The sequence below is a fragment of the Flavobacterium sp. genome, assembly GCF_027531905.1.
Classification (GTDB): domain Bacteria; phylum Bacteroidota; class Bacteroidia; order Flavobacteriales; family Flavobacteriaceae; genus Flavobacterium.
The window spans coordinates 1-57,671 of sequence record NZ_JAPZSU010000040.1 but is presented as its reverse complement, the minus strand read 5'-3'; the positions used below and the strand labels follow the sequence as shown (position 1 = coordinate 57,671).

Genomic DNA, 57,671 nt, shown 5'->3' with positions numbered 1-57,671 from the left:
ATTTAATTATGCTACTTTTGTTTTTAAAGTATAAATTAAATGCATTAAAATGATACATTCAGAACAAATTCTCTCTTCAAAATCCGAAGTTTTGATTGCAAAAGAAGACCAATACGGTGCCCATAATTATCATCCGTTACCTGTAGTTTTAGAACGAGGGGAAGGGGTTTATGTTTGGGATGTTGATGGGAAAAAATACTTTGATTTTCTTTCGGCTTATTCAGCCGTGAATCAAGGACACTGTCATCCAAAAATTGTTGGTGCTATGGTGGAACAAGCCCAAAAGTTGACTTTAACTTCTCGTGCTTTTCATAATGATAAATTAGGCGTTTTCGAAGAATATATTACGGATTATTTCGGCTTCGATAAAGTATTACCAATGAATACTGGGGCAGAAGCGGTAGAAACTGCTTTGAAATTATGCCGTAAATGGGCGTATGAAGTGAAAGGTATTCCAGAAAATCAAGCACAAGTAATTGTTTGCGAAAACAATTTTCATGGAAGAACGACTACAATAATCTCCTTTTCTAATGATGAAGGAGCGCGTAAAAGTTTTGGTCCTTTCACCGAAGGTTTTATCCGAATTCCTTATGATGATATCGAAGCTTTAGAAAAAGCATTGCAATCATCTCCTAATATTGCTGGGTTTTTAGTAGAACCTATTCAAGGTGAAGCTGGAGTGTATGTGCTTTCCGAAGGGTATTTGGCCAAAGCTAAAGCACTTTGTGAAGCGCATAATGCTCTTTTTATAGCCGATGAAGTACAAACAGGAATCGCTCGTACAGGACGTTTATTAGCTACTTGTGGGAATTGTTCTTGTGAAAAAGGTTGTGAAAAAACACCTGAAGTAAAACCAGATATCCTTATTCTTGGAAAAGCCATTTCTGGTGGAGTATATCCAGTTTCGGCAGTTTTGGCCAATAATGAGATTATGAATGTGATTAAACCAGGGCAACACGGTTCTACTTTTGGTGGAAATCCTGTTGCAGCAGCTGTGGCTATTGCAGCTTTGGAAGTGGTGAAAGATGAAAATTTAGCCGCTAACGCAGATCGTTTAGGAAACATACTACGACAAGGATTAAATGATATTGCAGCGAAAAATCCTTTGATAACTTTGGTAAGAGGAAAAGGATTGCTGAATGCAATAGTGATTAATAGTGATGAAAATTCTGATTTGGCTTGGGATATTTGTTTGCGCTTTAGAGATTATGGTTTGTTGGCGAAACCCACTCACGGAAACAAAATTCGTTTTGCACCACCATTAATAATTACTGAAGGACAAATTCAAGAATGTTTAGCGATTATTGAAAAAGCGTTAAATGATTTTATCTAGAAAGTTGTATGAAGCCTATTAAATTAATTAAAAATAGATCCGATATCGGAGCTGGTACCCGTGGTTCAGATATGGGTATTGATGCTATAGAAATTGCCGCGATCAATCAAGGAAGTGATTATTTTAATCAATTCCCTTTTGAGGATATCAAAACGCATAATGAATCGATTTACGATAAAAATAGGAGCACCGTTGCCAAGCGAATTGAACATGTGGTAGAGCAATGTGTCCGTGTCAGTAATGCAGTTCAGAAAAATGTAAATGATTATTTTCCTATCGTACTTTCTGGAGATCATTCCTCGGCTTTAGGAACTATTAGCGGAATAAAAGCGGCATTTCCGGAACAGAATGTGGGAGTGATTTGGATTGATGCGCATGCAGATTTGCATTCACCTTATACCTCACCCTCAGGAAATATTCATGGCATGCCTTTGGCTGCCGCATTGGCTAATGATAATTTAGAAGCCAAAACAAATGCTGTGGATTTAGATACTCAAAAGTATTGGGAAGAAATGAAGCAAATTGGTTATAAAGGACCCAAAATAAAGCCAGAGAATTTAGTGTATTTCGGGGTTCGTGATACCGAAGAAGCTGAAGATCAGCAAATGGAACGTTTGTCTATTCGTAATTATAAAGTTGACGAAATTAGATATAGAGGATTAGAAAAGTGTGTTGCAGAGGCTTTAGTGCATTTGTCACATTGCGAAGTGCTATATATTTCTTTTGATGTAGATGCTATGGATTGTGATTTGATATCCTTTGGCACTGGAACTCCGGTCTCAAGAGGATTTGATCAGTATGAGATAATCGCTATAATAGATCAAATCATCAAAACCAAAAAAGTAGTATGTATTGAAGTCGTAGAAGTCAATCCATTATTGGATACGAAAGGCAATAAAATGGCAGAAACGGCTTTTGAAGTATTAGAGGCAATAACTTCTACTTTAGTTTTACCTATTGAATAGTTAATTTTTTTTTTCAATTTTTACTAAACAAGGCTTAAGAAATTTTGATTTTAAGCCTTTTTTTTGTTCTTGATTGGTTTATATAAAGTAATAAAAGGAATTGTAGAGTTTATTCAACAGGAGATAGAAAGAATGAAACTTTATTACTCTTGATGTCTAATTCGTAACCTCGGTATAAAAGTTTTTTGCAGGTCTTCTAGTTGGTAAGTATTACTTACTGTTGCAATTTTTTTTAATACGATAGGTCATTTGTTTTTTTTGAAGTGTTTTTGGATGATTTTGTAATTGATTTGTACCTATCTATAGAAATAAAAAAGCCACTCCAAATTTTTGGAGTGGCTATAACTAAATCAAGAAATGATTAATATCCAGGATTTTGAGTGATTAGTCCATTCACGTCTTTTTCTCTTTGAGGAATTGGAAAAACCAACAAGTCTGAGTCCCATGGCAAAGAAGAAGATATAGAACCTTTAGTTCTTTTAATATCATGAATTCTAAAACCTTCCATACCTAATTCTAATTCTCTTTCACGAAAGATGTTAGCCAAAGTAACAGTACTAAACAAAGTAGCTTTTGCTCTAGTTCTTAATCTATTAATGTCGTTTAGAGGAGTGTCTCCAACAGTTGTTCCGGCTTGTAAATTTGCTTCTGCACGAATTAAATACATTTCTGCTAAACGAATGATTGGAACGTCTCCAAATTGACTTGTATATTTTGAAGTTAACCTTCTACCATTTACAGAATTGATGTAATTGAAATTCCTTCTTTCATCATTTACATCGTCAAATTTGTTCAAGTAAGTTCCTCTAATTTCTACATCGCCGCCTCGACCTCCATTTAAACCAGACGCAAAGAAAGTAATCATGTCATTAGTTCCTGTTTGGTTGGTAATTTGGATTGCAAAAATGTCTTCAGCTTGATTAACCTCATGGTTGAATGCTTCTTTATAGGTTGCCATTAATCGAGCACCACTGTTCGCAATTACATCGTTAGCAGCATCTCTTGCTGCAGGATAATTTTGCATTTGCAAATATACTCTAGCCAAAAGGGCTTTTGCAGCATATTTATTTGCGTAAAAGCTGTTGCTTGCAGGAAGATCAGTATAGGCTTTGTTTAGACCCGCTATAACTAAGGCATATACTTCTTCTACAGAACTTCTCTCTTTTGAATAGTCTTTATTATAGTCATAAATGGCTTTGTCTCTAATTACAACTCCTAATTGACTATTTGTTTTCCCAGCTTCATAGGGCTTTGCAAAAAAGCGAACTAAATCAAAGTAGGCCAAAGATTTTAAGAAATTGGCTTCGGCTATCATTCTAGTTTGTTTAGCAGGGTCGGCAACTTTGTTGATATTTTCAATTACTATGTTTGAGGCATTGATAATTTCATAACTTCTTGCCCAAATGTTTTGAGCAAAGCCATTATCTACAAGCATAGTTTTAGTGTACATTTGTCTAAATGGGACAAATGTACCTCTCCATCTTAAGTCTGTAGTAGTTGTAGAACCGGTTTGTCCTAGTAAATCAGCCGAAACTTGCACTCTACCACCATAAAGATCACCAGTAGCAGCAATAGCATAGGTACCAGTAAGTATATTGGTGATTCCACTTTCAGTACTTAAAGTTATAGAGGCATCCTCTCTTTGTCTAGGATCTACATCTAATTCGCTCTCGCAACTGATAAACATAGCTGCAAGAAATGTATATATGATTAATTTATTGACTTTCATATTTTTTATTATTAGAAATTAATATTTACACCCAATGCAATTGTTCTAGCTGGTGGAGCAGAATAGAATTCTTCCCCTATTCCTGTATCATCTCTTCTGGCTTCTGGATCATAACCAGAATAGTTGGTAAAAGTAAGTAAGTTCACACCAGTACCATAAAAACGAACACTACTCATTCCTAAATCTTTTACCACACTGCTTGGTAATGTATAGCCAATAGTTAAGTTTCTTAAACGTACAAAATCAGCTTGGTCTAAGAATCTTGTAGAGTGTCCCGTTCCATTACCTCCATAAAGTCTAGCTTGAGGTACATTAGTAATGTCACCTGGATTTCTCCAACGGTTTAATTGATCTATTGTTTGGTTGTCTAAATAGTCTCCAGAAACTGATTGAAATATACCTGCTGAATTATAGATGCTTGCTCCCCATTCTCCTTGGAAAGTGAAAGTAAAATCTAATCCTTTGTAATTTATGGTATTAGTTAAGCCAGCCATTAAGGTAGGGAAAGGATTTCCAGCAATTACTCTTTGCGCTGCAGCGTAATCATTAGTTTTAGTTCTATCAATTGATCCATCAGGGTTTAAGGTGTTTAGATAGAACAAGGCATCACCATTTGCAGGGTCAACTCCAGCATATTCTTTTAAATAAAAAGAAGAAACATTTTCACCAACTCGGTTGATTGTAAAAGTACCTACTAAATCTTTATTGTCGTTTGGCAAAGAAAGCACTTTTGTGTTGTTTGTAGTTAAATTAAAACTAGTGCTCCATTTAAAGTTTTGATTATCAATATTTTTTGTATTTAATACAAACTCAATTCCTTTACTTTCAATTTCTCCAATATTTTTATTTATTGATGTTGCGCCTGAGCTTAAAGATAGCGGTACACTAAACAATAAGCCGTCTGTATTTTTTTTGTAATAATCAACTTCCAGGTTGATTTTGTTTAAGAAACCAACTTCGGTACCAAAGTCAATTTGAGATGATTTTTCCCAAGTTAAATTTGGGTTACCAGCTTGCGTAAAAGTTAATCCCGATTTAAGGTTGTATGAGTTAGGACCATAGAACTGTCTTGAGGCGAAGTTTCCTAATTCAGCATTTCCTAATTTACCCCAGCTTCCTTTAAACTTTAAGTAAGAAATAACAGAGTTGTCTTTTAAGAAATTTTCTTCGGACACAACCCAGCCTGCGGAAACAGCTGGAAAAGTTCCAAATTTGTTATTTGCACCAAATCTTGAAGAACCATCACGACGGATGCTTGCTTTAAATAAATATTTATTGGCATATGAATAACTAAGTCTTCCGAATTGAGATACAAATGTGTAATCTGTTTCGCTTCCAGATCCAGCATTTACTTCAGCACCACCATCTATAGTTGTAAAGCTATCATTAGGGAAATAGATGCTAGTTACATCTTGGTATCTTCTATTGAATTTGTTAAATTCCATACCGGCAACGATGTTTACATTGTGATTTTCGGCAAATGTTTTATCAAATGTCAAGTAATTACTAGTGATAAAAGTTTCATTGTTTACTGAACTTGCAAAAACTTCTCCATCAGTAGCCATATTTGGGAAGTTTTTTCCATACCATGCATCTTCCGTTTGCGACATTAAATCATATGAAAAATCGCTATTCGCTTTTAAATAGGGAAGAATTTTAAATTCACCATATACTTTTCCAATAACTCTTCTAACCAAAGTCTTGTAGAATGAATTGTCTGCAGCTTGTACGTAGTTAACGTATTCAGTATTTTGGTTAGGAGAACCATCCTTCAATCGAGCAGGCGCTAAAGGGGACTGAGCTACCATTTGTAGAGGTGTTGTAAATGAATTATCGTCTTGAACTCTGTTTATTTGAGATCTTGAGAAACTTAAGTTCATTCCAGCTGTAAAACGATCTGTAAGTTTATGAGAAATATTCGTTCTTGCTGTTATTCTTTCTAAGTCATTATTAACGATAATCCCTGAAGTGCTGTTGTAAGCTCCGGAGAAAAAGTATCTTGTTTTGGTATCACCTCCCGATAAAGAGAAGTCTGCATCAGTAGTATATCCATTTCTAAACGCAAGATCTTGCCAGTCAGTATCATTTTCTAGAGTTCTCCAATCGGTATCGGCAGCATAAGCATCAAAGTAAGATTCAGCCTCAGAAGCATCTCCTGTTCCATTGATAGAAGCCTCAGTAAATAATTCTACATATTGAGCAGCATTTAACCATTTTCTTTTGTGAGTGGCTTCACTAACTCCTTGAGATAGATTGATAGAAAAAGTTCCTTTACCTTCTTTTCCTTTTTTAGTTGTTATGATCACTACACCATTTGCTCCTCTTGCTCCATAAATTGCAGCAGATGAAGCGTCTTTTAACACATCAATGGATTCGATTTCGTTCGTACTTAATGTAAGTAATGGGTTTGTTGGTGCTCCATTATTAGATTCATTCGTTGTGATTAATGGAATTCCATCTAATACATAAAGAGGTTCCTTACCAGCACTAATACTAGCTGCACCTCTCACACGAACACTTACCCCACCTTCAACTTTTCCGTTAGTTTGTGTAATTTGTACCCCAGCTAACTTTCCAACTAATGCATTTTGAATGTTAGAAACAGGAATTTGCTGAATGTCTTTGGCGGTTACTCTTGCGATAGCATCTGTAGATTTCTTCTTGGATTGAGTACCGTAACCTACTACAACTACACTTTCCAATAGATTTGAAGCGTCTTTCAACTTTACTAAAACTTTAGAAGAAGCTTTTGCTTCAACTGTAGTCATGCCTACAAAACTAACTACTAACACATCACCTGCAGCTGCTTTGATTGCAAAAGCACCCGAAAAGTCTGTTTGTGTTGTTGATTTTGTACCTTTTACTAGAACATTAGCACCTGGAATAGGAATTCCAGCTTGATCTGTAACAACACCAGTTACTGTGATTTCTTGAGCGACAGTTATTTGCACGAATAAGGCAAAAAGCAAGCTCAAAAAATGCTTAAAATTGATTCTCATATTAAAAACATTTAAGATTAGTTAGTCAAATATCATAATATAATGTTAAAGAAAAAAAACAAATTTATTAAAATGTCTTTATTTTTGTGTTTTTTATGAATAATTGACGTGTAAACTTAAAAAAATGGGTAATTTGTGTTTTTTTTGAGGTTTTTTTAGTAAATTTTTAATTTCACTATTGGGATTTAACTTGTTAAAAATGTTGTTTTGACGATTTTTAACTTGTTAGTAGCTAAATTTTGTTAAAGAAGGTTGTTTTTGCGTTGATATTTAACAATATAATTCGATTTATATTAAAATTTTAATATTAAAAAAAACTAGTTAATTTGTTTAATTCATAAGTATGAATGAAAAGGTATTTTTTAAGACTTTTATAATGATTTCAGAAAGTTAAAGATCTAAAATTTTATACGATGGTATACCTTTTATTTTTAGTTTGTTATGGTATACATATAAGTTAATTAGTCTTTCGGATATAAATCCAAATAGCCTAGCTTGATACGGATCGTCTGGTATGGTGACTTTAGATTCAAGTTCGAAAAGGATAGAAAATAGCCATTCATGATAATCATCAAATAATTTCTTTGTGCAAATTAGCATATTGCCAATATGAAATTTGGTTCCTTCGTCTAAAAACAATTTGATACTTTCTGTATACTGCGGATATTTCTCTTTAATTATTACTTTTGTCAACTCCCAATCCTCGGGTCTATGCTCATCACAGTAATTTTGACTTAAGGAGCCTTTTTTGAACTCATAAGGCCTAACTAATATGATATCATGAGTACTGAGTATAGAAGTGATTTTTTTATTTAAAATACTGGATGAACTTTTAAATGCTTTACTCTGCTTAAATTTCGAAACACTTATTTTTTTTTGAGCAGAGGGTTTTAGGTTGTAAATTGGGTTAAAGAAGTTGAAGTATCTCCTATAATGGCAAATCCCTACAATTTCTGCTTCATTATAATTTTTCCAAATCCAATAGGCTGCGGTCAATTCGCAAAAATTATTGTTTTTGTTAGAGATTGTGTCTAAAGTGTCATCCCTTAGAATGTTAGTTTCTATATTAGTCCTGTTTCCAACCTGAATAGGTACGAGAATATCATTTGCTAATATTGGACTTTTTTCGTGTGTAACAATAAATATTTTAGTCATTCTGAAGTTCTATTTTGGATTTGTGTAATGCGGAAGCGATTACTTGATGCATGTCATAATAACGGTATTCTGCTAATCTTCCCCCGAATATAACATTTTTTTCTTGAAGAGAAAGTCTTTTATATTCCTCAAATAGGGATTGATTGTGATGGTCATTAATTGGGTAAAAAGGTTCGTTTTTACGATTCCATTCCTGTGGATATTCTTTTGTAATTACTGTTTGAGGCTGATTACCAAATTCAAAATGTTTGTGTTCTATAATACGAGTATAATCATGGCTCGCATCATTGTAATTTACAACGGCATTGCCTTGAAAATTTTTAAGATCTAAAGTCTCATTTTCAAAACGTAAGGATCGGTATTCCAAAACGCCTAATCTAAAATCAAAATACTCATCTATTTTTCCAGTATAAACAATTTTAGAGGCTAGGTTGTCGTAATATTCTTTTTCCTTAAAATAATCAACATCGGTTTTACATTCTATACCTTTCAATAGACCATCAATCAATTTGTTATACCCACCAATAGGAATTCCTTGATATTTGTCGTTAAAATAGTTGTTGTCAAAAGTAAATCGAACAGGCAGTCTTTTAATAATGAAAGCAGGTAGTTCTGACGCTTTTCGCCCCCATTGTTTTTCGGTATATTCCTTTATGAAGCTTTCATAAATGTCTTTTCCGACCAATGACAAAGCTTGTTCTTCGAGATTTTTAGGTTCTGGTACACCATAGGTTTTAATTTGGTCATCAATTTTTGCTTGGGCTTCAGCTGGAGTTTTGGTGCCCCACAATTGATAAAAAGTATTCATATTGAAGGGGAGGTTGTACAGTTTTCCTTTGGTAAAGGCTAGCGGTGCATTGATGTAATTGTTGAATTCTACAAATTGATTGACATAGTCCCATAAATTTTTATCATTAGTATGGAAGATATGAGCTCCATATTTATGAACATTAATGTCTGCAATCTTTTCACAGTAAACGTTACCTCCTAAATGATTTCTCTTGTCAATAATCAAGCATTTTTTTCCAGCTTTATGGGCTTCATGTGCAAACACACTGCCAAAGAGACCTGAGCCTACTATTAGATAATCATATTCTTTTTTCATGGCACAAAATTAGATAATTATTCCTAAATTGCGCCATTTTTAAATTGGTAAATATGGCGGGGAAAATACAGACGGGCTACTTAGTTTCGTATGATTATGAATTGTTAAAAACTTCACTTCCTACAGTATACATTGAGTCTGATCAAATTTTTATTGCTATTGATAAAAATAGAAATACCTGGAACGGCGGCACTTTTAGCATTGATGATTCCTTTTTTGAGTGGATTAAAGCCTTTGATGTTGATAATAAAGTAGTTATTTATGAAGATGATTTTTATGTTCCTGAATTAACTACAATGCAGTGTGAAATCAGAGAAAGAAAAATGCTTGCCGAAAAAATGGGTATCGGGAATTGGATTATTCAGGTAGATTGCGATGAATATTTTGTTGATTTTAAAAAATTTGTTGCTGACTTGAGACGTTATGATTCTTTTTTAATACATCCAGAAAAGAATCCAATACAAGTATGTGCTTTTTGGGTAATGCTATATAAATATACCGCTAATGGTATTTTGTATGTAGATAAACCTATGAACGCCATTTTCGCTACCAATTTTCCTAATTACAAAGGCGGACGAAGAATCAAAGGACGTAAAATTTATACAGATAGTATTGTTTTACACGAATCCTTGGCAAGAACAGAAGAAGAATTGCGTTTTAAACTCGATAATTGGGGACATAATCAAGAAATAGATAAAGGATTTCTGAGCAAATGGCTAGCTGTAGATGAAAATAATTATAACGATTTCAAGGATTTTTATTATCTGAATCCTAAAAAATCCAAGAAACTGAATTTTTTCCCTAATAAAAGTATTCCTCAAATAAAAGAGATTATTGAAAAAGAAAAAAGACTGAGTGTATCAAAATGGTATATTAATTATGAAAATTTCCTGCAATGGTTGAAATACTTATTGAAAAAGACGATAAAGTAATCATGCCATAAATTGAAGTTGGCGAGGAGTTAATGTTAATTTGAAGAGCTTAATTCGATGTGTGTTTTTGTTGCTTTAAAAAAAAAAATCTGATGAATTTTAAAATAAATCCAATTTTCGAAAATAGTACTGAGTCAATACTTGGCAATGTCAAAAACTTTAGTTCTACAGGTGAACTTTTTGGCAATGGAGATCGAAACAAGATTAAATTATTTGATTTAAATGGTAAAACGATTAACATAAAATCATTTAAAATTCCGAATGTATTTAATAAAGTGGCTTATAAGTATTTTAGAAAGTCGAAGGCTAAGCGATCTTATGAATATGCTAGAATTTTATTAGAAAAAGGAATAGGAACTCCACAACCAATCGCTTTTTTTGAAAAATTTTCTCTTTTTGGATTAAAAAATAGTTATTATGTGAGCGAACATCTTAATGTTGATTTAACTTTTAGAGAGATTGTTGAAATTTCAAATTATTTTGAACGCGAAAATATTTTAAGACAATTCGCAAAATTCACTTTTAATCTCCATGAAAAAGGAATAGAATTTTTGGATCATTCTCCAGGAAATACACTTATAAAAAAAATGTCGACTGACCAATTTAACTTTTATTTAGTTGATTTGAACCGGATGAAGTTTCATGAAAAAATGGATTTTGAAACCCGTATGAAAAACATGTGTAGAATCACGCCCCGACAAGATCAAATTGAAGTGATTAGTGAGGAGTATGCCAAGTGCTATGGGAAATCAAAAGAAGAAGTTTTTGAACGAATGTGGTACTATACTTCTAGATTTCAAGAGAAATATAAAAAACGACAAATGATAAAGCAAAAATTAAAAGTATAATGATCGCTATTTTTAAAAAATCTTTTTTTACGAATAAAAAATACATTGCTATTATTTGGATTGTTATTGCAATAATTTCAGCCATTAAGCAATTCAGTATTCATAGTTTGAATAATTATTTGATTTTTAAAAATGTTTTTTGGCATACGATTCATCAAACATCGCTATATACTGAATATCCAGCAGAATATTTTGATCATAATCATTATGGTCCTGTTTTTAGTTTGTTTATAGCTCCATTTGCTCTTATGCCTGATGGGTTGGGAGTGATTTTTTGGAATGCTTTTAATGCTATACTTTTAGTATGGGCCATATCAAAATTACCGCTGCAATCCAATAAAATAAATCTTATTCTTTGGATAACTGTCAATGAGTTTGTGACTGCAAATTTAGGGTTTCAATTCAATCCTATAATGACGGCTATTATCATTTTTTCTTATGTTTGTATCGTTACAGAGAAAGATTTTTGGGCGGCTTTTTGTATTGTTTTAGGGACGTTTATTAAGTTATATGGAGTAGTTGGTCTGGCTTTTTTCTTTTTTTCAAAAAACAAACCCAAATTCATAGGCGCTCTAGTTGTATGGTCAATTATCTTGTTTGTTTTGCCTATGTTTATTTCCTCACCGGAGTTTATTTTGAATAGTTACAAAGAATGGTTTGAGCGATTACTCGTAAAAAATGCTGAGAATGCCTCTCTAAATTCAATGCAAGATATTTCGGCAATGGGTATATTTAGAAGAGTGTTACAAATGCCTAACGTATCAAATCTCCCTTTTTTAGCCGTTGGGCTACTGTTATTCGGGTTGCCTTATTTACGAATTAAGTTATATAGTAACGAAAAATTTAAATTATTACTACTTGCTTCCGTTTTAATTTTTACAGTAATTTTTAGTTCTGGTTCAGAGTCACCTACCTATATTATTGCTTTTTTGGGAGTTGCGATTTGGTTTGTGATTCAAGAAAGCCCTATTTCTATAGTAAACTGGGTATTGTTTATATTTGCAATAATAGTAACCAGTTTGTCGCCAACAGATTTAATGCCTAGGTATTTACAAGATAATGTCATAGAACCTTATGCACTTAAAGCATTGCCTTGTGTGCTAATTTGGTTTAAAATTATTTACGAAATGATGACTTTGAAAGATGTAAATGCGAATTTAATTGAATTGAAATCATGAATAATTTAAAGAAAATAGCCGTTGTAATTCCTTCCTATAATGAAGAAGGAAATATTGAAGTAATGGTCACTGCTCTCCATGCTGTTTTTTCTACTTTGAATTATGAGTATGATCTGATTTTTGTAGATGATGGTAGTAATGATAGAACACTAGAGCGATTAAAACAATTGGCAGCAAAAGACACTAGATTGTTTTTTATTGAGTTGTCACGAAATTTTGGACACCAAAATGCTTTAAAAGCAGGTGTCGATACAGCAAAAGCGGATGCAGTTATTACTATGGATGGCGACATGCAGCATCCTCCAGAACTTATTCCTAAATTGCTAAAAAAGTGGGAAGAAGGTTATGATGTAGTGTACACAAGAAGAGAAGAGGATAAGAAACTAACTTTCTTTAAGAAAAAAACATCCAAAGCATTTTATAAGTTAATGAATTATCTTTCGGAAGTGCAATTTGAACCTGGTACCGCAGATTTTAGGTTGATGGATGAGAAAGTGGTAAGCGTTTTTTCTGATTTTTCTGAAAACGAATTGTTTATAAGGGGGGTGGTGAATTGGTTAGGTTTCAAACAATTTGGTATTGATTACCAACCTGCTGAGCGATTCTCAGGAGAAAGTAAATATACAATCAAAAAAATGATGCGTTTTGCCATTCAAGGCATCACATCGTTTAGTATACGCCCTTTGTATATTGCGATTTACCTTGGTCTAGGTATTTCTTTTTTAGCATTTATGGTTTATATAGGCTATGTGATTTATAGTTTGATTTATGGTCATGTTATTTCAGGTTGGGCTTCATTGATTAGCACAGTCGTTTTTTTTGGAGGACTAAATTTGATTGTAATGGGAATTATAGGGATCTATGTAGGAAAGCTTTTTATGCAATCTAAAAACCGTCCTAATTATTTAATTAAAGAAACAAATTATAAGTAATGGTTTTATTAAGTTTTGATATCGAAGAGTTTGATATGCCTTTTGAATACGATAGGGATATTTCTTTTGAAGAACAAATAGCAATATCTATAAAAGGGACCAATATAATACTTGATGTATTGGAAAAACATCAAGTAAAAGCTACCTTTTTTTCAACCGCTACCTTTGCTATAAATGCCCCAAAAGTAATCGAAAGAATTGTTGCTTCAGGTCACGAAATCGCCTCACATAATTATTTTCACACTGATTTTAAGATACAACATCTTAAAGAATCCAAAGACAAATTAGAAGAATTAACAGGTACTGAAGTTATTGGTTTTCGTATGCCTCGTATGTATCCTGTTGATGAAAAAGAAGTAGAAAAAGCTGGCTATGTATATAATTCTTCTATAAATCCAACCTATTTGCCAGGGCGTTATAATAATTTTAATAAACCTCGTACTTATTTTTACCAAGATAATGTCTTGCAAGTTCCTGCATCTGTAAGTCCTGTTTTTCGATTTCCTTTGTTTTGGTTGTCATTTCATAATTTACCAATGTGGATTTATAAAGTATTAGCGCACTGGACTTATAGAAAAGACAACTATTTGAATATATATTTACATCCTTGGGAATTTACTGATCTAAATCAACCAGAAAAATTTAATTTTCCTGGCTATGTCGTTAAAAATAGTGGGCAAAGTTTAGTAGATAGATTGGATGATTTTATTTTGTTTTTAAAATTGAAAAAATACCCTTTTGGAACTTTCAAGCAATTTATAGCGACCATTAAATAATGAAAATATCTGTTTTTATCATAGCATACAATGAAGCAAAAATAATTGGACAATGTCTAGAGAAATTGCATTGGGCAAACGAAATTGTAGTAGTAGATTCTGGAAGTTCTGATGATACTGTGATGATTTGTGAAAAATTTGGCGCAAAAGTAATTTATAATGAATTTGAAAATTTTGGCAAACAAAAACAATTCGCATTACATCAAACCCAAAATGATTGGGTTTTATCTCTCGATGCTGATGAAGTGTTGTCAGATGAATTAATAAATGAAATACAATCCTTAGATTTTTCCAAGGGATACTCTGGATATTTAATTCCAAGAACGCATGTTTTCTTGAGTAAAATTTTCAAATTTGGAAGTGAAAATAAGAAACCAATACTACGTTTATTTGATAAAGCAAGAGGAGGATTTACTGAGGATAAAGTGCACGAAGTCATAAAAATTAACGGCAATATAGAACACTTAAATCATGAAATGTTACATTATACTGTTTTTGATATTTCTACCGCTATTCAGAAACAAGTAAAATACGCATTACTAAGTGGTGAGTTGTTAGCTGAAAAAGGGAAAAAAGGCTCACTGTTTAAGGCCGTAATAAAATTTCCATTTGAATTTTTTAGAGTTTATTTTTTACAATTTAATTTTTTAAACGGCTATCAAGGCTTTGTTTGGAGTATGTTCGCAGCGTTTGGTAGTTTTTTAAAGTATGCTAAGTTGTATGATTTAGATCAAATTAAGGAAGTATAGCAATCCATTACTTGTTTTGCAATGACATCATCCTTAAACTTAGCGGCATATTCTAAGCCTTTTTGAGCCATATCATGACGAACAGCTTCATTTTGTAGTAAAAATTCAATTTTGGATTTTATTTCTTGTTCATTCATAGGGTCAATGTACATAGAATTTGGGCCTCCAGCTTCAGGGAAAACACCATAATTTGTAGTGATTACAGGTGTTTTTGAAAATAAAGCTTCAATGATAGGAATGCCAAAACCTTCAAAAATGGAGGGATAAACAAAAACGGTTGCTAGTTGGTAAGTTATCGCTAATTCTTCACTACTTAATCCTTTCAAAAAAATGACTTTTTCTTCAATACCATTTTCTTTTATGTATTGACGTATTTGTTGGGTGTAAGTAGTTTTTTTTCCCACCAAAACTAACTTAGTGTCAATTTCTTTTATAGCTTTTACTAATGTTAATGCATTTTTTCGTTCTTCAAGTGTCCCTACGTTGAGAATAAACTCATTAGGGAGGTTGAACTTTTGACGCACCTTTTGCTTTTCTGTCTCTGAATACTCTTTTTTAAAAACATTTTGGCACCCTTGGTAGATTACTTGTATTTTTTCAGAAGGAATTTTTAAAAAAGATGCAATATCTCTTTTTGTTTGTTCACTTATTGCAATGATAAGATCGGCATTTTTTGCCGCTTTTTTAAACTTGTAGAAATGAATTTTACGGTCAAAAAAAGAATACAATTCAGGATATCGAACAAAAATTAAGTCATGAATAGTGACCACACTTTTTATGCTGTTTTGCTTCAAGCCTGTTGGTAGTTCTCCAGAAAGTCCGTGAAATAATTCAATTCCATCTTTCTTTAAGTCTTTTACAATTCCTTTTTGTCGCCATAAATTATAAAACTTCTGATAGAAAGGAGTAACAGGACGTTTTTCAAACACATTTGCAAATGTATTTTTAAATAGGATTTCGTTATTGGGTTTAGGATTATACAATAAAAAATCATTGTCTGGAAAAAAATCAGCAAGGATTCGAATTAAATCCCTGCTATAATTTCCTAAACCAGTTTTGTTATGAAAAACACGTTTTGCTTCAAATCCTATTTTCATTTATTGAAATAATGAGCAATACTTAGGTATCGCAGTTTTATTATTTTTTTTATTATACCGCTACATCATATTCACGAAGCGCATTATTTAATGAAGTTTTTAAGTCGGTTGAAGGTTTACGAGTTCCAATGATCAATGCACATGGAACTTGAAATTCACCGGCAGCGAATTTTTTAGTATAACTTCCTGGAATTACAACAGAACGAGCTGGAACAAAGCCTTTCATTTCCACAGGTTCATCACCAGTTACATCGATAATTTTTGTTGAGGCAGTCAAACAAACGTTAGCGCCAAGAACTGCTTCTTTTCCTACGTGAACACCTTCTACAACAATACAACGAGAACCAATGAAAGCACCGTCTTCAATAATTACTGGAGCTGCTTGTAAAGGTTCCAAAACACCACCAATTCCTACACCACCACTAAGGTGAACATTTTTACCAATTTGAGCACAACTTCCAACAGTAGCCCAAGTATCGACCATTGTTCCTTCGTCTACATAAGCTCCAATGTTTACATAACTTGGCATCAAAATCACACCACTAGAAATGTAAGCTCCATAACGAGCTACCGCATTAGGAACCACACGAATTCCTTTTTCGGCATAGCCTCTTTTTAAGAGCATTTTATCATGATACTCAAAAATACCAGAATCCCAGGTTTCCATTTTTTGAATAGGGAAATACATCACCACGGCTTTTTTTACCCATTCGTTTACTTGCCATCCATCGCCTACAGGTTCAGCAACGCGAAGTTTTCCAGCATCTAACAACTCAATTACAGCTCTAATAGCGTCGGTTGTAATGGTTTCTTGTAACAAAGCTCTGTTTTCCCAGGCTTTTTCTATAATAGCTTGTAATGTTTTCATCTTAAAAATATTTTTGACAAAGATAAATCGATTTTTTTTAAATCAAACTTTAGTTTATTTAATAGTAATCATTTATTATCTTTTATAGCATGGAGTTTTTTAAAGGATGCGAATCTATTCGATCCTCTTTTGTCTTGTAAGGCAATAAAGAAATGGATAGCTGATAAAAATCATTTTTTGAACATTTTGTTATCAATAATTTTGAATTTTTTATTGATGTATTTTCAGTAAAAAAAACAATCAAAACCAACTTAATTTAACACAAATGGAAACCAACGAATTATTTAAGCAGCCAGTAATTATTGACAAAGAGGTGGCATGGGACAAGTCTCAAATCATTATGAGTAAAACAGATCATCGAGGAATCATTGAATATGCAAATGATGTTTTTGTAGATGTTTGTGGCTATGAGGATTATGAATTAATGGGGCAGCCTCATAGTATCATCAGACACCCAGATATGCCAAAAGTGCTATTCAAAGTCTTGTGGGAAAATCTAAAACAAGGGGTCAATTTTCATGCTATCGTAAAAAATTTAGCAAAATCAGGAAGGTACTATTGGGTAGTTACCGATTTTGAATCTACTAAAAATGAAAATGGAGAGATTACCAATTATTTTGGAAGAAGAAGAGCTGTTCCTCAGGAAATTATCTCAAATCATATTGAACCATTATATAAAAAATTATTGCAAATTGAAAATGCGAGTGGTGTCGAATACAGCGAAAAGTATTTAGTAGGTTTTTTAGAAGAAAAAAATCGTTCTTATGTAGAGTATATTAATGATTTGTTTACTGAATATGAAAAGGCACAAAAAACCGAAACGACAGTTGAAGTCGAAGATGAAAGAGGTTTCTTTAGACGATTTTTTGGGAATTAATTTAATTCTTAATTTACAATATACACAAACCGCTTCAAGACATTGGAGCGGTTTTTATCTGCAATTCAATGCATTTCTTTGTGTATATTTGTCCACAAAAAGTTACCAATGCCAAGAATTATAGCCATAGATTACGGACAAAAACGCACCGGAATAGCAGTTACCGACGAACTACAAATTATAGCCTCGGGATTGACCACTATCCCTTCTGCTACTGCCATTGATTTTCTGAAAACGTATTTTTCCAAAGAAAAAGTCGAAGCAGTTTTGATTGGCGAACCCAAACAAATGAACGGCGAGCCTTCGCAAAGCGCCTCGATAATCAAAGGATTTGTAACGCATTTTACCAATCATTTTCCTGAAATGAAAGTTATTCGAGTTGACGAAAGATTTACGTCCAAAATGGCTTTTCAATCCATGATTGATGGTGGATTAAGTAAAAAACAGCGCCAAAACAAAGCACTTATTGACGAAATATCGGCAACAATTATGCTTCAAGATTATCTTAATAGAAAGTAATTTTCGTGCGCTAGTTTAACTTATAACATACTTTATTGCTATTGTTGAATTTGTAGAGTATCTCTTTACAATTTTGTTTTTTTTATTGTGTTTTTATGAACTATTTTTGCACTTTTAAAAAACACAACCAACAATGTCAGATACAACCATAAGAATTCATAGTGATGTAGTGTTAATTGGTGCTGGAATTATGAGTGCCACTCTAGGGTTATTGCTCAAGGAATTACAGCCTGATCTTAAGATTGAAATATACGAACGTTTAGATGCTGCCGCCTTAGAAAGCTCCGATGCGTGGAATAATGCAGGAACAGGACACTCTGCTTTTTGTGAATTAAATTATACTCCCGAAAGCCCCGATGGTACTATCAATCCTGCGAAAGCCATAAGCATTGCAGAACAGTTTGAGGTTTCAAGACAATTTTGGTCTTACCTTGTAAGCGAAGGTAAATTGGCCTCAGCAAAAGAATTCATTAAAAGCATACCTCATATTAGTTTCGTTTGGGGAGAAGAAAATGTTGCCTTCCTAAAAAACAGATTCAATGTTTTGCAAGCCAATCCTATTTTTGCGGATATGGAATTTAGCACCGATTTTTCAGATTTAATGCAATGGATGCCTTTAGTGATGAATGGCAGAAATGAAGGTGAGAAAGTTGCTGCAACTTCAATGAAAATTGGAACTGATGTTAACTTTGGTGCTTTAACAAGAATGATGTTTGCCTACTTAACTTCCTTAGATGGAGTAACAATTCATTTTGGTCATGAAGTGAAAAAAATGAAACAACGTGAGGATAAAACATGGCGCATAAAAATTACTGATTTGGATTCTGGACAAAAAGTAAAAGCCTATACAAAGTTTGTTTTTATTGGCGCTGGAGGCGGTTCGCTACCTTTGTTAGAAAAAGCAGATGTTCCAGAAGGCAAAGGATATGGCGGTTTTCCAGTGAGTGGGCAGTGGTTAAAATGTACTAATCCAGACGTGATTGCACAACATCAAGCCAAGGTATACGGGAAAGCAAGTGTGGGAGCGCCACCAATGTCGGTACCTCATATTGATTCTCGAATGATTGATGGAGAAAAGGCATTGCTATTTGGGCCTTTTGCAGGTTTTTCTACTCGATTCTTAAAAAATGGTTCCTATTCTGATTTGCCTTTGTCAATAAAACCAAGCAACATCATACCTATGTTGGTGGCTGGATATAAAAACATTCCTCTTACGAAATATTTAATTGAACAAGTTCGTCAATCTCCAAAGGATAGAATGGATGCTTTGAGAGAATATGTACCAAATGCAAGATCGAAAGATTGGAAGCTTGAGCGAGCTGGCCAACGTGTTCAAGTTATTAAGCGAGACGAGGAATTGATTGGTAAATTAGAATTCGGAACCGAGATGATTACTACTGCCGACGGAAGTTTGGCAGTTCTTTTAGGCGCGTCTCCTGGTGCTTCTACAGCGGTTTCGATTATGGTAGATTTGGTTGGAAAATGTTTTAAAGAAGAGATGCAATCTTCTGAATGGAAAGAAAAAGTCAAAAAAATGATACCTTCTTACGGACAAGCTTTGAATGAAAATCCAACGTTATTAGCAGAGGTGAGAGCAAGTACCGCTGAAGTTTTAAATTTGTAAAGGAATAATTTTGTTCATTTAGCCCCATATTTCATTTAGAAATTTGGGGCTTTTTTATTCTTTTTCTATTAATAATTTGGTGTTTTTTAAGATGTTTTCAGAGAGATTGATTAACCAAATTAACTGCTCGATAATGAGCTGTGCTTCTTGCATTTGCACTTTGTTGGTTGTAGCGTCCAAAGTACTTCTTTCTGTTAATTCCTTCATACGAATTGCCATAAGTTCAGTAAAACCTTTTGCTTTTTCAGAAGTTGAAATAGGGTTAATTTCAGCGTTATAATTTGGATTCAAAAGGAGTAAGGCTTCATCTAAGTTTTGTAAGACGGTAGCCATTACACGATTGAACGCATCAGAAGCAGCCGTGGTTTTGTGCGATTGAATATATGTTCCCATTGAGGCAATTGAAGATAGTAACGTGTGATTCAAAACTGCTAATTTATAGACTTGGTCAATTTTTTTCTGTTTTGATTTAGGTTCTTGGCTCATGCGTTGAAACGAAGCCATGAGGTTGCCTATTTCTATAAAGGCATTTTTTCGGGCTACTTTATAAACTGTGGTAACATTTCCTTTTTTGTTATAAAAAAGGGCAATTTCAGTCAGGTATTTTTTATTAGCAAAAATGGCTTTTTCAATATGATTTGGCGTATTTATAAATTCCCACGAAGGCCAAACAAAATGATTAAAAGTGTACGCTAAAAGTGCGCCGACCATAGTATCAATAATTCTAAATTGAATAACATTGTCAAAATCGGGAGTAAGAATACTATATAAAAAAACGACATACATAGTAACAAAAGTAGCGCTGGTCTTGTAGCTAATGTTAGAAAAAGACATACCCAAAAGCACACATAAAATGGCCATTAAACTCAATGCAACATTATTGTCTATAAAATAAATACAGCCAAAAGCAATGAAGCCACCGAGAATAGTACCAAAAGTTCGCTCAAAGGAACGTTCTTTAGTCAACCCATAACCAGGTCGCATAATAACGATGATGGTAAGCAAAATCCAATACACATTTTGAAAAGGCAAAAAGGTACCAATCAAAAATCCGAAGAGTAGCGTAATCGATAGGCGGAGCGAATGTCTAAAAAGTGTAGAAGAGAAACTTAAATTATTGATAAAGGTAGATAAAGGATAGTATTGTGGGGTTAGGAATTTTTCTAACTCTTTTTGATTTGTAACCACATCAACTTCCTCTATTTTTAGATTAAAAGCACGTTCTATAATTTTAATTTTTTCAACCTGACTTTCGGCATAATGCAACATGGTAGTCAACATAATTACACCTTCTTTTGCTTCATTATCGCCTAATGCTTTCTCGTACGCTAAAATAGTCGCTTCAAATTTTTTCAAATCTTCGACTAACGAATGTTTGGAGCGATACGTAGTTCTGCTCTCAATGTTTTTGCTCAGTTGCTTTAAGGTCTTTTTCAAATTGGTAGCAATTGTAGCGTAATTTCTTATAATTTCTGGATGTGTGTCAAATTTTTGATGCAGCGTTTTATGATCGAAAGCCGTCGCCAATGCCAACTCTAATATTTCAACCAAATTAACAAATACAATCAAAAGTTTTCGATTTTGAGCCGAATCCGAAGAAAGCGAATGATTACCAATAAGTACTTTTCGAATGTTCTCGTGGTTGGTGTTAATTTCAACTTGTAAGGCCAGTTGTTTTTCGGTTATCGTTTTTTTATCCGCATCAATTTTCCATAAATCAGCTCTTAATTTTAAATATTTGGCAGTTAAATCAATACATGAAGCCAATTGTAGTTCAATGAATCGATAAGGATTTAGGTAATAAAAAAGTAACGAGATCAAAAGATAAAACAATCCTCCTGCCAGCATTAACCCACAATATTGGAGCATTTCCCAACCCGAATGTAAATGGGCAAACGCCAAACAAATTGACAATAAGCACGAAAAAGAAACTGCCGTAGCTCTTTGTCCGTACACCGAAATCATTGAAAACAGAAATAGGAGCATGCCAAAGAGCGGATAAAAAATAATCCCGTACGGATAAGCAAGATTCACCAATAAATTGACAAAAGCTACCAATATTGCCGCCACAATCAAACCATTAATTTTATGCTTTAAGCTGCTAGGAATATCGCTAGGATAAGTAAAAAAAGCTCCCAGAGCAATAGTGAAACCCACGTCAAAATGTCCCAAATAAGCAAAAACCAATACTGGAGTTACTGTAGCTATGGTAACTTTCAAACCATTGGTAAAATGTGTACTATCGGCAAATTTTCGTATTTCTTCTATCATAGGGCTTGTTTCAAATCAAAGGTAAGAATTGTAGGCTTGTAATATAAATAATTGTGTGTAGAATTTGGCTTATTCGGGAAAAACAAAACTTATTCGCTATAAGGAATTCGGCATTGTTGAAATTTTACTATTTTTGCCAACCAATAAAAAAGGAAAGAACCCTTTTGTGGCATAAACTTAATTACGATAACAATGATTTTACCAATTATAGGGTACGGTGATCCAGTTTTAAGAAAAGTTGGAGAAGAAGTAACTACAGATTATCCCAACTTAAAAGAAGTAATTGCAAACATGTATGAAACCATGTACAATGCTTCTGGAGTAGGTTTGGCTGCAGAGCAAGTAGGATTGCCATTGCGTTTGTTTGTGATCGATACGGCACCATTTAGTGATGACGATGATGTGGAATCTGACGATCAAAAGCAATTGAAAAGTTTTAAAAAGACCTTTATCAATGCGAAAATTATCAAAGAAGAAGGCGAAGAATGGGCTTTTAACGAAGGTTGTTTGAGTATTCCAGATGTTCGCGAGGATGTTTACAGAAAACCAATTGTAACGATACAATACTGCGAAGAAGATTTTGTAATGAAAACCGAAGTTTTTGACGGTTTAATTGCCAGAGTTATTCAACATGAGTACGATCATATTGAAGGTATTCTGTTTACCGACAAAATTTCTTCTCTAAAAAAACGATTAATCCAAAAGAAACTCAAAAATATTACAGAAGGGAAAACGTTTCAAGACTACCGAATGAAATTTTTTGCCAAAAAAGGGAGATAAATTAGGGAGTAGTTTTGTATGTATTTGCTATTTGATTCAAAACTATTAACAAAGAACTATAAAAAATAAAAAAATGAATTTAGAAAAAATTTTAGCGATTTCAGGAAAACCAGGTTTATATGCATTGAAAGTTCAAACTAGAACAGGTTTTGTTGCCGAATCTTTGTTAGATGGAAAAAAAGTAACAGTAAGTTTAAAAAGTAACGTGAGTTTGTTGACTGAAATTTCTGTTTATACTTATGATGCCGAGAAACCATTGGCAGAAGTAATGTCGAATATTGCTAAAAAAGAAAACAACGGAAAGGCAATTTCTCATAAAGAAGACAATGCTACTTTGAATGCCTATTTTAGAGAAGTACTTCCTGAATATGACGAAGAAAGAGTTTATGCATCTGATATTAAAAAAATCTTGAACTGGTACAATATGTTACAAGAAAGAGGATTGGTTACAGATGATGCGCCACCAGCCATTGGAAAAGAAGAATCAGTGACTGAAGAAGTTGCTGCCGAACCAAAACCAAAAAAAGCAAAAGCTAAAAAAGAGTAGTAGCAAGTACATCAATATAAAATCCTGTTGAGTCTAATTTTCTTGACAGGATTTTTTTATTTTTACCAAAAACCAAAATCATGAATTCTAGAGCCTATCAGTTAGCAGCCTTCGATCGATTATTGACTATAATGGACGAATTGCGTGAAAAATGCCCTTGGGATAAAAAACAAACCATGCAATCATTACGTCACTTAACCATTGAAGAAACCTATGAGCTAGGAGATGCTATTTTGGATAATGATTTGAATGAAGTCAAGAAAGAACTAGGCGATTTGCTACTTCATTTGGTTTTTTATGCCAAAATTGGAAGCGAAACACAAGATTTTGACATTGCTGATGTCTGTAATGAAATTTGCGAAAAACTCATTCACCGTCACCCTCATATTTATGGAGATACTGTAGTGGAGAATGAAGAAGAGGTAAAGCAAAATTGGGAAAAACTCAAATTAAAAGAAGGAAAAAAATCGGTTTTGGAAGGTGTTCCTAGAAGTTTACCAGCCTTGGTAAAAGCTAGTCGAATTCAGGATAAAGTAAAAGGAGTAGGATTTGATTGGGAAGAACCGCATCAAGTTTGGGACAAAGTACAAGAGGAATTGCAAGAGTTACAAGAAGAAGTAGCGGCAGGAAATCAAGACAAAATGGAATCGGAGTTTGGAGATGTTTTATTTTCGATGATTAATTATGCCCGTTTTTTAAATATTAACCCAGAAGATGCTTTGGAGCGAACCAATAAAAAGTTTATCGAGCGATTTCAATACCTTGAAAGTAAAGCAGATCAATTAGGAAAACCGCTCATGGATATGACTTTGGCAGAAATGGATGTTTTTTGGAATGAAGCTAAAAAGCTTTAATAGATTAAATACGCGTCGTTTATATGTTTTAGGTTTAGCTACAAAAGAGTTCAAATTTTTTATAAAAACTAATTCTGAAACTAAAAAAGCTTTTTGTGATAAGTAACGGAAATCAATAAAAATCTTATTCGGCTACTTTTTTTAATTTATTCAAATCTTTAATAGCGATTTTTTTACCTACTAATTCAATGAGGCCACTCTTGTTGAATTCCGATAAAATACGAATGCAGCTCTCAGTAGCCGTGCCAATCATACCGGCTAATTCTTCTCTGGAAAGTTGTATTTTCAAAGTATTATCCGCGTTTTTTCCAAAAGTATCTTGTAGATAAATCAAGGTTTCAGCTAACCTGTTTTTTACGGTTTTTTGAGCCATTGAAACGACATGTAAATCAGATTCTTTCAAATCCCCACAAATGCTTTTCATCATTCCTAAGGAGAATTGATTGTTTTCGTTGAAAAAATTCAAGATTTCGGATTTTGGGATAAAACAAACTTCCATGTCTTCAAGAGCAATTGCTGAAAGATTGGCAGGCTCATCGCTAACCATAGAGCGTTGACCTAAAAGCTCTCCAGCCTTTACCAATTTTACAATTTGATCTTTTCCGTTCGTACTTAGTTTGGATAGTTTGCAAAAACCTTCCTTAATACAATATACACCGTTTATAGTTTCTCCTTCTTCAAAAATAGGTTCACCTTTTTTGATTGTGTAAGAAGTTTTGCAATTAGCAACTTTTAATAATTCTTCTTTGTTTAGTGCTTTTAAAGAACTAAATTCACGTACAATGCATTGTTCACATTTGCTCATTTGCGGGTGGAATAATTTTTGGCAAAAATAAGTAAATTTATGACAAAAGTCATATTTTTAAGCTAATCAATTTGCAATCTTTGCAGCACTTTAATAGGGACAATACTATATGGGAAAAGAAAATTGTTTTCACTGCGGCTTAGACATTGAGAAGGCTGACGTAATCCATTTTGATGCTAAAGTTTTTTGCTGTAACGGTTGCAAAACGGTTTATGAAATATTTAGTGCGAATGACCTTTCTTGCTATTATGATTTTGAGCAATCGCCAGGAGCAACACCTCTTGATATTGCAGGAAAATATGACTTTTTAGATAACCCAACTATTGTTGCAAAGCTTCTTGATTTTCAGGAAGAAAACACAGAAATTATTTCCTTAAGCATTCCACATATTCATTGCAGTTCTTGTATTTGGATTTTAGAAAATCTGCAAAAATTGCAACCTGGAATCAATACTTCGCAGGTTAACTTTCCTGAGAAGAAAGTGAGAATCAATTACAATCCAACTTTAGTGACGGTAAAAGATGTCGTTTATCTTTTGAGTTCTATTGGGTATGAACCCTACATAAGTCTTGAGAATTATGAGACTGGAAAAGAAAAAATAGATAGAAGTTTGACCTACAAATTAGGGGTAGCTTTCTTTTGTTTTGGAAATATTATGTTGCTCTCTTTTCCTGAATATTTTGAAGTGGAAGAATATTGGTTGAATCAATATCGAGGTTTTTTTCGTTGGTTGATTTTTGCGCTTTCTTTACCTAGTTTTTTCTACTCAGCTAGTGGTTATTATGTCTCGGCTTATAAAAGCATTCGTTCCAAAATGCTCAATATTGATATTCCTATTGCGCTTGGAATAGTGGTAATGTTTGTCAGAAGTACCTTTGATATTATCATGGATTATGGTTCTGGATTTTTTGATAGTTTATGTGGACTGATTTTTTTCATGCTTTTGGGAAAAATGTTTCAGATAAAAACCTATAGTTTTTTAAGTTTTGAGAGAGATTTTAAATCCTATTTTCCTATCGCTATTACCCGAATTAATCCTGATACTTCCGAGGAAAGTATTCCTGTTTTTGATATTCAAAAAGGCGATCGATTATTGATTCGAAATCAAGAACTTATTCCTGTTGACGGCATTTTAATTAGCGAAAAATCAGAGATTGATTATAGTTTTGTTACGGGTGAAGCCATTCCAATTGTGAAGCAATCGGGAGATAAAATCTTCGCAGGAGGAAAACAAATTGGAAAAGTAATCGAAATGGAAGTATTGCATTCTGTTTCTCAAAGTTATTTGACACAGTTGTGGAGCAACGATGTTTTTCAGAAAAAAGTAGAGCAAAAACACAAAACCATTACCGATACGATTTCCCGTTATTTTACCCCAATTTTGTTATTGATTGCATTTGTAGGATGGGGATATTGGATATTTTTTGATGCCAATACAGCTTTCAATGTTTTTACAGCAGTTTTGATTGTAGCTTGTCCGTGCGCATTGGCCTTGACGGCTCCATTCACTATGGGGAATGTATTGCGTATTATGGGAAAACAAAAATTTTATCTCAAAAATGCTTTGGTGATAGAACAGTTAGCCAAAGTTGATACTATAGTTTTTGATAAAACAGGTACTATAACAACCAATAAAAAATCAAATATATCCTATCAAGGGAGGCCATTTACTGAGGGCGAATATGCCATCGTTAAAAGTGTTTTACGAGCTTCAAATCATCCTTTGAGTAGAATGTTGTACGACTTTTTACCTGAAACCAAAAGAGAAAAAGTAACCGTTTTTGATGAAATTCCAGGTAAAGGAATACAAGCCACTGTATTAGATAAGCAAATTCAAATAGGGTCAGCTTCTTTTGTGGGTAAAATTCAAGAGGAAGGCATGCAACAAACTGCGGTTCATATCAAAATTGATGAGGTGTACTGCGGTCATTATATCTTTAATAATGAATATCGAACAGGTTTAGAAGATTTATTTCAGCTATTGAATAAAAAGTATGAAATAAAAATTTTATCGGGAGATAACGAAGGAGAAAGGCCTACTTTGGAAAAATTACTTCCAAATGGTGTGGAATTGGTTTTTAATCAAAAACCAGATGAAAAATTGGCTTTTATCAAACAATTGCAAGAACAAGGCAAAAATGTGATGATGGTGGGTGATGGATTAAACGATGCTGGAGCTTTGGCGCAAAGTAATGTTGGAATTTCGATTTCAGAGAATGTAAATGTGTTTTCACCAGCCTGTGATGCGATTCTAGATGCTTCAGAATTTTTCAAATTAAACTACTTTTTGAACCTTTCCAAAGACGCCATAAAAACCATAAAAATGAGCTTTGCATTATCCTTATTGTATAATGTGGTTGGGCTTGCTTTTGCTATCACTGGAAACCTTTTGCCGTTGGTTGCAGCAATCATTATGCCATTGAGTACCATTACGATAGTAAGTTTTGTGACGATCATGAGTAACTATTATTCCCGAAAAAAAACAAACAGTTTATACTAGAAATAGTTATTTTTTGCATAATTTTAACAAAACAAGATTAAATATGATAAAAGTCATATTTTGAAATTTTTCTTAAATGTATTTTTGTCTATATAATTCTTAATAATATGAGTGTCATTTATCTTTTAATTTCCATCAGTATTTTTGTCGCAATAGGCTTTTTTGTTGCTTTTGTTATTGCAGTAAGAACCGGACAATACGATGATGATTATACACCTTCTGTGCGAATGCTCTTTGACGATGAGTTAGCCAAAAAAAATCAAAAATCAACAATAACAAAAGAAAACTAATTTAATTATGGAAATGCAACAATTTTATTACGACAACAAAATTGTAAAGAAGTTCATTTACGCAACCATCGTTTTTGGTGTTGTGGGAATGCTTGTGGGCCTTATTTTGGCATTGATGTTTCTGTTTCCAAACCTAACCGAGGGGATTTCCTGGTTAAGTTTTGGTAGATTGAGACCTTTACACACGAATGCTGTTATTTTTGCCTTTGTAGGAAACGCAATGTTTGCTGGGGTTTACTATTCTTTACAGCGATTATTAAAAGCAAGAATGTTTAGTGATTTCTTGAGTAATCTTAATTTTTGGGGCTGGCAGTTAATCATTGTTGCCGCAGCAGTCTCATTGCCATTAGGTTATACTTCATCTAAGGAATATGCTGAATTAGAATGGCCAATTGATATTGCTATTGCGTTGATTTGGGTTGTTTTTGGTATCAATATGATTGGAACAATGCTCAAAAGAAGAGAGCGTCACTTGTATGTAGCAATTTGGTTCTATCTAGCTACTTTTATTACGGTTGCTGTTTTACATATTTTCAATAGTTTAGAATTGCCAATTTCGGCAATGAAAAGTTACTCAGTTTATGCTGGTGTTCAAGATGCTTTAGTACAATGGTGGTATGGTCACAATGCAGTAGCGTTTTTCTTAACGACACCGTTCTTAGGATTAATGTACTATTTTGTGCCTAAAGTAGCCAATCGACCTGTTTATTCTTATCGTTTGTCAATTATTCACTTTTGGTCTCTGATTTTCTTATACATTTGGGCAGGACCACACCACTTATTGTATTCTGCATTGCCTACTTGGGCACAAAACTTAGGAGTAGTTTTCTCAGTGATGTTGATCGCTCCATCATGGGGAGGTATGATTAATGGATTGTTGACTTTGAGAGGCGTTTGGGACAAAGTTAGAGTGGAGCCTGTTTTGAAATTCTTCGTAGTGGCAATGACGGGTTATGGTATGGCAACTTTTGAAGGACCAATGTTATCTCTGAAAAATGTTAACGCTATCGCTCACTATACCGATTGGATTATTGCACACGTTCACGTAGGAGCATTAGCTTGGAACGGATTTATGGCTTTTGGTATTATTTATTGGTTAATCCCAAGAATGTCAAAAGGAACGTTATATTCTACAAAATTGGCGAATTTCCACTTCTGGATTGGTACTTTAGGGATTATACTTTATGCTTTACCAATGTATGTTGCAGGTTTTTTACAAGCTTCCATGTGGAAACAGTTCAATCCTGATGGAACATTAACTTATGGAAACTTCTTAGAAACAGTGACTCAAATTATGCCAATGTATTGGATGAGAGCTGTTGGTGGAACTTTGTATTTAACTGGAATGTTGGTGTTAGTTTATAACATCGTGCAAACAGTTCGCAACAGCGATGCAATTGAAGATGAATTGGCAGAAGCTCCAGCTCTACAAGAAGTAAGCAACAAACGTTTTAAAGGAGAAAAATACCATACTTGGTTAGAAAGAAGACCAATACAAATGGCAATTTTAGCTACTGTAGCTATTTTAATTGGAGGTATTATTCAAATAGTTCCGACTATTATGGTCAAATCGAATATTCCAACTATTTCAAGTGTAAAACCTTATTCTCCTCTTGAATTAGAAGGACGTGATTTGTACATCCGTGAAGGTTGTGTTAGCTGTCACTCTCAATCCGTTCGACCATTCAGAAGCGAGGTAGAACGTTACGGTCCTCAGGCTAAAGCAGGGGAATTTGTATACGACCATCCATTCCTTTGGGGGTCAAAACGAACTGGTCCAGATTTGCAACGTGTAGGTCAAAAATACAATGACAACTGGCACTTTAACCATTTCTGGAGCCCACAAAGTATTTCAGCAGGTTCAATTATGCCAAGTTACAAATGGTTGTTCGATAACAAACCGATGGACGTTTCGATGACTGAAAAGAAAATGAAAGCCATGGTTACTCTTGGTGTTCCATATACAGAGGCGCAAATTGACAACGGACAAAAAGACTTGAGAGCACAAGCTGTCAAAATTGAAGAGAGCTTGAAAAATGATCCTGACTTCGTAAAAAGTTACGAAGAGAGCAAAAAGAAAGCAGAAGCAAGAGGAGAAAAATTTGTTCCTATGAACGAAAGAGAGATTGTTGCTTTAATTGCTTATATGCAACGTTTAGGTACTGATATTAAAGTGAAGGACAATAAATAAGAAAGGCTATGTTTGAACAAATTAAACACAATATGGAGACGATTGCAGGGATTGAAATCTATCCAATACTTTCATTATTGATTTTCTTTTTCTTCTTTGTAGGATTAGCTTTTTGGGTGTTTTCGTATCAAAAAGAAACCATTCAAGAAATGAGTAATATTCCACTAGAAGACAACCCTTCTGTATAATTTTAAAGCGTAAAAAAATGAAAAAATTAATTCCAGTATACGTTAGGGTTCCCCTTATTTTCTTTGCCGTTTTTGGTGCGATGGAGTTTTTTATCGATTCAGGGGATCGTCCTGCATTTATTAAATTCCCAATGGTTTCTGTATTCTTGTTTGTCTTTCTTTTCTTATTGATTGCCATCGAGATAACTGTTAGTGCTATTGATGCTATTACGTATAGCTTGTTAACCGATGAGCAAAAAGCCAAAGTAGAAGAAGCTTCTTCTGTAAGTTTAGGAGAAAGTGATTGGTATAAAAATCTAATGAAAAAATTAACCAAATCCGCTCCAATTGAAAAAGAAGGGGAATTGCTTTTGGATCACGATTATGATGGAATTCGTGAGTTAGATAATAGCTTGCCACCGTGGTGGGTGTATTTATTCTATACCTGTATTGTTTTTGCCGCTGTGTATTTAATTCGTTATGAAATATTAGGCGCTCCAGATCAAGAAACTGAGTTGAAAAATGAAATTGCCCAAGCTAAAATCGAAGTGGCCGAGTATATGAAAACGGCTCCTGATTTGATGGATGAGAAAACAGTTACTTTGTTGACAGATCCAGCTGAATTAGCCATTGGTAAAGAAATATTCACTACCAATTGTGCCGCTTGTCACCGTGCTGATGGTGGTGGTCAAATTGGGCCAAACCTAACAGATGATCATTGGATTTTGGGTGGTGGAATCAAAAATGTTTTTCATACTATCATGAATGGTGGTCGTGACGGAAAAGGAATGATTTCTTGGAAAGGAACTTTGAAACCAAAAGAAATGCAAAAAGTTGCGAGTTATATTTTATCTTTAAAAGGGAGCAATCCTAAAGACCCTAAGGCTCCAGAAGGAGAAATCTGGGTTGATGATGCCGCTCCAAAAGCAGATGCCGCTGCGGCTCCAGTAGCAGTAGCTAAAGATAGTACGCAAGTTAAATAAAGCAATTATAAAGTAATTTATGATAATTCCTGTGTCAAAGTGTTTTACTTTGACACAGTTGTTTTAAAAAGTCTTATAAAAACAAAAGCCATGGCAGTTTTACCTGATGAATCTTTTCGTGATAGTATTGCCACTATCGATGAAGAAGGCAATAGAAAGTACATTTTTCCCAAAAAACCTTCGGGAAAATTTTACAACTATCGCAAATGGTTAAGTTATTTTTTGTTGATCATTCTTGTTGCCAATCCATTCATAAAAATTAATGGAAACCAGTTCATGATGTTCAATGTTTTAGAACGTCGTTTTAATATTTTTAGCTTTCCATTTTGGCCACAAGATTTCTATCTTTTTGTATTGTTCATGATTGTAGGAGTAGTATTTGTTATACTATTTACAGTAATTTTTGGACGTATTTTTTGTGGATGGATTTGCCCTCAAACCATCTTCTTAGAAATGGTTTTTAGAAGAATAGAATATTGGATTGAAGGTGATCGTGGCGCTCAAATTCGATTGGATAAGCAAGAATGGAATACCGATAAAATAAGAAAGAAAGCTACAAAATGGTTTATCTTTCTTTTGATTTCTTTCTTTATTGCTAATGTGTTTTTAGCTTATTTAATTGGGAGTGACGTTTTATTCAAAATGATTGAAGATGGCCCTAAAGGACATTTAAGCACTTTAATTTCACTATTGATTTTTACGGGAGTATTTTATTTTGTCTTCGCTTGGTTTAGAGAACAAGTTTGTATTATTGCTTGCCCATATGGACGTTTGCAAGGTGTTTTATTGGATAATAAATCCATCAATGTTGCTTACGATTTTGTTCGTGGTGAAAAAGAAAATGGACGTGCAAAATTTAATAAACAAGAAGACAGAGCGACAACGGGAAAAGGAGATTGCATTGATTGTAAACAATGTGTTCATGTGTGTCCTACAGGAATTGATATTAGAAACGGAACGCAATTAGAATGCATCAATTGTACAGCTTGTATTGACGAGTGTGATACGATTATGGAAAGTGTTGGCTTGCCTAAAGGATTAATTCGTTATGCTTCAGAAGATGAAATTGAGAAAAACGAGAAATTCAAGTTCACTACTCGAATGAAAGGCTATAGTGCGGTACTTTTTATTTTAGTAGGTATTCTTTCTGGATTATTATTTTTGCGTGCCGAAATCGAAACGTCTATTTTGCGTTTACCAGGACAATTGTTTCAACACAAAGGAAATAACATAAGTAATGTGTACACCTTCAAGATCATCAATAAGTCCAACAATGAAATTAAAGATGTTCATTTTAAATTAAAAGACATTAAAGGAACATTGAATGTGGTAGGAAAGCAAAATCTAATGGTGCCAAGACAAGGTATGAGTAGCGGAACTCTTTTTATCGAAATCAATAAATACTTGCTAGAAAGCGATAAAACCAAAGTTGAAATAGAAGTGTACGAAGGCGATGAATTGATACAAACTACAGCGACCAATTTTTTAGGACCACGTAGTTTTGATTAGTATTGTTTTTAAATAAATGAATTATAAAAAGATGAAATTAAAGTTAAATTGGGGGACATACATTGTAGTAGCTTTTGCTTTGTTTATGACGTTTATCCTTTACTTTGTTGTAAAAGTACAATCAGATTCTAAATACGATAATGACTTAGTGGTTGAGGAATATTATAAACACGATATTCATTATCAAGAAGAAATGCAAAGAGTTCAAAATGCGCAAGATTTGCCTAATAAGCCTTTGGTTTCTCAATTGGAAAATGAAGTTACGATTACTTTTCCAGCGAACTTTGATCCAAAAAAAATTACTGGTAATGTAGCTTTATACCGTCCGTCAAATAAAAAATTAGATTTTCAAGTGAAATTAGCTTTGACAGAACCAGTTTTGCATATTCCAAAAACGAACCTTGTTGGAGGAAGTTGGGACATCAATATGGAATGGCAGTATGAAGGCAAAGCCTATTTGACCAAAGAAACGATTTACATTAAGTAAGTAATAAGCATTTAAAGTTATTTCCAAATGTTATATACCGCTTTTTTATTCGGATTGATAAGTAGCTTTCACTGCGTTGGGATGTGCGGACCTATAGCAATGCTTTTGCCAGTAGATCGCTCAAATCAGGCTAAAAAGGTAACTCAGATTTTAACGTATCATATTGGAAGACTCACAGCTTACGGAAGTATGGGATTGCTTTTTGGATTATTAGGCAAAGGCTTTTTTATGGCTGGAATTCAGCAAAAACTTTCTATTGTTATCGGTATTGTAATGATTGTAGTGGTTTTAATCCCAGAAAACATTTTTGCAAAGTACAACTTTTCGAAACCCATTTATCGATTAATTTCTAGTTTGAAGCAAAAACTAGGAAGTCAATTCAAGCAAAAAACATATAAATCATTATTTACAATTGGTTTGTTTAATGGTTTTCTACCTTGCGGAATGGTGTATGTAGCTTTGTTTGGAGCTATTGCTATGCAAAGCCCTGAAATGGGAGTTCTTTATATGATTTTGTTTGGATTAGGAACGATTCCTTTGATGAGCATAGTAGTATATATCAACGCTTTCTTGACGCTGAAGGCTCGAAATAAAATTCAAAAAATAATACCTTATGTTGCCGTATTTATTGGCGTATTGTTTATTCTAAGAGGGTTGGGCTTAGGGATTCCATATATTTCGCCCAATACAGCAAGTTTATTTGTACAACAGAATCCAAATTGCCATTAAAAAAAATACTCTTATACAGTCATAGAAAAAAGCGCCGTTTCAGGTGCTTTTCTTTTTAGTAGTAAGTCAAAGGCCATACAAATGTTACGAACAAAAGGTTTTCCAGCTTCCAAAACGGTAATTTTTTGATTCTTGATGGTGATTAATCCATCTTTTTGCATTTCCTCTAACTGTGCAATAACTTCAGGGAGCTCTTCAAAATAAGTGTCTTCATTTTTCCAAGAAGTTTGAAATTGGCACATTAAATTAAGAATATGTTGTCTAATAATTAAATCTTCTGAGGTTAGAATATGGCCACGGTACACTGGTAATTCCCCTTTTTGTATGCATTCGTAGTATTCTTCGATGGTTTTTACATTTTGAGCAAAACTATACCAACTGTCACTTATTGAAGATACGCCTAAACCAACCATTAGTTGCGTTTTAGAGGAGCTGTAGCCCATAAAATTACGATGTAGTGTTTTGTTTTTGAATGACTCAAAAAGACTGTCTTCTTCTAGAGCAAAATGATCCATTCCAATTTCGTGGTAACCATTTTTACTTAATAATTTTTTACCAACTTCATAGAGTTGACGTTTTTCTTCATCCTTCGGAATATCAGAATCTTTAAAGCCTCTTTGACCATTTCCTTTGATCCAAGGAACGTGGGCATAACTATAAAATGCCAATCGATCGGGATGTAAGGATTTTGTTTTTTCGATGGTGTCAACAACATCTTCGAGTTTTTGAAACGGTAGACCAAAAATTATATCGTGGCCTATGGAGGTGTAGCCAATTTCTTTGGCCCAAAAAGTTACTTTGGCTACATTATGAAAAGGCTGTATTCTATGTATTGCGTTTTGAACTGTTTCTGAATAATCTTGAACGCCAAAACTAACTCTACGAAAACCTAAACCATAAAGCGATTGAAGTTGCGATTTAGTAGTGTTGTTTGGATGTCCCTCAAAGCTAAATTCATAGTTAGGCGCTTTTTTGGCCTTGCTTAGAATTCCGTGGATTAATTTTTCTAAATGTTCCGAAGAAAAGAAAGTGGGCGTTCCTCCTCCTAAATGAATCTCTTTAATGATTGGTTTTTCTTCAAGTAGCTCACAATACAAGTTCCACTCGGTTAATAAAGCTTCGATGTAAGGATGCTCAACATTATGATTCTTTGTGATTCTTTTGTTGCATCCGCAAAAGGTGCAAAGACTTTCGCAAAAAGGCAAATGAATGTATAAACTAATACCCTCAGTTGAATTGCTTTCATTGAATGAGCGCTTTAGCGTTTCTACCCATAAGTCTTTAGAAAAAAGCAACTCATTCCAATACGGTACGGTTGGGTAACTAGTATATCTAGGACCAGGCACGTTGTATTTTTGAATTAGATTTTTTTTCATAATTAACTTAAATTTAGACTACAAAAATATTTGTAATTGCTTCTTAAGGAAATGATATTTATCATAAAAAATATAAAAAACTGAGAAAAGAGTAAAATATATCTTTCCTCAGTTGTTAATTATGTATGCATTATGTTATTTAATCCAACAAAGAACTAATCTTCTGTCTCCAGTTTTTGGCTAATTTTTCATCTTCAAAAAGACAGACTTGATTCATAGGGTCAAATTTCGCATCATAAACGGTAAAAACTTCTTTTTGATTGAGATGTTTATACAGCAATTCAAATTCAATTTTCACAGTTGTATTTGAATCTTGATCTGTTGTGTAAAGCATATGACAACCTACGATTTGGTTTAAATCGAAGAATTTATAGAAAGTGTCTTTTGAGTTAAAATCAATAAAAAGAAAAGCTTTATGCTTTTTATCTATCGAAAAAACCTTTTTGTTTTGTTGATCTGTTACTTCAAAATCGAATTTGTTTTCGGGATTGTGAAGGGCTTGTATAGCTTTAATTTCTTTTTGTTTGATGCGGTTTCCTCTAAACACGAAGTACAAAGGGATTGCTATTAAAATGGTTAGTATTAAACCGATGATTGTTACTGCGGTATCCATGTTTTTTTTGTTTTAAGTGAATGAATAGTGAAGCACTGAGATTCATTTTTTGAAAATCAGAACGTAAGATACAAAGCGTATCCGAAGGCAATTAGTTTATTCAATCACCAAAAATAATGGACAGGAAAAAGTAAAAAAGATACGCTAGGTACTCTATTTATACTTTTAAAAGAAAAAGCTTTAGCAGCTACTGCTTCAGTCGTAGCAAGGCTTAGCGTAAAATAAACAACCGAGCATAAAGCAAAACTTGGAGTATAAAAGCGCTGGCTTACTACCGTAAAATCAACCGTTGTAGGCTGAATAAAAAAAGAGGCGTTGGAAAGTTGTTGATGTAAATTAGATTCTTCTTGTGTTGCTGTTATAGCAACACTTTGGCTTTTGTTTTCGCCTTTTGCAAGACAAAACAAAAACACTGAAAAAAGAACTATTCTACCTAAAAATTTCATGGTGCAAAATTACAATTCTCTTGCGAGCTTAGGTAATGAGCAGGCTTAAATGATTGTTAATGTTTATTCTGTTTAAAGCAAAAGAGCCTAAAAATATGACTACATAAGTCCGATGAAATTGAAGATAACAGGTTTGTTAATTGCTCTTTTTCTATGGCGAGGGTAAGCATTTTTAATCTTGAAAACAAGTAGGATGTTTTACATTAAATGATGGAGTTTTTTTTAAAGCGCTTAAACCGATAAATTAAAGCGGTTATTCTTTTTCGATATTCTTTATAAACTCATCATATTCGATATAGAAAAGTTCTAAAGCATTCATCTTTTCGAAGAAAAAGTCAAAAATGTAGTCCCAGTGATTGCGATTACTCATACTGTACCCATTTTTTTCAACCCAAATTCGGCTAATGGTTTTGCCATTTTCTAAAGTGTAGTCTTTTTCAAAAACCAAATCTTTGATGAATTCATCTTCCAAAATACCTTTCAAAGCTTCGAGTTTTTCGAAATATTGAGAACGTAAGTCATTATTTCGATGCTCGATATCAATGAGTACTTGGGCTTTTTTGTTATCTGCGAAAAATTTAAAAGAGAAATCTTTAATTTTGGTATCATACAATACCCATTTCCTGGGGTATTTCTCGGCGAAGGCTACCCAGAAATCGTGTTTTAACCGCTGATTTTCTGCTTTACTGTACATTTGAATTGAATTTAGAAAGTTTGGTTTGTATTCCAAACAAAACTATAGTATATTTATTGGAATGCTTGCAAAAATAAGTTTTACCTATGAATTTTCAAGATTTTCAGCAATATATCCCTCAAATACTTGAGGCTCCGCTTCCTGCTTTTGCTTCACATATAAAAATGGCGCCAAAAGAGCGAATCGAATCCTTGAAAGCGTTTAGTTATGCAGATAAAAATCCTCGAAAAGCAGCGGTTTTGATGTTGTTGTACCCAAAACAAGAGCAAACGCATTTGGTTTTGATTGAAAGAAATTCCTATGAAGGCGTTCATTCGGCTCAAATTGCTTTTCCTGGAGGTAAGTTCGAAAATGAAGATGTGGAATACGAAACTACAGCTTTGAGAGAATCCGAAGAAGAAATTGGAATTTCGCGGGAGCAAATAAAAGTAATCAGACCTTTTTCTCCTTTGTATATTCCGCCTAGTAATTTTTTAGTGCATCCTTATTTAGGAATTGCCAAAGCATCTTTACAATTCACTTTAGATCCGAAAGAGGTGGCGAGTATAATCGAATTACCATTGTCTGATTTTTTAAGTGATGCGCTTTTACATGAGACGAAACTGACGACTTCTTATGCTACCGATATTGCAATTCCAGCATTCAAAATCAATGACCATATAGTTTGGGGAGCTACAGCGATGATGCTGAGCGAGTTAAAAGAAGTCTTGCGTTTTGTGCTTGAAAAATCATAAATAAGCTCATTTTTTATTGATTTATTGTGAAATTATTGCAAGTTTAGCGTTTTCTAAACGTTAAGAAAATATGTCGTATCTTTGCACTCCAATTTCAAAAAAGAATTTTTATGGGATTATTTAAGAGAAATCCTTTTGGTCATATCCTTTTTATAAAGAAATGGTTAATCCGAATTTTTGGTGTAGTTACCCACAGAAGGTATCGTGGTTTCAACGAATTGCAAATTGAAGGTTCAGAGATCATTCGAAATTTACCAGATACTAATGTGTTGTTTATTTCCAATCATCAAACCTATTTTGCTGATGTTGTAGCTATGTTTCATGTGTTTAACGCAAGTTTAAGCGGAAGAGATGATACCATCAAAAACGTTTGTTATTTGTGGCAACCTAAAATGAATATTTATTATGTTGCTGCCAAAGAAACGATGCATGCTGGACTTTTGCCAAGAATCTTAGCCTATGTAGGTGCGATAACAGTAGAAAGAACTTGGCGTTCCAAAGGAAAAGATGTTACCGAAAAAAGAGAAGTAAATCCTAATGATACCGAAAATATCAAGATAGCTTTGGCAGATGGATGGGTGATAACGTTTCCTCAAGGTACAACAAAATCATTTAAACCCGTTCGTAAAGGAACCGCACATATTATCAAAGAACACAAGCCTATTGTGGTTCCAATCGTAATTGATGGCTTTAGACGTTCCTTTGACAAAAAAGGCTTACGATTAAAAAAGAAAGGAATCTTACAGTCGTTTATCATTAAAGAACCTTTAGAGATTGATTATGACAACGAAACCATAGATGAGATTGTAGAAAAAGTAGAATATGCAATCGAGCAACATCCTTCCTTTTTGAAAGTTATTCCAGCCGAAGAATTGGAGGCTCAAAAAGAACTCGATAAAATGCGAAAATGGGAATATTAATATAAAAAAAGCGGTCAAAATTTTGACCGCTTTTTTTTATAAATCTATTTTCTTTAATTCTTTGTAATTGTCCAATAAACGTTTCAATAATCGACCGTATACGATGCGATAAAACAACCAAAACAATCCAAAAATGATAAGAATAAACGTCAATAAGAATAAAAAAGTGAAAGCCAACATACCATAATTATCTCCAATTTGATTGGCTAATTTTACCGAATCTGGATTGTACTTAAAGGAGATAAAAGTAAAAATAAAAAACAAAACAACTATTTGTCCTAGATTATAGTATACATAATAGTTAACCGTTTTTCTGGTTTTAATAATATCTCGCATCAATTGTTTTGTAGATACTGTGGTCGAGATGATTTTGTAGTTTTTATAAAACAAGTATATGAAAGTCAATAATATTAGATAATTGAAATTGTCATAAATTTTAAAATACAAAGAAAACTCTTCATGATTCATTCTTTTAAAATCATCATCAATATTTATTCCAAGGCCAATTACAAACCAAAACACCAATTCCAAAACACTCAATATCAAAATCCACTTCACGATAGAAGAAGATCTTTTATGAATCATCCTGTAAATATCTTTTTCGGTCACTTGTTCAAAAGAAGTCTCGTTCTTTTGCCAGTCTTTTTTCAACAAATCCAGTTCTTTCATTAGGCTAATGGATTTAGTATTTTTTTTAATTTCCCTTTAATTCTATTCATTTTTACTCTTGCGTTGACCTCGCTAATTCCCAATGTTTCGGATATTTCAGTATAATCTTTGTCTTCAAGATACATAAAGATTAAAGCCTTTTCGATATCGTTCAATTGGTAAACTGCTTGGTACATTAATTTTAATTGTTCTTCCTCTTCATAGTCATATTCAACTTCTGGAGTATAATGTTGGCGGGCTTCAAACTCAGTAGTAGTCACCGAGCGTTTGTCTTTTCGATACAGCGTAATGGCGGTATTAAGAGCGACTCTGTATGCCCAAGTAGAGAACTTACTGTCGCCTCTAAACTTTGGAAAAGCTTTCCATAACTGAATGGTAATTTCTTGAAACAAATCCTTATGCGCATCCTCACCAGACGTATACAACCTACAAATCTTGTGGATGATATTCTGGTTTGCTTGCAATTGCGAGACAAAAGATTGTTCTAAATTATCGGACATATAGACATTAGTGGTTCAAAACTGATTTTTGTTACAAATAAAAATATTTTTTTAAAGGAGCACAACTTTTAGGAGTACAAAAACGAGTCGTCCCGCTATCCGCTACAATCTTTTTTTAGACCTGACAGGTTTTTGAAACCTGTCAGGTCTAAAAAAGGATATTCCCTCCCATCGGGGCTAGGCTAGAACTTTTTGTTTTGATAAGAAATAAGACTTACAACGAATGCTGTTTAAAATAATTCACCATCAAATCCACATATTTACTATAGCCTTCCATGCCGTCTTTTTGTTGGTTCATTTTTAGGAAGTTGTCGTAAAAAATATGAAATCCTTTATCGATAAAAGTATCGTATTGTTTCCAAAAGGCTTCACTTTCCTTAAAGTTGGCTAGTACTCCAGGATGAATCTTTTTTAATAATAGCTTTACTTTTTTTTCATCACGCCCTTGCCAATTGCCCAAGCAATATCTCAAGGCCAAACTATATCCCGAATATTGAATGTAAGCATCTTCATTTTTTATCGAAGCCAAAAAACCAATGAAATTGCACTCGCTTTCACTAGCAAAACCTATTTGATGTGCCATTTCGTGATTCGCAGTCATCGGAAAACTGTACAAAGGGCCCAGACCATTCACTTGCGCCTCATTGGTAAACGGATTCAAATAACCACCAAATCCCATATAGGTCAGCGGAATACTAAAAAGAGATTTCTTGATACTCAAATGGCTGTATCGAAACATCGAATGTTCTCGAGCCAAGTTTTGGTATCCATTCGTATTCATTTGAAATAATTGAGATTTAGAATAGGGGACAATTACTTTACGATTTTTGTCTTTCATTAGTTTCAACTGAATCGCATTGGTTTTGGCAATTAGCTTTTGAGTAAAAAATGCTAAATCGGCATCAGAATATTCTTTTTCAATTTTCATTTTTTCATACAGCGGTTCTCTGTAGTAATTGAGTCCCCAAAGTAAATGAAAAAGAAAATAAACCACCGATAAAAAACTTAAAATAGAAACCGATATGGCTTTCCATTTTTGTCTTGGTGCTACACTTTGGATTGTTTTATTTTTTTTGAGCAACCAAAACCAACGAATTGCCCAAATAATTAGAAAAGCATACAAAACATCGCCCAACGAAAAAGGAACTTTCCCTAAACTGATTCGTAAACTATTCGAGATAAAGACATAGAGGCCATTGCTGTACCAACGTTCGATGAATTCTGGAAAAAATCGAATGATTTTAAGTAGTACTATTTGAAATAGGAGGAATAGCGGTAAAAGGTATTTTCTTTTCAATTTTTTTTAATGTAAATATAAATACTATTGCATTACCTAAATAAGTAGTTGGTAAACTTTGTAACTTTGAAGAATTATTATTCTACACTGTTATTTTTAAAAATAAGACAAAACAATGAGTCAAGAAATAAGAAATTTAGAGCCTAAAGCACTTTGGAATCAATTTGCTGATTTGAATGCCGTACCACGTCCTTCTAAAAAAGAAGAGCAAGTGATTCAATTTATGAAAGATTTTGGGAATCGTTTGGGGTTAGAAACCTTTGAAGACGATATCCGAAACGTAATCATTCGCAAACCGGCTACTCCAGGAATGGAAAACCGTAAACCTATCGTGTTGCAAGGTCATTTGGATATGGTACACCAAAAAAACAATGATACCGTTTTTGATTTCGAAACTCAAGGAATCGATATGTATGTTGATGGCGACTGGGTTCGTGCTAAAGGAACGACATTGGGAGCTGACAATGGTTTGGGTGTAGCTGCAATTATGGCTGTTTTAGAAAGTACCGATATTCCACATCCTGCTATTGAAGCCTTGTTTACTATTGATGAAGAAACAGGAATGACGGGAGCTTTGAACCTGCAAGGCGGTATTTTACAAGGTCAAATATTATTGAATTTAGACACCGAAGAAGATGACGAAATCGACATTGGATGCGCAGGTGGTATCGATGTAACCGCAACAGCCGAATACGACGAAGAGGATACGCCAGAAGGTTCTGTTGGCTATAGTATTACCGTAAAAGGGTTGCAAGGCGGACATTCGGGTATGGATATTCACAAAGGATTGGGGAATGCCAATAAAATAATGAACCGTTTGTTGTTTGACGGCTTTGATAACTTCGGATTACAAATTGCGTCAATTGCTGGAGGAAGTTTGCGTAATGCGATTCCGAGAGAGAGTGTGGCCAAAGTGATTATTGCCGCAGTTTATGACGAAGCCTTTGTATTTGATATGCAACAAATCGTGAATGAGATTAAAACCGAGTTCAAAACGACTGAGCCAAATTTAGAAATTGTTTTTGAAAAATTAACTGAGGTGCCTGCCAAAGTAATGCCTTCTATAGCGCAGTTTTATTTTGTGCGTTCGATGTATACGGCTCATAACGGCGTGTATCGTATGAGTGCCGATTTTGACAATCTGGTAGAAACGTCTAACAATATTGCCAAAGTAATTGTAGGCGAAGGACAGTTGACTGTACAATGTTTGACACGTTCTTCTGTTGAGTCTTCTAAAATGGATTTGGCGAATGCTTTGCGTTCTGCCTTTGAATTGATGGGATGCGAAGTGGAGTTTTCTGGTGTTTATCCGGGATGGACCCCTAATCCAAAATCTGAAATTTTGGATGTGTTGGTTGGTATTTATGAAAAACAAAACAATGCTAAACCTAATGTAGTGGCTTGCCACGCAGGATTAGAGTGTGGAATTTTAGGAACCAATTATCCAGAAATGGATATGATTTCTTTTGGACCAACGATTCACGGAGCCCACTCGCCAGACGAAAGAGCAAGTATTCCTTCTTCTCAAAAATTCTGGAAATTCTTCTTAGAAATTTTAGCAAGTATTCCTGCTGTGAAATAGTAACATAATTATTCACCCGTTGAGTGAAAAAAAAAAAACCACATAGAATCATAGGTTAAGGCAAATCAACATAGAAAAAAACAGAAATAGCACTATTTCTCACATAGATAAACTATGTGAATAGTGAAACGTCTATTTGTTTCTCTTAAAAACTATAAATTCTATGCTTCTATGTGGTAAAAAAGATTTTCACTCAACGGGTTTATTATTCAGTTGTATAGTGTTCAGTGAATTGCTGAACACTATAAACTGATACCAGAACACTGGTTTAGTCCCTTTTGGGACTATTTTTTTTATCTCGTTTTTCTTCTTTCTTTTCCTTAGCCGTTTTTAGCGGTTCTTTTTTTGCTGTTTTTTTAGCATTTAGACTTTTTGCCATAATTGTTTTCTTTAGTGAATCAAGTAAAGGTAGGTTAATTTAGTGCAGTTAGTACAGATTAAGAAGAACCTAATTTGAAAATGAGATTGGAAAAGAAATTTTTTGCAAATGTAATTATGGTTTTTATAAACTATAATTCAAATTAATACTCCAACGATAATTGGCTTCCATTTTACTATTGGCCAAGTGTTGATTGATAGGTAGCATAGCATTAATTCCAAGAGAAAAATTGTCTTTTCCTAGTTCTACACCAAGTTTGCTAAACAAAACATCTCCAGCAGTATTAGGTAAATTCAACCCATACTGTTTATTGGTGGCATAAACTTCTCCAGCAATTCCTAATTGAGGTACAAATTGAACAGCTGAAGTATCAAATAAATAAAAAAGCGTGCTGCCATAATTGAACTGATTTCCAAATTGGTATTGCTTTTTGTTTTCTGTTTTTACGGTATAATTGGCCATAGTATGCAATCCTAATTTTCCTTTTTTAAGGATGTATTCTGTAGCTAATAAAAAATCCCAACTCCCAGTTCCGACTTGAAAACTTTGATTGATATTTCCAGCATTGTTGGTTTCGTTAAACTTCCCAGTAGGCATTTTTACCCCACCTCCAAGCTGTAATTTATGAATCAAAAGAGTGCTGTCTTTGTGTGTTTTATAGATAGTGTACAATCCCATTAAGGTGATGTCGCCTAAACCTTTGATGGATTCGTTGCCAGTAGTTCTTTCCCTGTTATGAAATTGGTAAGGAACCAATAACGAAAGTTGTAATTGCTCTGTAACGGGAATTTTACTCCAAATTTGAAGGGTATTAAAGTGCTCGTCTACCCAAGGCGAATTAGCAAATATTCCGTCTTGGCTAGAGTAACTTTGATAAAAATACCGAATTCCAACAAAATTAGAGTTCAGCATAGAACTGAAGCCCATACTTCCGCCACTTGCTGAACAGCCACAAGCATCACAAAAATCGTCATAGCTTTCTATAAGCATCTTTTGAAAGGTAAATCCCGAAATTGGGTCTTCTGTCGTTGCACTAAATCCTATTTGATGGCATAAAATAAGAAGTAATAGGAATATTTTTTTCATTCTTGATGGGGTGTTTCTATGTGTGTTGACAATTTTTACTAACTTTTAAAATTCCGAGAATCGTTTATCTGTGAGGTATTCGTAATCGGTTAATGTTTTCAAAAAGGCAATAAGTTGTTCTTTTTCTTGAACAGAAAGTACGATACCTATTTTTCCATTTTGTTTTAAAATAGGATCCAAAGTTGTTGCGTTTTCGACTCCATTGGCATAATGATCTAAAACAGCTTCTAGTGTTCCAAAGCGTCCGTCGTGCATATAAGGTGCCGTTTTTTCGATGTTTCTTAAACTTGGTACTTTGAATTTGTATAAATCGGCGGCTAGTTCAGTCACCCGGTAACGTCCCACATCGTTTACTGCTGGATTTACGGGTAAGCCATTGTTTCTGAAAGAATGGTCGGTCATTAAATCTGTAGCGTGACAAGAGGCGCATTTGGCATTAAAAACAGCATAGCCCTCTTTTTCGGTCGTGCTGAGTGTGATGCCTCCTTCATTTCTTCTGAATTTATCAAATTTTGAATTGCTTGAGGTAACCATTACCATAAATTGTCCCAAGGCTTTTAGCATATTTTCAGCATTAATTAATCCGTCAGTGAAAGCGGATTTGAATAACTTTCGGTATTCAGGGTCATTTTTCATCATTGCAAGCGCTTTGTCGAAATCGCCATTCATTTCTATTGGACTGGTAAAAGGAATGATGGCTTGTAAGTCCAAATGATTGGTAGCGCCATCAAACATAAAGGTAGTTTGATAGGCTAAATTTTGAATGGAAGGCGTATTTCGTGTGCCTACAGCACCGTCTACTCCGTGACTTACGGTGTGTCCGTGGTGGGTGAATGCTGTTTCTTGTTCGTGACAAAAACCACAAGAAACGATTCCGTCTGAAGCCAATCGTCCGTCATAGAATAATTTTTTTCCTAATTCGAATCCTTTTTCTGTCAATGGATTATTGGCAAAATTATAGGCTACTGGAGGAAAGTTGGATGGGACTTTGAAGTCGATAGGTACATTTTGATAATCTTCGTCGTTGTCGTTGGAACAACTCAAAAGAATAGGAAAAATGAACAACAATAGGTATTTTGCTTTCATTTGTATGTGTACATTTTGTTGTTAAAAAAGGAATCGCGATAACTTGGGTTAGCGATTTTGGTGAAAAAACGATTGAAAGCAGTTTCCTTTTGAATGTTTCCAAAATATCCTAAATGTTGGTCTTCTAGCCCCGACAGAAGGGAAAAACCTTGTGAGCTGGCGTTCAGCTCACAAGTTTTGGAATGATGGCGGGAATCTTGTTGACAAAAATGCCTGATGATTCGCTCTTTATTCTTAATAGATGAAGACTTTCAATCGCTTTTTGTGAAGTGGATTAGTCGTTATGAACGTGATCTACTTTGAACATTTGGTTAACATTAGCGGTGATTAAAGCTAATTTTGAACCACTCATAATCATAGCGCCCATACCACCCATATTGTTGTCTGTCAATTTGATGGTGTTGGTTCCGTCTACCACTTTAGAGATATCTGTGATGATATGTACTTGTGGGGTAATGTTGGTTCTCACTAATGCTTTGGTAGCTAAATCCAAAGTGATTTCAGTGTAGTTGTAATCGGTTCCTGTTTGTCCTGTGTGGATCATAAACGAAGTTGGAGTTGTTACTGTGCTTGAAGTAAAGGTACCTTCGAAAGCTAAGAATTTGTATCCTGCAGTCCAGCTCCACATCATTTTTGCTGCTTGCGCTTTGGCTAAGAAATCGCCTTGTCCTGTGGCACCAAGTTCCCATTGTGCTTTGTCTACTCCAATTCCGAATTTTACTTTGGTGTAGTTAGCCGCTGGAATGTTTTTTAATTGAGCTACTAAGCTTGCTGGAGTCGCTTCGTCTATAATGAAATAGCTTTCACTTTTTGGGTAAGTGAACGTTGTTCCGTCTTCTTTGGTCAATACGATGTTGCTTACGATGTATTTTACTGTACTGATTTTTAATACTTCATTGCTAGCTGTAGTGTTAGTTTGTGTGGTTAAAATAAGATCGTTGGCTTTGAAAGCGTTGTCAAATTCAAGGGCTAAAGATCCTGTTCCAGTGATTGTATCGTCGTTATCGTTAGAACATGCGCTTATAGTTACTACTGCTGCTAAAGTTAAAGCTGCTTTTAAAATATATTTTTTCATGAGTTGGTTTTTTACTATTATGATATTCATTTGTTTTTGCATGATTGTATTGAAAAAGAACTTGATATATGTTCTTTTTTGAAAGGATTATAGCGCATTTTCGAATTAAAACGCATGAAATATTTCAGAGGCAATCATTGCGAGACATTGTATTTTCATACAAGGCGATCTATTTCAATTGAGATTGAAATGAATGTTGAATAAGATTATAGTAAAAAGGAGGGAGGTCTGAAAGTTGAATTTGTTTTGGAAATGGTTTTTCCAGACGTATGAAAAACGTTCAATTTGGTTGTTGAAGTTATCGGAGTGTTACTTGTAAATGATGTAGGTGTTGAATGAATGAGGTAAACAAAATCTGCCTTTTCTTTCTGAATGTTTTCCATTTTTTTCTCATTCTCATCAAATTGTTTTAGGCTTTTTTGTAATTCACAACGTCCATTACAAGTATTGGTAACTAATTTTCGTTGAATACAAATGGTTTTGATGATTTGGTCTTGGTTGGCTTTAAATTGAGTATATACCACTACATTTCCCAAAATAGGAAATAGTAAGGTAATGGTTAGAAGATATACGCCAATTTTTTTCACAACAATTGTATTGTTTTTCGAGAAGCAAAAGTAGCACAAGATTTTAGAGTACAAAATTATATTTCTTGTAAATAGCATTTTTCTGGTTTTATGACTTTATTATGATTTATTAACAATAAATTCTTGATAAATGTAATGATGTCACGCTTTTTGGTTGTTGTTTTTAATTACATTTAGAGAAAATTTATAAAAAAAATACCACCATTTATTCTTAACCATTTTATGAGCGTATATTCTGTTGTACTTGTTGATGACGAAATGATCAACATTGAGATTTTAAAGAAAATTATCTCTACGCATTGCTCAAAACTTGAGGTTGTTGGTTTTGCGAAAACTTTGGAAACCGCCTATTCAGAGATTGTTGCTAAGAAACCCGATATTGTTTTTATGGATATTAATATGCGTGAAAAACAAATTTTTGACGTTTTGGATAAATTTGAAACTGTTGATTTTCAAATTATTTTTGCCACCGCTTTTCCTGGATATTTCTTTAAAGCTTCGGAATATAACCCTGCTGATTTTGTAATCAAACCGTTTAGTGAAATTGCTGTAAAAGAAGCTGTTAAAAAAGCAACTAAACGCATCAAAAAGCTCCGAAAAAATAAAGAAGAGTAGTTATTTTTTCTTCAAGATTTTATATTCTTCATAGCAACCACTTATCGCGTCCATAATTTGCAAATCATTGGCTGTTTGGATAAATGCGTCTGAATAATTGCATCGTTTTAGGATGTCTGGGATTTCATTTTTGTCTATTCCTAGTAAGGTAGCAATCATCTCTCTATCGTACTTTGATTCTAATGCTTTGCGTACCGTATCGTCTTTCTTTAAATCCTTTAAGCGTCGTAATTCTTTCGGTTTTTTACCAAAAAAGTTGTACAACATATCTGCTGGATTAAAAATCGAGCCAAGTACTTTTCCAAAAGCATCAGGAGAGTATTGTCCGCCTTCGTAACCAGCGGTTAATCCTGAAATACTGTATCTGAAGTTTTCTTTTATAGGAATTAATTTAGAGTCAACTTCCAAGTAACCCGTTAAATGAAATGGGCGAATAATGACTTCTTCTAGCGCTATCGCTTTTTCTGTAAGTTTAATTACTGTTGTTTTGTTTTTTAACCAGTCGTTTGTAACTCGTACTTTAATAGATTGAAAACCTAATAATGAGACGTGTAAGGTATCGCTTTGTGATACCTCAATTTCAAAGTTACCTTTAGTATCGGTTGTAGTTCCTTTTACTTTGTTGACGTTGATGATGTTAGCGTAAGATAATGGTTGGTCATTACTATCGTTAACGATGGTTCCAGAAACTTTTAAAGTAGGGTTGGTTTCTTGTGCGAAACTGCTAACTGAAAGTAGCATAAAAAAGAAAACTACAAAATATCTCATATACGAATTTAAAGCTTTAAAAGTAGTAAATCGCAATTAAATATTTTGTAGTTTCTCTGTATTATTATAAGAAAATTAACAAAGGAATGTTAGTCTCTTCTTGGTCTTCTTGGTCTTGGGCTATCGCCAAAACTTTCAGAACGTCTTGGGGCTCTTTCTGTTGAGCCGCCTTCTCTTCTTGGAGCGCTTCCTCTTTCGCTTCTGAATCCTCCCTCTCTTGGAGCTGAGTTTCTGTCGCTACGGAATCCGCCTTCTCTTCTTGGAGCAAAGTTTCCTTCTCTTCTTGGAGCAGCACTTCTACCGCCAAAACCTCCAGTGTTTCTTCCGTTGTGGTCGCGTCTTCCGCCACCATCATTTTTAGAAATCTCTACATTGATTCGACGTCCTTCTAATTGTACATTGTTTAAGATGTCCATAACTTTATCAGTATGTTCAGCATCTGTATTAAAGAAAGAGAATCCTTCTTTTACATCTACTTTGAATACGTCATCACGACCTAAGTCTAAAGTCTCTTTTAAGAAATCTTTCAAAGTCATCCAGTCAAAGTTATCTCTAGAACCGATGTTTACGAAGTAACGAGTAGCACCGCTATTGTTTCCTCTAGATGCACCGTCTCTATCGTCGCGTTCACGTCGGTCTGAACCAGATGATTGGTTAGATAAATCTCTGTTTTTCTTATAGTAGTTGATAAAACGGTTAAATTCTACCGATACCATTTTCTTGATTAATTCTTCTTTGCTTAAACCTTCTAATACATCATTGATTGCTGGAAGGTAGTTGTCAATTTCGTGATCTACTTCTGTTTCTTTGATTTTATTAGCTAAGTGTAATAATTGAATTTCGCAGATTTCAATTCCAGATGGGATTGTTTTTTCTTCAAACTTTTGTTTGATGATTCTTTCGATAGAAGAAATTTTACGCAATTCACTTTTGGTAACGATTACAATCGATGTACCTAATTTTCCAGCACGACCTGTACGTCCTGAACGGTGGTTGTAAGTTTCAATTTCGTCAGGAAGTTGGTAGTTTACAACGTGAGTTACGTTGTCTACGTCAATTCCACGTGCGGCTACGTCGGTAGCTACTAGCATTTGGATTTGTCTTCCTCTAAACGATTTCATTACCCCATCACGTTGTGCTTGCGATAAATCTCCGTGTAAGGCAGCAGCGCTGTATCCGTCTTCGATTAATTTTTCAGCTACTTGTTGCGTATCTCTTTTGGTACGACAAAATACTACTGAGAAAATGTCTGGATTAGCATCTGCCAAACGTTTCAATGCTTCGTAACGATCTCTTGCGTTTACCAAATAAAATTCGTGTGATACAGTTGCAGAACCTGAGTTCTTAGTTCCCACTGTAATTTCAACTGGGCTGCTCATGAATTGTTTTGCAATTCTTGCTACCTCGGCTGGCATGGTTGCAGAGAATAACCATGTGCTTTTTTCGTCTGGAGTATCTGACAAAATAGAGCAAATGTCTTCGTAGAATCCCATGTTCAGCATTTCATCTGCTTCATCAAGTACACAGTAATCAATATTTTTGATGTTTACCAAACCTCTATTGATCATGTCTTGCATTCTTCCTGGAGTAGCTACAATAATTTGTGCTCCTCTTTTAATTTCTCTAGCTTGCTCTGTAATACTTGCTCCACCATAAATAGCTACTACGTTGATACCTTTTTCGTATTTTGCGTAGTTTTTTAACTCGTTGGTAATCTGTAGGCAAAGTTCGCGTGTTGGCGATAAAACTAATGCTTGTGTATTTCTGTTGTCGGCATCAATTTTTTGGATTAGCGGAAAACCGAAAGCTGCCGTTTTCCCTGTCCCTGTTTGAGCCAACGCAACCATATCTGTGTCTTTTTCCAATAATAGGGGAATCGCCTTTTCCTGTACCTCTGACGGATTTTCAAATCCTAGATCTAAAATCGCCTTCAGTAACGATTCATTCAATCCTAATTGTTCAAATTTGTTCATTATGTATTTTTAAAATAGGGTGCAAAATTACTGTTAATATCTCAGATTAACTAATGCTATTTTAAGTTTTAATGATTTATTGTGATTTGATTTTCAGAAAGTTAGCTTTTTTATTTTTTATTTATATTATTTTGATAGCCTTTTTTAGGTAAAATTATGTCAAGAAACGGTGAAAATTGTTATAAAAAATGATACATTTTTGATTGTTAATGAGTTGTATTCATAAATGTAAGTAAGGATTGTGTAGCAATGCCTCGGTGACTGATTTTGTTTTTAGTTTCAAGTGAAAGTTCCGCAAAAGTCTCTTTATAATTTTCCGGCTGAAAAATAGGGTCGTAGCCAAAGCCGCCTTTACCTTTTTTTTCTGAAGTAATGTTTCCTTTGGCAATGCCAGTGAATAAATATTGTTCTCCTTTAAAGTTCAGGCAAATCACCGTTTTGAATTGAGCGTTTCTGTTGTTTTTATCCTTTAAAAGATGTAATACTTTGTTTATGTTGTCTTCAGCAGAACGTTGTTCTCCGGCATAACGAGCAGAAAAAACACCAGGTTCGTTGTTTAACGCTTCGATTTCAAGTCCAGTATCATCAGCAAAGCAATCATAACCATACTTTTCGGTGATGTAATTCGCTTTCATAATAGCGTTTCCTTCGATAGTTTCTGCCGTTTCTGGAATTTCCTCAAAACAACCAATGCTTTCAAGGCTCACAATCGTGATGTTTTCGGGAAGCATACTTTGGATTTCTTTGATCTTGTTTTCGTTATTGGTGGCGAATACTATTTTCATTTGGGTTAAGATTTATAATGATTTAATAACGAAGCCTTACATAGACGTGTTTAATTCCTTTTTTATCCGAATCTCTTTCGTCGATTTCGAGTATGTCGGTTAGGGATTTGAGCATAGGTGTGAGTTTGCTAAAACCATAACTTCTTGGGTCGAATTCGGGTTTGTTTTTGACGATTAGATTTCCCACATCGCCTAAAAATGCCCAGCCATCATCGTCGCTTATGGCATCGATGGCATCTTCAATAAGGTCGATAGTTGGATTGTCTATTTTGATTGCCGTTTCTTTTTCCACTACTTTTTTGGTGTCAGATGGAGTGGTAGTGGTAGAGGCTTTTGGTTTTTTCTTTTTGGTAGCACCTTCTAAAACTTCTATGAATACGAAACGGTCACAGGCTACAATAAAGGCGTTTGGTGTTTTCTTTTCACCAATACCAATGACTTTCATGCCTGATTCTCGTAACCGAATGGCGAGTCGGGTAAAATCGCTGTCGCTAGAAACGATACAAAAACCATCAACTTTGTCGGAGTACAACAAGTCCATCGCATCAATAATCAAAGCAGAGTCGGAGGAATTTTTTCCTGTAGTATAACTGTATTGTTGAATAGGTGTAATGGCGTGTTCTAATAAAACCGATTTCCATCCATTAGAATTGGGTTTTGTCCAATCGGCATAGATGCGTTTGGTGGTGGGAGTACCGTATTTGGTGATTTCTTCCATCATACCTTTGATGTTACTATACGGAACGTTGTCTGCGTCAATAAGGACGGCTAGTTTTAATTCTTTGGTGTTGTTTGACATTTTTGATGCTTTGGTGTTCAAAGATACAAACTTTATGGTTAGCACTTTACCTTAACCCTAAGTAAGAAATATCCTTTTTGTATACCTGACCAACTTTGTAATCGGAGAGGTATACAAAATGATAGAAAGGATAGCGGGATCAAACGTGATGAAATCCCAAATTTTTGTGTCACTAAAAAATCTTAATATTTTAATTTATAATGATTTTTTGAGTAAATTTCGGCATGAAAAAATTAGTTTTTTTATTTTTCTTATTCCAATCTTTTTTGGTTTTTTCGCAACAAGATGCTTGGGTGTATTTTGGTGATAAAGCCAATGTTCAAAACTATTTTGACAACCCTCAATTGATGCTCTCACAGCGCGCTATTGATAGAAGAACGCGACAAAAAATCGCTTTAGACAGCAAAGATGTTCCCATTCCAGCTTCGTATATAAAAGCTGTAAAAGAGTCCGCTGGAATTACAGTTATGGGGCAATCAAAATGGCTAAATGCGTTGCATGTTCGCGGTACTCAAGCGGATATTACTTCTTTAAAAAAATTAGCTTTTGTTGCTAAAATCAGCTTCGCAGATAAGTCCTTAAATATTACTGGAAAAACAACTGCTGTGTCAAAAAATCAGCAGGTTCAGAAAAAATACAACACCACAATTACTTATAATTATGGTACGTCTGCCAATCAAATTCAGATGTTGAATGGGCATTTATTACATCAGCAAAATTATACAGGGAGTGGTAAAATTATTGCTGTTTTAGATGCGGGATTTCCCGGGGTAGATACCCAATTACCGTTTAAAAAATTGAGAGATAATAATCAGATTTTGGGTGGTTATAATTATGTAAACAGAAGTGCGGATTACTATACTGGAGACAATCACGGTACATTAGTGCTTTCGACTATGGGCGGTAATCAAGACCAAGCTTTGGTGGGAACAGCACCTGATGCGTCTTATTATCTTTTTGTGACCGAAAATGATGCTTCAGAAAATCCTGTTGAAGAGACACTTTGGGTAGAAGCGGCAGAGAAAGCAGACAGTTTGGGTGTGGATATCATTAATAGTTCGTTGGGATATTTTGATTTTGATAATTCCAAATACAACTATACTTATGCAGAGATGAATGGCGCCACAACTTTTATTAGTCGAGGAGCCGAAATTGCTTTTAGTAGAGGAATGCTTGTAGTGGCATCTGCAGGAAATTCGGGTAACACAACTAATCCCAATATAGCTGCTCCAGCCGATGCGGTTTCGGTGCTTACGATTGGAGCAGTAACAGCCAGTAAGTCTAGAGCTTCTTTTAGTTCAATTGGCCCTTCGTTTGATGGTAGGGTAAAGCCAGAAGTGATGGCGCAAGGAAAATCTTCTGTGGTTTCTAATGAATTTGGGAATATTGGTACAGCCGACGGAACTTCTTTTTCGAGTCCAATTCTGGCTGGAATGGTGGCGTGCTTATGGCAAGCTTTACCCGATAAAACCAACAAAGAAATCAGAGATTTGATTATTCAATCTTCGGATAAGTACACGGCTCCAACGCCACAACTAGGCTATGGAATTCCAGATTTTAGTGCAGCCGTAAATAAAGGACTTTTAGCCACAATTGATAATCAGAAGGCTCCTTTTTCATTATATCCTAATCCTACTAAAGGTACTATTTATATGGAATTACCTTCAACAGTAGAAGAGGCGCAGCTTACTATTTATTCTTTATTGGGACAAAAAATAATGGAAGTTCCTTTTTCCAAAACAACTACTTTTTTTTCTGTAGAGACCTTATGGAATGGAATATACTTATACACAATTCAAGGAAATAATTTTTCTGTTCAAGGAAAAATCATTAAATATTAATTTACACTTCAATGAATTCAATTATAAAGCTTTTTGGTATACAATATCCAATTATTCAAGGAGGAATGATTTGGAACAGTGGTTATAAATTGGCAAGTGCCGTTAGTAATGCGGGAGGATTAGGCATTATTGGTGCTGGTTCTATGTATCCTGACGTACTTAGGGAGCACATTCAAAAATGCAAAAAAGCGACTAATAAGCCTTTTGGAGTGAATGTTCCCATGTTGTATCCGAATGTGGAAGAAATAATGAATATCATTGTAGAAGAAGGTGTAAAAATTGTTTTTACTTCAGCTGGAAATCCCAAAACTTGGACCGCTTTTTTGAAAGAAAAAGGAATAACAGTGGTGCATGTTGTGAGTAGTTCGGTGTTTGCTTTGAAAGCACAAGATGCAGGAGTTGATGCTGTTGTCGCCGAAGGTTTTGAAGCTGGAGGACACAATGGTAGAGAGGAAACAACTACACTAACTTTGATTCCGATGGTGAAGCAAAAGATAAACATTCCATTGATTGCTGCTGGTGGAATTGCCACAGGAAGAGGAATGCTTGCGGCAATGGCTTTAGGCGCCGATGGTGTTCAGGTAGGAAGTCGTTTTGCAGCTTCGGTAGAATCTTCAGCTCACGATAATTTTAAAGAAGTAATTGTGAATGTAAAAGAAGGGGATACCCAATTGACATTAAAAGAATTAGCACCTGTTCGTTTGGTTAAAAATAAGTTTTACAATGACGTTCAGGAATTGTATGCAAAATGTCCTACCAAAGAAGAGTTAGTCACTTTGCTGGGTAGAGCCAGAGCCAAACGCGGGATGTTTGAAGGTGATTTGGTCGAGGGCGAATTAGAAATTGGTCAGATTGCGGGATTAATTACCGAAATTCAACCTGTAAAAGAAATTATTGATACTATGATAGCCGAGTTCAAGCAAGCCCAAATTGAAATCGGACAACTCCAGTTTTAACTCCAACCCCAAACGTCTCCCCATGTCAAAACCTACTATTTTATTTTTGTCTTTTGTCCTGTTTTTTTGTTTTCAGCTGTCGAACGCTCAAACCTATAAGTTTCAAACTTCGGGCTACAGTATTTTAGAGAAAAACGAAAAAGGAAAATGGGGAGAATGGTCTGAATTGGATTTAATCAATATCCCAATTTCGTTAGATACTTCTAAACATCGAATTGTAGTCTACACCCCAATACTTCAATTGTACAACATTCTTTCGTATGCAGAAATTGAAGAAAACAAAACTAACATAATTTACTCTTTCGAATGCAAAGATGAAAATGGTGATGCTTGTACTTTGATGATTATTACCCGCAAACAACAAGGCAACCGCAAGCAGTTGTATATTAATTATGAGAATAGGATTTATTTGTATAATATATAGCCATTGAGCTTAAACAATGTTCAAAAACAAAACTATTTTGATAAATAAAGCACAATTCTTTATGAGTAATAAAGCCGTATGAGGAAAAAGGTAAATCATTATAGTCACAAAAAAAAATCCTCAATGTAGATTGAGGATTTAAGCAGTTATTGTTCTAAATTAAGATTACGAAGTTGTTGCAGTTTTTCTTTCCACACTTCAAGACTTTCCTTGTGAATAGCAATATTTTTTCTAACCTCAAGTACTATTGAATTTTCTTTCTTAGCATTTTTGGTATTAGTAAAAAATTGAATATTGTTTTCTAATTGAAAGATTTCATTTTGAACTTCTTCAATTTTACGCATTAAGAAGATCTTCTCGTTATCAAGTTTACGTACATCATTACTTTCGGATAAGTTTTCCATACGGTTAGAAAAACGCATCATATCGGTTTCCTTTTTGCTAAGGCTCAACTTGTCGAATAAGGCATCCAAGATTTTATTGAATTTTCCTTCGATATGTCTTCTTGGGAAAGGAACCTTACCAAAGTTTTTCCACGTTTCGATATGTTTTTTTATGGCTTCTAAATCGGTTTTGTGATCGCCAACGAGCTGGAATTCTTTTATAGTCTCTAGATACGCTTTTTTGTTTTCAAAAGCGGCCATTTCTTCGGAGTTTTCCTCATTACGTTGCTCTTTTAGTTTAGCAAAGTAATGGTTGCAAGCTTCTTTGAATTCATTCCAAATTTTATCAGAATATTTTCTAGGCACATGACCAATTTGTTTCCATTCCTCTTGAATTTGTTTCATTATTGGAGTAGTGGTAGCAAAATCTTCACTCTCTTGCAATTCTTTGGCTTTAGCTACCAAAGCTATTTTTTTGTTTAAATTCTCGGTTTGGTCTTTTTTGATGTCTTTATAGAACGAATTTTTGAAGCTATTAAAATTTCTAACCGCTGTTTTAAATGCAGCCCAAGTGGCTTCATTAACATCAGATGGAACTTTTCCAGCGCTAAAAAAAGCATTTCTTAAAGCTTCTACTTTTTCTATTTGCGTCAACCATTGAGCGTGAGCATTAACTTTTTCAGTAGCTAATTGTTCGATTTTGGCAATGATTTCTTTTTTAGCTGCTAAGTTTTCAAGCTCTGATTCTCTTTGTTTTTCAAACAACTTTTCGCGCTTATCATGCATTTGTTTAGTTAATTCGCTAAACTTATTCCAGATTTCATCGCGATGTTCTTTTGAAACAGGTCCAATATCTTCTTTCCAGATTTTATGTAAATCTTGCAATTCGCGGAAGGCTTTGTTTACATCTTCTTCAAGAACTAATTCTTCAACTCGAGCAATTATCTTTAGTTTTAAATCCAAATTGTGTTTAAAATCAATGTCTCTAGCTTCACGGTCTAAATGCAAATAGTCATAAAAATTCTCTACATGAAAATGATAGTTGTTCCAAACGTGGTTGTATTTGTCTTTAGGAATTGGTCCTGCATTTTTCCAACGCTCTCTTAAGTCGTTAAAATGTTTCAACGTATCCTTAATATTGGCTTGTGGATCAATTAAATTTCTCAATTCTTCAACTATAGCTAATCTCGTTTCTAGATTGCTTTTTAGACTGGTCTGAAGACTTTTAAAATGATTGTTTTTATTTTCTTTATATAGCGTGTAATATTGATCAAACTTGCTTTTTAAGGGAAAATGATATTCAAAAGTATCGTTAGGATCGGTATTTTCTGCTTGGAATTCTTCTTTTTTCTCTTCTAAAAGATGGTAATATTTAGCCAAGAACGCTTTTTTTATTTCCTCAACATGTTCTTTGATAGACATTACTTTTTCAGTAGTGACCAATTTTTGTAGTTCATTCACTAATGTTTCCATATCCAATGCTTCATAATCAAGCAACGGAATGTCGTGACGCTCTTTTAGCGTTTCATCTTCGCTTTCTTCGGCATTGGTACTAGCTATAGCATCTAAAATTGTTTGATTCTCAATAGTTGAATCATTTAAACTTGATGCAGGAATTACGTCACTATTTGGTTGATTTTCAATAGTATTTTGATTATCAACAGATTCTGATAATTGGTTTCCATCTGCATCGGGCAGGTTATCGTGTTTTTCTTCTAACATTTTATAAAATGTTTAAGGTTAATTTTTAAGAATGCGAAAGGTACTAAAGGATTGGCTAATTGCAAAATTTTTCCTTAGTTTATGCAGACATTATACTGTATTTAAAAGAACTTCTTTTTGTTTGAAATTAAGTTTGGGTAATTTTAGTGTAAAATAACTACTCCAAATTCAATTCCGTAATTGTAAGCTTTTTGATTTCCAAAGGCTAGACTTGGATGAATATAGAATAAAGAATCGGGTGTTAGTTTTCTGCCGAATTCTACAAATGTACTATTTTGGAATCCTTGTCTAGTCTCGTTATAACGAAAAGCAACGTTAGAACTGATCGAGTTTTTGGCAAAGGAATAAGTTAAAGTGCTCTCGAAGACAGTTGTTCGAATATTGGCTCTATTTTTAGAACCAGCAAAGCTATATTGATACTCTAAGTAATGGTTAAAATTTAATGTCGTATTTAGTTCCAAAATTAGTCAGGACAAAATTTAATTTTTCTTTGAGGTTTTCGAATGATTTATAAGCATCAAAATCTAACCATTGATATTTTATTCTTCGCCATAGAATTTCA

The 57,671-nt window shown here is 34.2% G+C and carries 54 protein-coding genes; 29 read left to right on the top strand and 25 right to left on the bottom strand.

Annotation, left to right across the window (positions count from 1 at the left end; all coding sequences use genetic code 11):
* The first annotated feature begins 49 nt into the window (after positions 1–49).
* A complete protein-coding gene (rocD, locus tag O9307_RS10840; protein ID WP_298298975.1) occupies positions 50–1,333 on the top strand; it encodes an ornithine--oxo-acid transaminase in 1,284 nt (427 codons plus the stop codon).
* 8 nt (positions 1,334–1,341) lie between these two features.
* Positions 1,342–2,298 (top strand): arginase, encoded by a 957-nt coding sequence (locus tag O9307_RS10835; RefSeq protein WP_298298973.1) that lies wholly within the window; start codon positions 1,342–1,344, stop codon positions 2,296–2,298.
* Positions 2,299–2,659: 361 nt separating this feature from the next.
* On the opposite strand, the gene O9307_RS10830 is transcribed toward O9307_RS10835, so the two are convergent.
* The 4 genes from O9307_RS10830 to glf all read right to left on the bottom strand — a co-directional run bounded on the left by O9307_RS10830 (position 2,660) and on the right by glf (position 9,286).
* On the bottom strand, positions 2,660–4,027 hold the full coding sequence (locus O9307_RS10830) for a RagB/SusD family nutrient uptake outer membrane protein (protein ID WP_298298970.1): 1,368 nt from the start codon (positions 4,025–4,027) through the stop codon (positions 2,660–2,662).
* An 11-nt stretch (positions 4,028–4,038) separates the two neighbouring features.
* Complete coding sequence (locus O9307_RS10825; RefSeq protein ID WP_298298967.1) at positions 4,039–7,026, bottom strand: TonB-dependent receptor; 2,988 nt, start codon at positions 7,024–7,026, stop codon at positions 4,039–4,041.
* Between the two features lie 390 nt (positions 7,027–7,416).
* The gene (locus O9307_RS10820) at positions 7,417–8,181 is read right to left on the bottom strand and encodes a DUF4422 domain-containing protein (protein WP_298298964.1); all 765 of its coding nucleotides are present in this window, start codon (positions 8,179–8,181) and stop codon (positions 7,417–7,419) included.
* Positions 8,174–9,286 carry a UDP-galactopyranose mutase gene (gene glf / locus O9307_RS10815; protein WP_298298962.1) on the bottom strand — a complete coding sequence of 371 codons (1,113 nt, stop codon included), beginning with the start codon at positions 9,284–9,286 and terminating at the stop codon, positions 8,174–8,176. Before glf ends, O9307_RS10820 begins: the two co-directional genes overlap by 8 nt.
* 53 nt (positions 9,287–9,339) lie before the next feature.
* Here glf and O9307_RS10810 point away from each other — a divergent pair, with 53 nt between their 5' ends.
* The 6 genes from O9307_RS10810 to O9307_RS10785 all read left to right on the top strand — a co-directional run bounded on the left by O9307_RS10810 (position 9,340) and on the right by O9307_RS10785 (position 14,701).
* Entirely contained in the window at positions 9,340–10,218 is an 879-nt protein-coding gene (locus tag O9307_RS10810; RefSeq protein ID WP_298298958.1) for a hypothetical protein, read from the top strand.
* A 92-nt stretch (positions 10,219–10,310) separates the two neighbouring features.
* Positions 10,311–11,066, top strand: a complete 756-nt coding sequence (locus tag O9307_RS10805; RefSeq protein ID WP_298298955.1) for a lipopolysaccharide kinase InaA family protein — start codon at positions 10,311–10,313, stop codon at positions 11,064–11,066.
* Entirely contained in the window at positions 11,066–12,244 is a 1,179-nt protein-coding gene (locus O9307_RS10800; RefSeq protein WP_298298951.1) for a glycosyltransferase family 87 protein, read from the top strand. Before O9307_RS10805 ends, O9307_RS10800 begins: the two co-directional genes overlap by 1 nt.
* A complete protein-coding gene (locus tag O9307_RS10795; protein ID WP_298298948.1) occupies positions 12,241–13,176 on the top strand; it encodes a glycosyltransferase family 2 protein in 936 nt (311 codons plus the stop codon). Before O9307_RS10800 ends, O9307_RS10795 begins: the two co-directional genes overlap by 4 nt.
* Entirely contained in the window at positions 13,176–13,952 is a 777-nt protein-coding gene (locus tag O9307_RS10790; RefSeq protein WP_298298945.1) for a polysaccharide deacetylase family protein, read from the top strand. Before O9307_RS10795 ends, O9307_RS10790 begins: the two co-directional genes overlap by 1 nt.
* The gene (locus O9307_RS10785) at positions 13,952–14,701 is read left to right on the top strand and encodes a glycosyltransferase family 2 protein (protein WP_298298942.1); all 750 of its coding nucleotides are present in this window, start codon (positions 13,952–13,954) and stop codon (positions 14,699–14,701) included. Before O9307_RS10790 ends, O9307_RS10785 begins: the two co-directional genes overlap by 1 nt.
* On the opposite strand, the gene O9307_RS10780 is transcribed toward O9307_RS10785, so the two are convergent.
* Positions 14,683–15,798 (bottom strand): glycosyltransferase family 1 protein, encoded by a 1,116-nt coding sequence (locus O9307_RS10780; protein WP_298298939.1) that lies wholly within the window; start codon positions 15,796–15,798, stop codon positions 14,683–14,685. The two genes, O9307_RS10785 and O9307_RS10780, sit on opposite strands and share 19 nt — an antisense overlap.
* 52 nt (positions 15,799–15,850) lie before the next feature.
* On the bottom strand, positions 15,851–16,666 hold the full coding sequence (locus O9307_RS10775; protein ID WP_298298936.1) for a 2,3,4,5-tetrahydropyridine-2,6-dicarboxylate N-succinyltransferase: 816 nt from the start codon (positions 16,664–16,666) through the stop codon (positions 15,851–15,853).
* Positions 16,667–16,931: 265 nt separating this feature from the next.
* On the opposite strand from O9307_RS10775, the gene O9307_RS10770 reads away from it, so the two are divergent.
* The 3 genes from O9307_RS10770 (at position 16,932) to O9307_RS10760 (ending at position 19,686) form a co-directional block, all read left to right on the top strand.
* The gene (locus tag O9307_RS10770; protein ID WP_298298934.1) at positions 16,932–17,543 is read left to right on the top strand and encodes a PAS domain-containing protein; all 612 of its coding nucleotides are present in this window, start codon (positions 16,932–16,934) and stop codon (positions 17,541–17,543) included.
* Between the two features lie 108 nt (positions 17,544–17,651).
* On the top strand, positions 17,652–18,062 hold the full coding sequence (gene ruvX, locus O9307_RS10765; RefSeq protein WP_298298931.1) for a Holliday junction resolvase RuvX: 411 nt from the start codon (positions 17,652–17,654) through the stop codon (positions 18,060–18,062).
* 133 nt (positions 18,063–18,195) lie between these two features.
* Positions 18,196–19,686 carry a malate:quinone oxidoreductase gene (locus O9307_RS10760; RefSeq protein WP_298298928.1) on the top strand — a complete coding sequence of 497 codons (1,491 nt, stop codon included), beginning with the start codon at positions 18,196–18,198 and terminating at the stop codon, positions 19,684–19,686.
* Between the two features lie 54 nt (positions 19,687–19,740).
* Here O9307_RS10760 and O9307_RS10755 read toward each other — a convergent pair whose 3' ends face one another.
* A complete protein-coding gene (locus tag O9307_RS10755; RefSeq protein WP_298298926.1) occupies positions 19,741–21,957 on the bottom strand; it encodes an FUSC family membrane protein in 2,217 nt (738 codons plus the stop codon).
* 192 nt (positions 21,958–22,149) lie between these two features.
* Between O9307_RS10755 and def the strand changes: the two genes are divergently transcribed.
* From def to mazG, 3 genes are all read left to right on the top strand, one after another.
* Complete coding sequence (gene def / locus O9307_RS10750; protein ID WP_298298923.1) at positions 22,150–22,737, top strand: peptide deformylase; 588 nt, start codon at positions 22,150–22,152, stop codon at positions 22,735–22,737.
* A 73-nt stretch (positions 22,738–22,810) separates the two neighbouring features.
* Complete coding sequence (locus tag O9307_RS10745) at positions 22,811–23,284, top strand: DUF5606 domain-containing protein (protein ID WP_298298920.1); 474 nt, start codon at positions 22,811–22,813, stop codon at positions 23,282–23,284.
* Positions 23,285–23,364: 80 nt separating this feature from the next.
* Positions 23,365–24,138 carry a nucleoside triphosphate pyrophosphohydrolase gene (gene mazG / locus O9307_RS10740; protein ID WP_298298917.1) on the top strand — a complete coding sequence of 258 codons (774 nt, stop codon included), beginning with the start codon at positions 23,365–23,367 and terminating at the stop codon, positions 24,136–24,138.
* Between the two features lie 124 nt (positions 24,139–24,262).
* Here the strand turns inward: mazG and O9307_RS10735 are convergent, their stop codons facing one another.
* Positions 24,263–24,943: a Crp/Fnr family transcriptional regulator gene (locus O9307_RS10735; RefSeq protein ID WP_298298914.1), complete on the bottom strand. Its 681-nt coding sequence runs from the start codon at positions 24,941–24,943 to the stop codon at positions 24,263–24,265.
* Positions 24,944–25,052: 109 nt separating this feature from the next.
* Between O9307_RS10735 and O9307_RS10730 the strand changes: the two genes are divergently transcribed.
* From O9307_RS10730 to O9307_RS10695, 8 genes are all read left to right on the top strand, one after another.
* Positions 25,053–27,443, top strand: coding sequence for a heavy metal translocating P-type ATPase metal-binding domain-containing protein (locus O9307_RS10730; RefSeq protein WP_298298911.1), 2,391 nt, complete (start codon positions 25,053–25,055; stop codon positions 27,441–27,443).
* Between the two features lie 107 nt (positions 27,444–27,550).
* A complete protein-coding gene (gene ccoS / locus O9307_RS10725; RefSeq protein ID WP_064715144.1) occupies positions 27,551–27,733 on the top strand; it encodes a cbb3-type cytochrome oxidase assembly protein CcoS in 183 nt (60 codons plus the stop codon).
* Between the two features lie 7 nt (positions 27,734–27,740).
* Positions 27,741–29,924 carry a cytochrome-c oxidase, cbb3-type subunit I gene (gene ccoN, locus O9307_RS10720; RefSeq protein ID WP_298298905.1) on the top strand — a complete coding sequence of 728 codons (2,184 nt, stop codon included), beginning with the start codon at positions 27,741–27,743 and terminating at the stop codon, positions 29,922–29,924.
* Between the two features lie 8 nt (positions 29,925–29,932).
* Positions 29,933–30,112: a CcoQ/FixQ family Cbb3-type cytochrome c oxidase assembly chaperone gene (locus O9307_RS10715; RefSeq protein WP_064715142.1), complete on the top strand. Its 180-nt coding sequence runs from the start codon at positions 29,933–29,935 to the stop codon at positions 30,110–30,112.
* 17 nt (positions 30,113–30,129) lie between these two features.
* Entirely contained in the window at positions 30,130–31,074 is a 945-nt protein-coding gene (locus tag O9307_RS10710; protein WP_298298901.1) for a cbb3-type cytochrome c oxidase N-terminal domain-containing protein, read from the top strand.
* A gap of 90 nt (positions 31,075–31,164) precedes the next feature.
* Positions 31,165–32,583, top strand: coding sequence for a cytochrome c oxidase accessory protein CcoG (gene ccoG, locus O9307_RS10705; protein WP_298298897.1), 1,419 nt, complete (start codon positions 31,165–31,167; stop codon positions 32,581–32,583).
* A 31-nt stretch (positions 32,584–32,614) separates the two neighbouring features.
* Positions 32,615–33,070 carry a FixH family protein gene (locus O9307_RS10700; protein WP_298298894.1) on the top strand — a complete coding sequence of 152 codons (456 nt, stop codon included), beginning with the start codon at positions 32,615–32,617 and terminating at the stop codon, positions 33,068–33,070.
* Positions 33,071–33,097: 27 nt separating this feature from the next.
* Positions 33,098–33,799, top strand: coding sequence for a sulfite exporter TauE/SafE family protein (locus tag O9307_RS10695; protein ID WP_298298891.1), 702 nt, complete (start codon positions 33,098–33,100; stop codon positions 33,797–33,799).
* 11 nt (positions 33,800–33,810) lie between these two features.
* Here the strand turns inward: O9307_RS10695 and hemN are convergent, their stop codons facing one another.
* From hemN to O9307_RS10675, 4 genes are all read right to left on the bottom strand, one after another.
* Positions 33,811–35,175: an oxygen-independent coproporphyrinogen III oxidase gene (hemN, locus tag O9307_RS10690; protein ID WP_298298889.1), complete on the bottom strand. Its 1,365-nt coding sequence runs from the start codon at positions 35,173–35,175 to the stop codon at positions 33,811–33,813.
* Between the two features lie 139 nt (positions 35,176–35,314).
* Positions 35,315–35,788 carry a hypothetical protein gene (locus O9307_RS10685; RefSeq protein WP_298298886.1) on the bottom strand — a complete coding sequence of 158 codons (474 nt, stop codon included), beginning with the start codon at positions 35,786–35,788 and terminating at the stop codon, positions 35,315–35,317.
* 104 nt (positions 35,789–35,892) lie between these two features.
* Positions 35,893–36,234 (bottom strand): hypothetical protein, encoded by a 342-nt coding sequence (locus O9307_RS10680; protein WP_298298884.1) that lies wholly within the window; start codon positions 36,232–36,234, stop codon positions 35,893–35,895.
* A gap of 253 nt (positions 36,235–36,487) precedes the next feature.
* Entirely contained in the window at positions 36,488–36,928 is a 441-nt protein-coding gene (locus tag O9307_RS10675) for a DUF4268 domain-containing protein (protein WP_298298882.1), read from the bottom strand.
* A gap of 86 nt (positions 36,929–37,014) precedes the next feature.
* Between O9307_RS10675 and O9307_RS10670 the strand changes: the two genes are divergently transcribed.
* Together O9307_RS10670 and O9307_RS10665 are read left to right on the top strand one after the other, a co-directional pair.
* Entirely contained in the window at positions 37,015–37,662 is a 648-nt protein-coding gene (locus O9307_RS10670; protein ID WP_298298879.1) for a CoA pyrophosphatase, read from the top strand.
* Between the two features lie 110 nt (positions 37,663–37,772).
* On the top strand, positions 37,773–38,582 hold the full coding sequence (locus O9307_RS10665) for a lysophospholipid acyltransferase family protein (RefSeq protein WP_298298876.1): 810 nt from the start codon (positions 37,773–37,775) through the stop codon (positions 38,580–38,582).
* A gap of 36 nt (positions 38,583–38,618) precedes the next feature.
* Here O9307_RS10665 and O9307_RS10660 read toward each other — a convergent pair whose 3' ends face one another.
* From O9307_RS10660 to O9307_RS10650, 3 genes are all read right to left on the bottom strand, one after another.
* On the bottom strand, positions 38,619–39,251 hold the full coding sequence (locus O9307_RS10660) for a hypothetical protein (RefSeq protein ID WP_298298874.1): 633 nt from the start codon (positions 39,249–39,251) through the stop codon (positions 38,619–38,621).
* Positions 39,251–39,751: a sigma-70 family RNA polymerase sigma factor gene (locus O9307_RS10655; RefSeq protein WP_298298871.1), complete on the bottom strand. Its 501-nt coding sequence runs from the start codon at positions 39,749–39,751 to the stop codon at positions 39,251–39,253. Before O9307_RS10655 ends, O9307_RS10660 begins: the two co-directional genes overlap by 1 nt.
* Positions 39,752–39,965: 214 nt before the next feature.
* Positions 39,966–41,048, bottom strand: coding sequence for a DUF3810 domain-containing protein (locus O9307_RS10650; RefSeq protein ID WP_298298869.1), 1,083 nt, complete (start codon positions 41,046–41,048; stop codon positions 39,966–39,968).
* 115 nt (positions 41,049–41,163) lie between these two features.
* On the opposite strand from O9307_RS10650, the gene O9307_RS10645 reads away from it, so the two are divergent.
* On the top strand, positions 41,164–42,630 hold the full coding sequence (locus tag O9307_RS10645; protein WP_298298866.1) for an aminoacyl-histidine dipeptidase: 1,467 nt from the start codon (positions 41,164–41,166) through the stop codon (positions 42,628–42,630).
* A gap of 502 nt (positions 42,631–43,132) precedes the next feature.
* Here O9307_RS10645 and O9307_RS10640 read toward each other — a convergent pair.
* The 4 genes from O9307_RS10640 to O9307_RS10625 all read right to left on the bottom strand — a co-directional run bounded on the left by O9307_RS10640 (position 43,133) and on the right by O9307_RS10625 (position 46,843).
* Positions 43,133–44,095 carry a transporter gene (locus O9307_RS10640; protein ID WP_298298863.1) on the bottom strand — a complete coding sequence of 321 codons (963 nt, stop codon included), beginning with the start codon at positions 44,093–44,095 and terminating at the stop codon, positions 43,133–43,135.
* Between the two features lie 45 nt (positions 44,096–44,140).
* Positions 44,141–45,181 carry a cytochrome c peroxidase gene (locus O9307_RS10635; protein WP_298298861.1) on the bottom strand — a complete coding sequence of 347 codons (1,041 nt, stop codon included), beginning with the start codon at positions 45,179–45,181 and terminating at the stop codon, positions 44,141–44,143.
* A gap of 274 nt (positions 45,182–45,455) precedes the next feature.
* Positions 45,456–46,256: an MbnP family protein gene (locus O9307_RS10630; protein ID WP_298298858.1), complete on the bottom strand. Its 801-nt coding sequence runs from the start codon at positions 46,254–46,256 to the stop codon at positions 45,456–45,458.
* Between the two features lie 206 nt (positions 46,257–46,462).
* Entirely contained in the window at positions 46,463–46,843 is a 381-nt protein-coding gene (locus O9307_RS10625) for a hypothetical protein (RefSeq protein WP_298298856.1), read from the bottom strand.
* A gap of 222 nt (positions 46,844–47,065) precedes the next feature.
* Between O9307_RS10625 and O9307_RS10620 the strand changes: the two genes are divergently transcribed.
* On the top strand, positions 47,066–47,458 hold the full coding sequence (locus O9307_RS10620) for a response regulator (RefSeq protein ID WP_298298854.1): 393 nt from the start codon (positions 47,066–47,068) through the stop codon (positions 47,456–47,458).
* Here O9307_RS10620 and O9307_RS10615 read toward each other — a convergent pair whose 3' ends face one another.
* The 4 genes from O9307_RS10615 to O9307_RS10600 all read right to left on the bottom strand — a co-directional run bounded on the left by O9307_RS10615 (position 47,459) and on the right by O9307_RS10600 (position 51,783).
* Positions 47,459–48,226 carry a carboxypeptidase-like regulatory domain-containing protein gene (locus O9307_RS10615; protein ID WP_298298851.1) on the bottom strand — a complete coding sequence of 256 codons (768 nt, stop codon included), beginning with the start codon at positions 48,224–48,226 and terminating at the stop codon, positions 47,459–47,461.
* 89 nt (positions 48,227–48,315) lie between these two features.
* Positions 48,316–50,199, bottom strand: coding sequence for a DEAD/DEAH box helicase (locus tag O9307_RS10610; protein WP_298298849.1), 1,884 nt, complete (start codon positions 50,197–50,199; stop codon positions 48,316–48,318).
* Between the two features lie 206 nt (positions 50,200–50,405).
* Positions 50,406–50,984 (bottom strand): non-canonical purine NTP diphosphatase, encoded by a 579-nt coding sequence (locus O9307_RS10605; RefSeq protein ID WP_298298847.1) that lies wholly within the window; start codon positions 50,982–50,984, stop codon positions 50,406–50,408.
* Between the two features lie 22 nt (positions 50,985–51,006).
* Complete coding sequence (locus tag O9307_RS10600; RefSeq protein ID WP_298298844.1) at positions 51,007–51,783, bottom strand: NYN domain-containing protein; 777 nt, start codon at positions 51,781–51,783, stop codon at positions 51,007–51,009.
* A 224-nt stretch (positions 51,784–52,007) separates the two neighbouring features.
* On the opposite strand from O9307_RS10600, the gene O9307_RS10595 reads away from it, so the two are divergent.
* Genes O9307_RS10595 through O9307_RS10585 form a run of 3 tightly spaced genes read left to right on the top strand, consistent with a single transcriptional unit; the run spans position 52,008 to position 55,004 of the window.
* Complete coding sequence (locus O9307_RS10595) at positions 52,008–53,624, top strand: S8 family serine peptidase (protein ID WP_298298842.1); 1,617 nt, start codon at positions 52,008–52,010, stop codon at positions 53,622–53,624.
* A gap of 11 nt (positions 53,625–53,635) precedes the next feature.
* Complete coding sequence (locus O9307_RS10590) at positions 53,636–54,580, top strand: nitronate monooxygenase (RefSeq protein WP_298298839.1); 945 nt, start codon at positions 53,636–53,638, stop codon at positions 54,578–54,580.
* 22 nt (positions 54,581–54,602) lie between these two features.
* Positions 54,603–55,004, top strand: a complete 402-nt coding sequence (locus tag O9307_RS10585; protein WP_298298837.1) for a hypothetical protein — start codon at positions 54,603–54,605, stop codon at positions 55,002–55,004.
* Positions 55,005–55,150: 146 nt separating this feature from the next.
* Here the strand turns inward: O9307_RS10585 and O9307_RS10580 are convergent, their stop codons facing one another.
* The gene (locus tag O9307_RS10580) at positions 55,151–57,109 is read right to left on the bottom strand and encodes a DUF349 domain-containing protein (RefSeq protein ID WP_298298834.1); all 1,959 of its coding nucleotides are present in this window, start codon (positions 57,107–57,109) and stop codon (positions 55,151–55,153) included.
* A 143-nt stretch (positions 57,110–57,252) separates the two neighbouring features.
* Positions 57,253–57,570 (bottom strand): hypothetical protein, encoded by a 318-nt coding sequence (locus O9307_RS10575; protein WP_298298831.1) that lies wholly within the window; start codon positions 57,568–57,570, stop codon positions 57,253–57,255.
* Positions 57,571–57,671 lie beyond the last annotated feature (101 nt).

Bases quoted from the DNA above. Each gene is read 5' to 3' on its own strand.
- O9307_RS10600 (WP_298298844.1), bottom strand. From the start codon at position 51,783: ATGTCAAACAACACCAAAGAATTAAAACTAGCCGTCCTTATTGACGCA.
- O9307_RS10795 (WP_298298948.1), top strand. From the start codon at position 12,241: ATGAATAATTTAAAGAAAATAGCCGTTGTAATTCCTTCCTATAATGAA.
- O9307_RS10610 (WP_298298849.1), bottom strand. From the start codon at position 50,199: ATGAACAAATTTGAACAATTAGGATTGAATGAATCGTTACTGAAGGCG.
- O9307_RS10785 (WP_298298942.1), top strand. From the start codon at position 13,952: ATGAAAATATCTGTTTTTATCATAGCATACAATGAAGCAAAAATAATT.
- ruvX (WP_298298931.1), top strand. From the start codon at position 17,652: ATGCCAAGAATTATAGCCATAGATTACGGACAAAAACGCACCGGAATA.
- O9307_RS10775 (WP_298298936.1), bottom strand. From the start codon at position 16,666: ATGAAAACATTACAAGCTATTATAGAAAAAGCCTGGGAAAACAGAGCT.
- O9307_RS10730 (WP_298298911.1), top strand. From the start codon at position 25,053: ATGGGAAAAGAAAATTGTTTTCACTGCGGCTTAGACATTGAGAAGGCT.
- O9307_RS10735 (WP_298298914.1), bottom strand. From the start codon at position 24,943: ATGAGCAAATGTGAACAATGCATTGTACGTGAATTTAGTTCTTTAAAA.
- O9307_RS10640 (WP_298298863.1), bottom strand. From the start codon at position 44,095: ATGAAAAAAATATTCCTATTACTTCTTATTTTATGCCATCAAATAGGA.
- O9307_RS10805 (WP_298298955.1), top strand. From the start codon at position 10,311: ATGAATTTTAAAATAAATCCAATTTTCGAAAATAGTACTGAGTCAATA.
- O9307_RS10680 (WP_298298884.1), bottom strand. From the start codon at position 36,234: ATGAAATTTTTAGGTAGAATAGTTCTTTTTTCAGTGTTTTTGTTTTGT.
- O9307_RS10710 (WP_298298901.1), top strand. From the start codon at position 30,130: ATGAAAAAATTAATTCCAGTATACGTTAGGGTTCCCCTTATTTTCTTT.
- ccoG (WP_298298897.1), top strand. From the start codon at position 31,165: ATGGCAGTTTTACCTGATGAATCTTTTCGTGATAGTATTGCCACTATC.
- ccoS (WP_064715144.1), top strand. From the start codon at position 27,551: ATGAGTGTCATTTATCTTTTAATTTCCATCAGTATTTTTGTCGCAATA.
- O9307_RS10700 (WP_298298894.1), top strand. From the start codon at position 32,615: ATGAAATTAAAGTTAAATTGGGGGACATACATTGTAGTAGCTTTTGCT.
- O9307_RS10800 (WP_298298951.1), top strand. From the start codon at position 11,066: ATGATCGCTATTTTTAAAAAATCTTTTTTTACGAATAAAAAATACATT.
- O9307_RS10790 (WP_298298945.1), top strand. From the start codon at position 13,176: ATGGTTTTATTAAGTTTTGATATCGAAGAGTTTGATATGCCTTTTGAA.
- O9307_RS10780 (WP_298298939.1), bottom strand. From the start codon at position 15,798: ATGAAAATAGGATTTGAAGCAAAACGTGTTTTTCATAACAAAACTGGT.
- hemN (WP_298298889.1), bottom strand. From the start codon at position 35,175: ATGAAAAAAAATCTAATTCAAAAATACAACGTGCCTGGTCCTAGATAT.
- O9307_RS10830 (WP_298298970.1), bottom strand. From the start codon at position 4,027: ATGAAAGTCAATAAATTAATCATATATACATTTCTTGCAGCTATGTTT.
- O9307_RS10615 (WP_298298851.1), bottom strand. From the start codon at position 48,226: ATGAGATATTTTGTAGTTTTCTTTTTTATGCTACTTTCAGTTAGCAGT.
- O9307_RS10585 (WP_298298837.1), top strand. From the start codon at position 54,603: ATGTCAAAACCTACTATTTTATTTTTGTCTTTTGTCCTGTTTTTTTGT.
- O9307_RS10645 (WP_298298866.1), top strand. From the start codon at position 41,164: ATGAGTCAAGAAATAAGAAATTTAGAGCCTAAAGCACTTTGGAATCAA.
- O9307_RS10820 (WP_298298964.1), bottom strand. From the start codon at position 8,181: ATGACTAAAATATTTATTGTTACACACGAAAAAAGTCCAATATTAGCA.
- O9307_RS10685 (WP_298298886.1), bottom strand. From the start codon at position 35,788: ATGGATACCGCAGTAACAATCATCGGTTTAATACTAACCATTTTAATA.
- O9307_RS10670 (WP_298298879.1), top strand. From the start codon at position 37,015: ATGAATTTTCAAGATTTTCAGCAATATATCCCTCAAATACTTGAGGCT.
- O9307_RS10755 (WP_298298926.1), bottom strand. From the start codon at position 21,957: ATGATAGAAGAAATACGAAAATTTGCCGATAGTACACATTTTACCAAT.
- O9307_RS10660 (WP_298298874.1), bottom strand. From the start codon at position 39,251: ATGAAAGAACTGGATTTGTTGAAAAAAGACTGGCAAAAGAACGAGACT.
- O9307_RS10745 (WP_298298920.1), top strand. From the start codon at position 22,811: ATGAATTTAGAAAAAATTTTAGCGATTTCAGGAAAACCAGGTTTATAT.
- O9307_RS10635 (WP_298298861.1), bottom strand. From the start codon at position 45,181: ATGAAAGCAAAATACCTATTGTTGTTCATTTTTCCTATTCTTTTGAGT.
- O9307_RS10715 (WP_064715142.1), top strand. From the start codon at position 29,933: ATGTTTGAACAAATTAAACACAATATGGAGACGATTGCAGGGATTGAA.
- O9307_RS10655 (WP_298298871.1), bottom strand. From the start codon at position 39,751: ATGTCCGATAATTTAGAACAATCTTTTGTCTCGCAATTGCAAGCAAAC.
- O9307_RS10665 (WP_298298876.1), top strand. From the start codon at position 37,773: ATGGGATTATTTAAGAGAAATCCTTTTGGTCATATCCTTTTTATAAAG.
- O9307_RS10810 (WP_298298958.1), top strand. From the start codon at position 9,340: ATGGCGGGGAAAATACAGACGGGCTACTTAGTTTCGTATGATTATGAA.
- O9307_RS10675 (WP_298298882.1), bottom strand. From the start codon at position 36,928: ATGTACAGTAAAGCAGAAAATCAGCGGTTAAAACACGATTTCTGGGTA.
- O9307_RS10825 (WP_298298967.1), bottom strand. From the start codon at position 7,026: ATGAGAATCAATTTTAAGCATTTTTTGAGCTTGCTTTTTGCCTTATTC.
- O9307_RS10835 (WP_298298973.1), top strand. From the start codon at position 1,342: ATGAAGCCTATTAAATTAATTAAAAATAGATCCGATATCGGAGCTGGT.
- O9307_RS10590 (WP_298298839.1), top strand. From the start codon at position 53,636: ATGAATTCAATTATAAAGCTTTTTGGTATACAATATCCAATTATTCAA.
- O9307_RS10695 (WP_298298891.1), top strand. From the start codon at position 33,098: ATGTTATATACCGCTTTTTTATTCGGATTGATAAGTAGCTTTCACTGC.
- O9307_RS10760 (WP_298298928.1), top strand. From the start codon at position 18,196: ATGTCAGATACAACCATAAGAATTCATAGTGATGTAGTGTTAATTGGT.
- O9307_RS10630 (WP_298298858.1), bottom strand. From the start codon at position 46,256: ATGAAAAAATATATTTTAAAAGCAGCTTTAACTTTAGCAGCAGTAGTA.
- O9307_RS10620 (WP_298298854.1), top strand. From the start codon at position 47,066: ATGAGCGTATATTCTGTTGTACTTGTTGATGACGAAATGATCAACATT.
- O9307_RS10595 (WP_298298842.1), top strand. From the start codon at position 52,008: ATGAAAAAATTAGTTTTTTTATTTTTCTTATTCCAATCTTTTTTGGTT.
- rocD (WP_298298975.1), top strand. From the start codon at position 50: ATGATACATTCAGAACAAATTCTCTCTTCAAAATCCGAAGTTTTGATT.
- def (WP_298298923.1), top strand. From the start codon at position 22,150: ATGATTTTACCAATTATAGGGTACGGTGATCCAGTTTTAAGAAAAGTT.
- O9307_RS10580 (WP_298298834.1), bottom strand. From the start codon at position 57,109: ATGTTAGAAGAAAAACACGATAACCTGCCCGATGCAGATGGAAACCAA.
- O9307_RS10605 (WP_298298847.1), bottom strand. From the start codon at position 50,984: ATGAAAATAGTATTCGCCACCAATAACGAAAACAAGATCAAAGAAATC.
- mazG (WP_298298917.1), top strand. From the start codon at position 23,365: ATGAATTCTAGAGCCTATCAGTTAGCAGCCTTCGATCGATTATTGACT.
- ccoN (WP_298298905.1), top strand. From the start codon at position 27,741: ATGGAAATGCAACAATTTTATTACGACAACAAAATTGTAAAGAAGTTC.
- O9307_RS10770 (WP_298298934.1), top strand. From the start codon at position 16,932: ATGGAAACCAACGAATTATTTAAGCAGCCAGTAATTATTGACAAAGAG.
- glf (WP_298298962.1), bottom strand. From the start codon at position 9,286: ATGAAAAAAGAATATGATTATCTAATAGTAGGCTCAGGTCTCTTTGGC.